The sequence below is a fragment of the Blautia sp. MSK18_10 genome (assembly GCF_020553185.1).
GTDB lineage: Bacteria > Bacillota > Clostridia > Lachnospirales > Lachnospiraceae > Blautia_A > Blautia_A wexlerae.
On sequence record NZ_JAJCGT010000007.1, the window covers coordinates 1 to 57,671 of the forward strand.

Here is a 57,671-nt window from a genome sequence, read left to right on the forward strand (position 1 = left end):
TTCTATGAGACTGGAATTTACTCTTGCCAACTGGAAGTTAAAAATACATTTAAGTCCATATAAATATCATACCATATGTATTGGTTTTATGTAAACATTTGTTCTGTTGTTTTGTAAAAAAATTTGCGCGTCTAACTCATCACTGGAAGTAACGAGAATGCGACGCGCAGTTATTCAAAAATTCCTCTCAAATCACTGTCAGCCTGTTCGGATACTTCTACTTCATATATCATAAGCCATAATCCTTGCGAATGTCAGCAAAGGCTTTCTTCGCATTTTTGGTCCGTCCAGCCTGCATATCCGCATATCCTTTCTCCAATTCTTCATTGAACTCTGCTTCTGATAATGTGCTGATGTCAACAGGTCTGGCAGATGGTATTTTTACTTCAAACGGAAGTCCTCTCTGTAAGATAATCTGTTTATAAAACATATTGATAGCACTGGAAGCAGGGATACCAAGTGTAGACAGGATACTTTCTGCTTTTTCTTTAACATCTGGTTCAATCCTTGCATATAAATTTGCTGATTTTGTAGCCATATAAAACATCTCCTTTCGTGAGTAGTATTTCCATCTATCTTTATTATATGCAAATGTCCGCACAATAGCAATACTAATTTTATGCTCCAATAATCTTATTGAATAACTGTAACAATACGTCTTTTACGCCGGACGCATTGAATACAAAACCAACAACTACTAAGGCAACTACCAAGAATCCGATACCTTTTCCAGCCACAATAAAATGCAGAGCAGCCAATATTATACCAATAACTATCAATGCAATTCCATATAATACTTTTTTCCACTGTATATTTAATTTCATCCGGGCACTCCTTTCCTATCTATCTCGCTGATAAATTTTTCTATAAGTCTGTTCACTTCATCCGGCTGGTCAGTATTGGAATTATGACCAGCATTCTTTATCCATTTAAGCGGTAAACCTTCCCTCTGATGCCATTTCTTATTATAGCTTTTTGCTGAGCCCGCTTTATCCTTTTCTCCACAGATAAGTAATGCCGGACAACTGATATGATATGGTAAATCTGCTTTGATTGCCTCGGCAAGCATTCTGTACCCAAAACCGGCTAGCCTTGCATATTCTTTATGATCTAAGTCATAGGCCATCATCATCTTTCGCATAAGATTCTGACCATAGTCCGTCTCAGAGCACCCTCTTGAACCAGCCCTAAGAAGAGCTTTCCATGGATATATTCTATATAATGGCTCTACTCTTTCAAGAAGCCATATCTCCACTGCAGTCATATAAGACTTTTGAAGCGGTGCAGAATCAATGGAGATAAACCCCGTTATCTTATCCGGATATAATTCCATATACATTTGGGCCAGATATCCACCCATAGACTGACCGATAATGATGGGATTATAAATTTCTTCTTTTACCAGAATTTTATAAAGCCATTCTGCCATGTCAGATAGTCTGTAGCTATTTGCAAATGGTCTGGATAATGCATGTGATGGTGCATCCCATACAAACACATTCTGTTTATTCTCAAAATATTCTATCTGCTTTTCAAAAAGTCTGTGATCTGCTGTAAGTCCCGGCAAGAACACTAACGTAATTCTCTGTTTATCCATTATATTTACAAAATAATGGATGCAGCCACAGGGTGTCTTGTAACTGTTTTCTGTCATTTTCCGTCCCCTTTCCATAAACCATTTCCCAATGATTTATCATTTCCATATATCATTAATATCTTATCGACCTGCCTTGGCTTATTTATACAGCAGAGGCTGTACATCCACCCTATCAAAAAGCTTAAAACTATGAAAGAAACGCTCTTTCACATACGTGATACGATTCGTATCATTCCCGCATATGCTTGTTTTTCAATGTATTCTTCTGATTATCTAGCCTTGCAGCTTCTATTGTTTCGGACACTCCGCCTGCGCTGTAAAGATATGTTCTTATTTTACCCCAACTCTTTCATTCTGCCTACTGCTATTTCATGTTCACATATAATAATGAGATCGCATTCCACGACCTCATCACCTTCCTATCAAGCGGATATTCGCAATCCGCTTCGCTACTTGCTCATAACCGAATAACATTCTTTCGTTTTACTGTTATTTTTCTTCAGAATTAAACAGTTCACTTAACGTTTCCGCATTTTCCTGCAGTACCTTCAACACATACTTGTCAAAATGTCTCGCATCCTGTGTCGAAGAACCAAATTCATAGGTTTCCTGCCCATAATCCATAACATCAAACCCCGGAGTTGCTTTGCTGGCTCCTTTTGTTCTGTAAGAAGCTGCATCTTTCAGAGTAAAATTCACCTCTCCATTCTCATAAGATACCCAACTGCTGATGTTTGTTCCTGTTGCTTCTGTGGCAGTTCCGTTTTCTGTCTGAGTCTGCGCCGCTGCTTTTGTTACTTCCACAGCTCCTTCCACATATTGTCCATACATTTCATCAACATAAAGTGCCAGTGATTCCCCCAAAATTTCAGACGGAACATGTCCACCATCCCACTGCCATTCCAGTTTGGCATCTGTTCCGCTGTTAAGCCATGCAATCTGCATGTTCATAGACGCAAATAGAGACATATCACCTTCGGATGCACCCATTACAATTCTGGTCCATGTCGGGCTTTCTGTATCTTCATCTCCAATATAGTTAATTGGATTATACAGGTCTACAATATTATTTCCGTATTTGTCACCATCCTCGATAGAGGCGATATCACTTTCATAAGATTCCAGCATTTCTTCATAACTGCTGTAGTTTGAAGAATCTGTTTTTGTACCTGCAGACTGTGTAGTTCCGGCATCCGGAGTTCCGACCTCATCTCCCATTCCACTTGTAACCAGGTCATCTTGAGCATTGCCGTCCGAAGTTTCTCCACCTGGCATGCTTCCGGCTGGTGCTCCATCCGGCTTTTCTCCATCTGAGTCATTTCTATCCGGTATTCCGTCCGGCTTTTCACCCGGCATTTCATTTCCATCCGGACCATTTCCATCTGGCATTCCGTCTCCTGGACCTGCATTTTGTCCGGATTCTCCTTTGGCATATCGTCCTTCCAGAAATGCCTGAGCTTTCTCTTCTGTTGTCATCTGTGACACACTCTCATCACTCAGTGCATTTCCATCACTGTCAAACCATGTCCAGTCATCTGCATAATCCAGATTTTCCAGATACCATTCCAGATTTTTTTCAAATTCTTTCAGATAAAGCGTAAGATAAGTTCCACCGTATCCGTTGGTATCTGCATATTTTTCCACATCATATTCTATCGTCAGATCCACTACATCGTCCTTATCCCCATCTCCATTGATATCAATATCCACTGCCGACTCGCTGACACTCAGATTCTGATCATTGATATACTCCATATATTCCTTAGACAGGCATTCTGCCAGCTTTTTCTGAAAATCCGTATTAAATTCATAATCCGTATCAAGATAATATTCAAATGCCATTGCCATATCTGCTTCCTGTAAAGAAGTGATTGCGCTGTATGCAACGCATCCCCATACTCCATCTGAAATTTCAGTGTTCTCTGATCCTATGGTCTCCGAATACGTCCCATCTTCATTCTGATAGATTCCAACTGCCCCTGCTTCTACTTCATACGGGAAATAATCCGAATTGTCAGAAGTTGCTGCTACCATTGCAGCATGTGCTCCACCGCCGGAACCTCCCGTAGACACGAAATATTCTGTATTTCCCGGAAGGTTTCCAAGAATGATATTATACTTTACAAAACGGATTGCATTTTTCTGATCTACCAGACAGAGCGGTGCATCACCAGTATAATATTCCTCCCCATTCTCATCCGTTGCCGTACTCTGTTTGCCACGGTTTCCACATGCCACATTGATATATCCATATGCCGCATTGCCGGAAGATGCCTTTTGATTTTCCTGTGCACTGTAACCTGCTGCTCCTGTATTTATAATAACCGGTGCTGTAGATGCAGTATAGGTCTGTCCGTTTGCATTCGTAATTTTGGCACTATCATCAATCACGAGCTGTCCATTTACTTCTTCCGAATAAGTTTTCCCTGTTACATCCTCCGTTCCGTCCCCATCTGTATCAATTCCTTTTACATATGCACCAGGAACATTTACAGAAACGCCCTGATAATCCGGCAGCTCCGGATTTGCAACTGCGCATGTTACAGACATTGTCCAGGAATCTGACTGACTGTCATAACTCCATGTAATTTCATCGTTGTTTGAAATATTTAAGATACTTTCAATTTCTGTCTGTTCTTTATTCTCCTGCTCTGCGCTTACGTTTCCTGCTCCACATGCTGTGATTCCCAGCACCATTGTCATTGTTGTTATCATTGCAGTTATCTGCTTTCTTTTCATTGACTGTGCCCCTTTCTTAATCAGAATTTTTTTACGGACACGATTATATGAGAAAAACCTTGAAAATTCCTTGAAAAAATAAATTTCCAAGCAAATTCACAAGGTTTTCACAAATCTTTTATTTTCTGTAAAAAAACGGAAAGTCTATTATAAAACAGTTCCATCCATTCTCGCTTATCACTGTTATCTCTGTATGATGCTTTGCAGCAATTGACTGTGCAATAGCCAGACCCAATCCATAATGCCCCTCTTCCGGGTTTGAATCATGATAGAATTTTTCAAAAAGTCTTCTTCGTTCTTCCTCTGGAATAGCCTCGCCCTGGTTTTCCATAGACAGCCGTACCTTTTTCTCGTCTTTCTTTAGGACAATCTTTACTTCTTTTCCGGCCTCTGTATGCCGGATTGCGTTTTCCAGAAGGGTTTCTGCCATTCTCTCCAGCATTTCTTTGTTGCCGTCAATAACCAGATTCTGTTGTATATCAGTTATCAGTATAACCGCTTTTTCAAAAGCCATTGCCTCAAACTCCAGAGAAATCCCCTCTATGCACTGGCTGAAATTTACGCTCTCCCGGAAACTTTTTTCTTCCTGATACTCCATTTTGGAATAGTCCAGAAGCTCTATTACCAGTTTGCGCATTTTTTCATTTTCTTCTGCCGCATAATCCAGATATTTGCTGTGAATTCCTTCTCTTTCAAGCATATCCAGACTTGCCTTCATAACTGTAACCGGTGTTTTCAGTTCATGTCCTGCAAACAGTACAAACTCTTTCTGCAAACGGTTTGCTTCCTCTAAGGGTGCAACTATTTTTCCTGTAATTTTCCATGCCGGATAAATCCATAATATTCCTAAAACGAAAGCTACCAGCAATGAGAAAATGAAATATTTCTGCTCTTCCATCTTTAGAGATGTGATATCCGCAAAGGCAATGAGCAATTCCCCTTTATGAACAGAAATTTCAAACTGATAATTTTCATAACTCCCAGATGTTTTTTTCGTTTCCAGAAATTTTTCTGCTGTTTCTATGATCTCCTCTTCTGAAAATCCAGTATCCGGCAGCATATTTTTAACATATAATGTCCCATCCTCTGCTTTGGCTACAAGATAACTCTTTTTGACATAGCTGTCTTCTTTTTGCTCCGTTACTGTTACTTTTTCACTTCTGGCACCACTAATTCTTTCCTGTTCCTTTGGAACTTCCTCTTGTTTATTTCCGTTCTGATCGGATACAATCTGAAATTTCATGTTCAAAATCCTGGAAATACTGTTCTTATTATTCTGCACATAAGAAAAATTCAAAAGTGCCAGAATGAATATTGCCGCAATCATATAAATCAACAGAAGAAGTCCCATGATTTTCTTCTTAAACTGTTTCATCGTTTTTCCCTCTGAGACGATACCCGACACCTCTGACTGTCTCAATCACTGTATCCGTTTCAATAAATTTCAGCTTCTTGCGCAGAAAAGAAATATATACCTCTTCATTATTGTATTCTACATCTGTGTCATATCCCCAGATTCGAACCGTAATCTGCTCTTTAGACAATATCTGATTATAATTTTCCACAAAATAAGACAACAGTGTATATTCTTTTCCTGATAATTTCACCTTTTTATTTCCAACCGAATTTTTCAATATACGGCTGTTTTTTTCCAGTACAAAATCTGGCCGCTCCCCGGTTTCTTCTTCCTCTTCCTTTCCCTTTTCATTTTTCCTTAGCAGGACTTTTACACGTGCATCCAGTTCTTCTATTTCAAAAGGTTTGGTAAGATAGTCTTCTGCACCTGCATCAAATCCCTGCAATTTATCCTGTAGTTCCACCCTGGCCGTAAGCATAATAACCGGTGTCCTAACTTTCATACTCCTCAAATTTTTTACTATGGAAAAGCCATCTATTCCTGGCAGCATTACGTCTGAAATAATTGCATCATAAGAATTTTTTAATGCGGTCTCATATCCGGATATTCCATCATGGCAGACAGTTACCTGAAAGTTCTTACTGTGAAACCAATCATATAAAACATCTGCCAGACGTATTTCATCTTCTATGATTAAAATTTTTGTCATAACCTGTATTATATCTCCATTTCATTTACCTTCATTTATTTACTATACCATATTCCAAGGCAAATCCATATAAATCCACAAAAAGTTTAAGATATTAAAAGTAATAGCGACTTATAAATTTGATAATATGTTTTATTTCAGAAGCTGATTTGTAAAAAAAACACCTTCAAGCTATTTTATTATAGTCTGAAGGTGTTTGTTTAATCCAAATCTCTGGTAATGTTTGTGAGCCATTTACCTCTGATATAGTGTATGAAGACCACGGGCATTTTTTCGAACTCATCCAGAGTCATTACAAAGTATACCCAGATAGGCGGCAATTTTAAGACATATGCAGCAAGGAAGGTGAGTGGAACTGCAACAAGCCACATAAATATGGAATCTATGATCATTCCAAATCTGGAATCACCACCACCTCTGAAGCAGCCGCATATAAGACAGGTATTGATGCCTTCTCCCACAAGGCGCCAGGTTGTCATAATTATAAAAATGCCAAGATAATAAATGGCCGTCTCTGTCAGTTTATCCCGATAGAAATCCAGTATCAGAGGACGAAGTGCCAGAATAATGACGCATCCGATCAGACTTACAACCATTGTTATTCTGAGCATACGCTTTCCATATTCTCTTGCTGCATCAATATTGTCTTTACCAAGTTCCTGACTGACAATGATAGTAGTCGCATTGGCAAAACCACGACAGGCGATCGCGCCAATATTTACCACCATAACAGCAACCGCATTTGCGGCAACCATATCATCTCCAATATGGCCGAGGATTGCTGCGAATGCTGAACTGGCAAAACTCCAGACAACATCATTTATTACAGCCGGGGTAGCAATTTTCATAAAGTCCTGGAACAGAATACCTGATTTCGCAAAGAAGTATTTTATACGGAATCTGACATCGGAACTTCTTAATGAGTAGACGAGGCAGATCAGTACTTCTGTGATTCTGGCAATGACAGTACCAAGAGCCACACCGGTAACGCCAAGCTTTGGAAGTCCAAACAGACCAAAGATAAAGGTGGCATTACAAATTACATTGACACAAAGCGAAACAATGTACGTGACAGAGGGCAGCATTATTTTTCCGATACTTCGAAGGGCACTCATAAAAACCTGAGAGAATCCCATAAACATAAATGAAAATGAAATCATTCTTAAGTATTCACTGCCGGCAGCAATCGTATCCGGACTGCTTGTAAAGATCTTCATGATCGTAGTTGGCATAGAAAAGGAAATCACAAAAAACACGAGGGAAACGATCAGTGAGATTCGTTCCGCCAGACCAAGAATTCTTTCTACTGTCTTTTTATCACCTTTTCCCCAGTACTGTGCACATAAAACGGAAGCACCCGTGGCCATACCATAATATAAACAGAAAAGAATAAAAGTATACTGGTTCGCAAGGGATGACGCCGACATGGCAGTCTGGCTTACATATCCAAGCATTACCGTATCGGCAATGTTTACCAGAGTTCCGATCAGATTTTGGATCATGATTGGAAAGGCTAGTTTTGAAGCATATTTTAAGAAATCGTTTTTATTTAGCATACACGGTTTTTCCTTAGTTCTTAGTACTCACAGCCAATTATATCATACTCTTGCATTATAAAGATATACTTTTTAGAATTATTTTTTATCTAAAACTCTTCACATTAATCCATTTTCCATCCGACCGGAAGGATCAGCGCCAACGATTTTCATAAAAATCTCTGGCATTTCACATATTTTCATTTACATAAGCTTCCACCATAGCAAAATTTCTTATCATTTTTGCCCACAAATTTACGACAGATCTGACACTACTTTACAATACCAGACAAAAATCGCCTTCCATTATCAAGATGTGAGTGCTAATTTTTGGTGTCAGCTAATTGCTACGCTTTCCAGCCTTGTGATTTCACTCTCAATTCTGGACATCTCACTTACATGGTTATATGCGTCCATTGTTACATCTATGTGGGCGTGTCCCATAATATATTGAAGAACTTTTACGTCTATTCTCTTTTCTGCCATTCTGGTACAAGCCGTATGTCGCATAATGTATGGGCATGTCCATTTATTCCGGTCATAAACTGGTTTCTCCAAAGAAGAAAAAAATCACTGAATCAAATAATAGTGAGAATAGTTAAATAAAAAATTGACCTTTATTCATCAAAGACAAAGTTGCTGGAGAATATTTTTTCTCTCCAGCAACTTTCTTTATCTTTAAGCCATTGAAACACAATACTGTCCAATCAGCTTCGTCCAACTATTATATTTATTCTTTTCACACACCTTTCGGCAAATTTCATTTTCCATCAATACACAGAACATCTTATCATAATCAAATGCCCAAACAGCACCATTCACATGATTCTCCACTGCTTTCTGATCTATGCTTTTCAAGCGTGTGACCATTTTTTCAATTTCTCCATTTCCCAAGTTACCGATACTTTTGCAGATAAACCGAAAGAAATTCAACGTCGCATATTCGTCGTGCCAATGGAACTCTTACACGATGAGCCAGATGGTGTTTATCTGATTTCTTTAAATCAAAAATATCGTCCTATCCAGGTTTTCGAATCTGACTCTTTTAAGATTTTTGGAAAAGTAATCGGAAAATGCAAAGGTGCAGAAATTCCGGGATTCCATTAAATTTCAACAGCAGGTTCATGATCCTGCTGATAACAATAAGCAAAGGAAGTGATTGAATGGCAATCAATAATACACTAAAAGATATTCGTGAAGAACGGAATCTCATTCAAGCAGATTTGACTGAAGCCATAGGTTCCTGCAGCCAGACTATAGGCCGCATCGAACGTGGAGAACGTAATCCCTCTCTTGAGATTGCAATCCGGCTGGCACATTACCTGAAAGTGCCTGTAGAAGATATTTTTCAAGTTGAAGACTGAAGCACAACAGCCAGAAAACCGAGGAGTAAAATCCCCGGTTTTCCTTTTGCTCAAAAAGCTTATGGCTCAATGGGGCTCTGAACAGTTACCACAAATTTATGAATTACTTTTATCAGTAATTCCTTCCTTTAATTCGTTTTCCTTTCCTAAAAATCAACTATTTATTCTAATATACCCCTTACAAGTTCGATTCAAAAACTCATAGTCATGTGTTACAACTATAATAATATATTTTTCTTCTGACAATTGTTTCATCAATTTTTCCACCTGACACATATGCTTAAAATCCAACCCGCTGGTAGGTTCATCGAAAATAAGCAGCTTTTTTCCACCCATAACTGCTTGGCAAATGGCAAGCCTCTGTCTTTGTCCACCCGATAATATCATCGGATGATATTCTGCATACTCTTCCAAGTCGAATTTTTCAAGTAATTCCCTGATTTTTTGTTCAGAGGCCTCTTCATTTGCAAGCAGACATTCATTTTTTACACTGTCTGAAAACAACTGATGGTTTACTTCCTGCATGACCATACCAAATAATTTTGTCCTCGCTTTTTCTGATAATCTTTTTCCTTTATACAAAATCTCACCATTCTTTGGTTTAAGCAAGCCACACAAACAATTACAAAACGTAGATTTTCCTGCACCATTTTCTCCTGTAATACCAATGATATCCCCTTCTCCGGCAGATAAACTGATATTTTCAAAAATCATCTGCTTCTTCCTCTTACCTGAAAGGTTGCAAACCTGAAGTACTGCGTCTTCTGAGTTTACTGTAATCTCCGGGATCTGTATCTGTTCAGGAATGATACTCCTGAGTCCCATTTGTTCTCGTCTCAGATCAGACAAAGCCTTAAACTCATCTGACGTAAATTCTTGTTCTATACGTCCTTCTTTTATATAAATAATTCTGTCTGCGAATTTCTGGATCCATGCCAGACGGTGTTCTGCCACAATTACAGTATGTCCCTTCTCCTTAATTACCTTCATTCTTTCACTCAGCTTTTCCATAGCTGCTATATCCAGATTCGCCGACGGCTCATCCAGCACATAAATCTGCGGATTCATGGCATATACTGATGCAAACGCAAGAAGCTGTTTCTCACCACCTGACATGGAAAATACATTTCGATCTTCCAGCTTCTCTATATCTAATTCATTTATTGTATTCTTAATTCTTTTTCGTATATATTCCGGTTCCACGCCTCTGTTTTCCAGACCAAATGCCATCTCAGCATTAGAATTCGTATAAAAAAACTGAGTTCTTGGATTCTGAAAAACAGACCCTACAAGTTCTGCAATTTCATACATAGGCATCTCTGCAACATTTTTCCCGCAAACCGTAATCGTTCCGTCTACGCTGACATCCCTCACAAAATGTGGAATCAATCCATTAATCAGTTTTGTCATTGTGGTTTTTCCACATCCACTTTCCCCACATATCAATACAAACTCTCCATCCTGTATCTCCAGATTCACGTCTGACAGAATTCTTTTCTCTTGTATTGTTACATTTACATTTTCAAACTTTATCATTTCCTTTATCCTGCGATCACCACTATAAGAATTCCAAATGTTACCAAAATCATTATCAACCAGTCTGAAATCCCCATGTGAAGTGTTATTTCACTTGTCTTTTTTCCTGGATTCTCGATTCCTCTTGCCACTGCCGCCGCTGCTATTTCATCCGATGTATTGACTGCAGACACGATCAATGGAACTACCGTACACTCCAAGCGGGATGCCCATGAGATATTCTGAAGTTTCATAGCAGCATTTATATGTACGAACTCCTCTTTCAAAGCTGGAAAATATCGAAGTGTCGTAGACATTGCTATGATAAACCCCTGTGGTAGATGCAGTGTATACATGGCAGCGATCATTTTCTGCATGGACGATGTTCGAAGCAGCAACAAACCTGCCAAAACACATGGCATCATACGCAATGAATAATTAATCAGAACTGGAAACACCATATTCATCCATGCGGGGCACTGCGGAAATACATACATTAGTAAAAGGTGGAAAGAAACAAGTAAAACGATACCTTTACCTGCCGCCTTATATAGTCCATGTACCAGCATAAGCAGGAGAAATATGCCTGAAAGCATACTCCCCTGCTCAGATTTTTTCTGACAGAACATACCAATATTTGCCATTAAAAGCAGCCACAGCCCAGCTCTTGGATCAAGATGATTGATGACTGTTCTCTTATTCATCAGACAATTCCTGCTTTCTTAAAATGTTTACGGAATAAACCTTTGGCAATCAACGCTCCAATCACGCCTCCTATGACTGGAGAAATGCAAAGTATAATCAGCATTGGCGTAGAAATCAATCCCGATAAAGATCGGACATATTCTTCAGACATTCCATTTTGCTGAATCTGCGCCAGAAAACTGTCTTTATACACCCATATTGCCAGTGGAGAGCCAAGCATTCCATAACAGAAAAACACAAACGATATCATCATATGTGTAAAACTGTTATCATACTTTGTCACAGCCCTGTACAGTTCTGACAATACACATGCAATAGCAAATGTAATCAGTAACAATACTGTAAACTGACCAGTCACGAAATAAAGCAATGCAGTAATTGTTCCCATAATAAGTACTGCCCCTGGTTTTCTCACTTTAGATGTCATAAGCAGGAATGGGATTCCGGTCACAATTCCTGTCACGCCCGGTAACAGCAGCCACAACACTGGCACAAATCCAGTAAACATAGCTGCCAGATTGAGCACAAAATAAATTGCAGAGAAAATTCCTATTGTAATAAGATCCCTTCCTGATAATTTTCTTGATTCTTCCATGTCTTTCGTTCCTCCCTAGCCGATTTTCCAGCCTTCCGACTGGCTTCTGATATCTACAAAATCCTTATATTTTCCAGGAACAGCTACAAGCTCTCTGTGGGTTCCTCTCTGAACAATCTGTCCATCATCCACCACCAGAATCTGGTCTGCCTGCTCAATCGTCGCCAGTCTGTGTGCAATTGTCACAATGGTTTTTCCCTTGGTAAGTTCCGATATGGCCGTCTGGATCAGATGTTCATTTTCCGGATCTACACTGGCTGTCGCTTCGTCAAGTATAATAATCGGTGCATCTTTTAGAATCGCTCTTGCGATGGAAATGCGCTGTTTTTCTCCACCGGACAGGCTCCCACCCCCTTCACCGATTACAGTATCGTAGCCTTCCGGTAATGCCATAATAAAATCATGGCAGCATGCTTTCTTTGCCGCTTCGACCATTTCTGCTTCTGTTGCATCTGGTTTTCCAAAGCAAATATTATTCCTCACTGTATCATGAAACAGATATACATTCTGAAATACCATGGAAATGTTGGATAACAGACTGTCACAGGTAAATTCTTTCACATCATGTCCTCCCACACGAACACTTCCACTGTCTGCATCATAAAACCGGGCAATCAGATTGCAGATCGTAGATTTTCCGCTTCCGGAAGGACCCACGATTGCTGTAACTGTATGTTCCGGAATTTTCAGATTCACATTATGGAGCACCTGTCTTCTTTCCTTCCCTTCCCCGTAAGAAAAATCTACATTTCGAAATTCGATATCATAGTGTGTAATCTCTATCTGCTGTCCATCTGCATCAATGAAGGACTCTTTTGTCAATTCATTCAAATGATCCAGGGCATCATCAATGACTGCCAGTACATGGGCGCAGTCTGCAATCGGCTCCAAAGAACCAAACACATGGAATGACAACAGAATGATAATCATCATATAAGTAAAATCCAGCTGTCCTGAAAATTCCAGATAAAATGCAGAAATCACGATACACACACTTGCTGTCTTTAACGCCAGCAGATGCAGTGCATTATAAGGAATATACCCCCATTCTATTTTCAGATTAATATCACGGCTGTCCCTGCATGCTTTTTTCATGGAATCCATGGAAGCTCCTGCTTTTCCAAAGGATTTCACTACAGAAAGCCCTCTGGCATATTCCAGGGTTGCTCCGGTCAGATCTCTGTTTGCTGCTGCAAGTACCGGTGCATTTCTTGTACTGTACTTTGAAATGATAAGCAGAAATATCAGAGAAACAGCAGCACCTGTCACTGCGATCAGCCCCACTCTCCAGTTCATACAGGTAAGCCACAAAAGGATGCAGATAAAATTCAGATAACCTCCTACAAAGTTATCAATCATACGGATTCCCATTCCTTCCAGCGTATGAAGGCCTGTTGTGATGGAATTGAGAATCGTGCCTGTATTCATGTTCTGGAAGTATCCTAAAGATACACGTTTCAGTGCATCTCCTACTGCAATTCTGTCTCTTGCAATCAATTCATAACTGATCGACTCCTGAAATCTTGCTCTCAGATAATCAAACAGAAAACGCAGAAAAATGAAGCACAGCAGAATCACGATACTTTTCCCAATCCAAACCGTTGAGACAGCTTTTCCCTGTCCTTCGCATTCTACAAGCTTCCCGATCATATATGCAGCCCATACGACCGGCATTGCCGCAAACCAGCCTGAAAAAAAGGAAAAAATAAAACCGATATACAGATTCTTTTTAAAGCTTCCACACCAGTCAATAATTCTTTTTACAGTACTAAACATGATTTTTCACCTTCTTTCTGGCTTCCAACTGCCCAGTGCCTTGCTCCCACATGGGCCTGCCACATTCGCTGATAAAGCGGACTGTTCTGAATCAACTCTTCCTGGTTTCCTGCCCCTTCTATACAGCCATTTTTCAAAACAACGATTTTGTCTGCATCTGTGATTGTGGAAAGTCTGTGTGCAATGACCAGCAATGTCTTGCCTTTTGTCAGTTCTTCAATACTCTTCTGGATCTTGTTCTCATTTTCCGGATCCGTAAATGCAGTAGCTTCGTCAAGAATGACGATCGGTGCATTTTTTAACATCATTCTGGCAATGGCAATTCTCTGCTTTTCTCCACCGGACAGCTGTTTTCCAGCTTCCCCTGCCGGAGTATCATAACCCTGTGGCAGTTTCTCTATAAATTCCTGGCAGCATGCCTTTCTTGCCGCTTCCTTCACCTCTTCATCCGATGCTGCCGGATTACCAAGACGTATATTTTCCATAATGGAACACCGGAACAGGAAATTATCCTGTGTTACAAAACTAACCATTTCAGAAAGCTGTGACAGCGGAATTTCCTTAATATTTACACCGCCTATGGTAATGCTGCCTGACGTCACATCCCAGAATCTTGAGATCAACCTTGCTACCGTGGATTTACCTCCGCCGCTCGGTCCGACCAATGCAGTAAAACTTCCTGCCGGAATCGTCAGGTCAATTCCATGCAACACCTCGTCCTTTTCCTCACCGGTATAAGAGAAATGCACATTTTCCAGTTTCACATCATAGCTGTTGATGTTTGCATATACAGAAGGCTCCGGCAATTCTTTCATCGTAAGAAAATCCTGTATGCTTTCGATGTTATATTGCATTTCACGAAGATTTTCAGAGAATACCTCTATTTTTGCAAAAGATGTCACCATGGACATGGACAGCATGACTGCCAGCACAAGCTGTGATATGGTCAACAGACCATGCATCGTCAGATACAGACCTACAGGCAAAGTTCCAAGCAAGGTAGAAGGAAACAGGGCGAATGTCATTTTCATGGTGATCCAGGTGGAAGACAGCCATTTCACAACGAATTTCTTATAATCCAGAATTGCTTTTGCATATTTCTCATAAGAGGTTCCTGCCCTGCCAAATGCCTTAATAACCTCGATGCCCTCTATGTATTCCACAATAGTACTGTTCATATGTGCATTGGATTCATCGTACTGAGTGAAACTTTTTCCGCTGATAATCATGGTAAGCGTCATAAATACCAAGGACAATGGAACGGTTACAAGAGAAGCCAGTGCAATTCTCCAGTCCAGCGTAAGCAAAGCGATAAAGCTGATTACCGGAAGCAGGATATGTCCGCTTCCTTCCGGAATCATATGAGCAATGGGTGGTTCCATATTTTCGATTTTTTCTACCATAATGCTCTTGATTTCACCAATACTGTGCCCTTCCACATCTCCTAATGGTGCTTTCAGAAACCGGTCTGTCAGGCGGAGCCTTAAACCCTCCAATATGTGATAGGCTGCTATATGTGATATCCATGTGGATGCGGAAAAGCTTACGATTTTTATAGTGTAAAAGAGTAAGGCATACAGACACCATCTTAAAATTTCCTGCATAGGAGCCTGATTCAGATTTCTTATATACAAATCGATTCCACGGTAAATGCAATAATATGGCATAAGTCCACTGATAATACTGATAACAGATAAAATAACAGATATTCCAAGCCTTTGCCCGCTTCCTTCGGTATAGCTCAGCAACACTTTCAGCCAGCTGTCCTTTTTTTCTGATACTTTTTTATTTTCCATCATATGTTTCCTTTCTGAATCTGTACTCTGCCGGAGACAGCCCCATCACACTTCGAAATGCAGATGAAAATTTTCCCGGATTTTCATATCCTAAACAAAAGGCGATCTCTTGTATTTCTTTCGCCTTATCCTGTAACAGCATATTTGCAGCCAGATTCATGCGATATCTCTTCTGATAAGAATAAATGGAATCTCCATAAACATCTTTAAAGCATTTTTTCATAGTTGTCAGTGGAATTTCATACATGGCTGATAATTCTTCCATAGTAAACCGTGTCTGAAGATTTCCTGTGATCTTTGCATGAATCCCTTTGATTTTTTCCATCTGAGTTTTGTAATAATATGGTCTGACTTCTTTCCTGTCTTCTATGGTTATCGTGTTTAAGTACAACAATAATTCCACTACCTTTAGCAGATAATATTCTTTTACTTTTGCAAGCTCCGGATGTGCCATGTTTTTCTGGTAAAATTCTGAAAGAATCGACTCAAGTTCCTTATCTCCCCGAATTACATAAGGTTTCTCTTCTGCACAATACTGGCTTCGCAGCTCCTCAATGAATACGGAAAATCCATGAAACATTTCATCAAGTGCTTTCTGAACTTCCGCAACTTCCATGAAAATACTGACTCCATGATAATGCTTCAGAGGATAATAAGTTGTCCCTTTATGATTTTCTCTGTTATCCAGACGGAGTTCATTTTCCTGCATAATACTGAATACACCAGGCTTTACCTCCATCTCAATTCTTCCCTCCCGGCAGTGGTCAATACAGAATACTTTTTTGTCATTCTTCAATTCAAATTCAGATACACACTGTTCCATATGCATGTCTGAAAAGCAAATCATCACACCAGGCATTACTCTGTAAATCGTCATTACTCCCTCACCTGTCGTATCATTCAACATAAGGACCGAGCAATTCTCATTCTGAATCATAGGCTTCACATTGCTTCCAAGATTTGCAATTTCATTCACATTCAAATTTCTTCTCATTCCCTTCATATAGCTGTATTTTCTTCGTTAGTCATTTCTAACTTTTTTTATATCTTACCATGAGAATTAAGCTTTATCCATACCCGAATGGACCTTGGTAATCCATTTAGACAAAAAATAAAGTTCCAGACTTATCATCTGAAACTTTATAATAAATCCATCATCATTGTATTACTTCACACAATGGAAATATACCATCGAGCCTTCAACATGGACATCGGTTTCTTTATATAGTTCTTGAAGGATATTTCTTAGCTCTTTCTCCGTCTGAAACGGTGGAGAAAACCAACCTTTCTTTGCAAGAATATTTTTTACCAGCCAGTCTGTCCGTTTCGATTTTCCCTTGATATAAAAGCAGGCAATGAAATTGCCGCCTGGTTTCAAAACACGCCATATTTCATGAAATGCTTTTTGCTTGTCAGGAAATGCATGAAAACCATTCATACTGACAACAGTATCAACAGATTCATTCTCCATTTGCAGATTTCCCACATCACCCTGAATACATTTGATATGTGCATGACTGCCAAGTCTTTTTCTGGCTTGGCCAAGCATATCTATGCTGTAATCAAGGCAAGTAATATGTGCATTTTTCAAGGAACTCCATTTGTTTTCCGTAAATACAGCAGTTCCAACCGGAACATCAAGAAGATTTCCTGAAAAGTCATCAGGAACATATGCTAAAACTTTTCGTGCTATGTCATTATCATCAGTGCCACTCCAAAATAACTTAATATACAGTTTACTGAAAATATTTCCTTGAGTAAGAACATCGTCATATATATTTTTTGATGTTTCATAAGCATTTTGTATTTTGTCTGCCATATAACCCTCCAAATTTAATTTTCATTCTAAAAGTTTAAAACTATCGTTCTCTGATCTTCCTGACATTATAATTCATGAGGTGTCTTCCAATATGTCTATAAGCAAATGCTTTAAAAGCTGAAATTTCTTGATGATGTTCCTTCAATAGTTCATCTGGACAATCATAAACACCAAAATCCTGATTGATTCCCTCGCTCTGAATATAAGTATTGTTCCTATCAAATTCAATAATGAGATTTCTGAAATCCTTGACTGCTACTCCATAACCGCAAAATGCACCTTTACATTCCGGATTTCGTTCCTGTAACTTCTTTATATAAGTTTTATCCAAAATGAAGGCTTCCAATTCATACCACTGATTTTCAAAATTAATTTCTATCCAGCTATGGAAAATATTTTTTGGAGCATTACGGTAAACAAACCCGGTCATAGCTCCTTTCTGCAGGCTTTTATCAATCGTAAAACCATGTACTCTGCATGGAATATTACAGGCACGTAAAAGTGCCATGAATAAAGTTCCTTTAGTATTACATTGTCCATAACCATCTGCAAGTACTTTTGAAGCTGAAATTCCGTCATCAATATTATATCCAAATAAAATATCATCTCTTACATAGTTGTAGATTGCCTTAATCCTTTCAAATTCACCCATTTCCTTCCATTTCATATTTTGAATAAGTTTTTGAATTGCCGGATTAGAAAAATCAACCATTCGTGTTTCCCTAAGATACTTATCTTTCATTTCCTATCGCCTTCCCCATAGGTTTTCTCACAACACAATGCATTCGCATACCTTTACGGATTTCAAATCTTTCTACTTTTAATCCTGCTTTTTTGCAACATTTTATGACCGCATCTCTTGTTGGCACCTGGACATCTCCATGTCCACATATATTTGCCAACGGCAATTCCAATGTATTCATTAGCCATACCAATACTTTATTGTCACTGGTCACATCTCTAAGAACCAACCTTCCATTTGGGCGAAGACATCTCTTCACACTGTCAAAAAATGCCTGTGGATTCGGATAATCTTTCTTGCACATTTCGTAAATACCAGCATGGCTACTTTCATATCTTCCTGTTGCTTTTGTAAATTCTTTAATTGACAATTTTTTATATTCTTCATTTTTCATGCTTTTTCTTTATATCATCTTATTACCATATTTTACCGAGTAATTCCACAATCCCTGCTACCACAAGTGCAACCACCAAATACAGTACAGTAGCCGCTCCTCGTTTTATCAACACGGTCTTCCAAGGCTTTACATAAGGAATACCTTCCATACCATTTATATGCCAGATTTTACTATGTCCCACCCATAATCTGTCAATCACAATACCATCAAACCAGTTCATAACCACAAGGAAAAGACAAGCCTGAAGATATGCCGTTTTAAAATCCGTAACCTGATTCCAAACAGAAATAATCAGAATCAGAACCACAAATATAATGATACAAAATGGTATCATAAACCACTTTGATCTTTTCATTACAGTTTCTTTATCAGCAATTCCACGTTTCTGTGCTTCTTCTATATATTCTTTTGGGTAAAAATATAAACAGTTACGCCCGTCATTCCTCACTGCACATTTTATCAGTAATGCATACAACAGACAATATAATACATTTTGCAACAACAATAACATTCTTTCTAATACCTTCTTTCAATATTCCAGTTTTCGACTCACTAAAAATCCATCTTCATCTTTTATAATTTCATATTCTTTTGCCATAGGATTCTCAGATCCAACCACGCAATAATCGCATTTGTCGGAATTTCCGCAAGTACCATGTCGAATCAAAGTTCCATGAATCTGGCTGATTCCCCAATAATCTGAATTACAGAAAAGTGGGAGTACATGCATCAGATTATGTTTTTTTGCAAATTCTGCATTTGGACATTGTGTAAAGTGGTATCTGGCTGCATGATTCTTTTTATCATATGGCTCTGATATATTACAGAAGCATGCTGGATATTGTGCATATAATTTTCGATCTTTTTCTCCAATTTTTTGAAAAACCTTGTTGATCAGCCACATATCAAAACTTCGATTCAGATTAAAAAACTTTCCCAATTTTACAAATCCTGACATAAATAGTTTTGTGACAAGTTCCTGTAATTCTTCTACTGGAGGATAATCTGGAAGATCTTCCAGATATTTGTCGTACTGTCTATTAATCAGCTCCCAGAGTTTGTTGCCTTCCTCTTCTCCATATCGTGCTTTCAACCATTTTTTTCTAAACAAAATTCTGGTATATCACTTAATTCTATATGTTCTACCATAAACTTTCTCCCATTATCCATACTGTTTTCTTAGTATCATCCACGTTTCTTCATAACTATTATTTTGTTTGAGATATTCCGAACAGCTGGAATTTTATCTATCACATGATAAATCGACATAAGTTCTTTCATCCCCTCAACCAGACTAACTTCCTGCTGAACAGAGAATTTCGACACAATTCTTTGCAGTTCCATTCCATTCTTAACTCCCCATGTGAATTTTGCATTGCTGCCCTCTATAGATTTTTCTTTCACATGTTTTACAACAAATGGGGACATGGTTTCGACCATTACGGTTACTTTCTGAAATGATTTTTCAATAATAGAAAATATCTTTCTGATATCCTTCTCACACAAATACATAGTAAGTCCTTCAATTATCACCAGAACATTTTCTCCATGATAATCGATATTATCCACGTAGGAATCATCCATTGCGGACTTTGCAATCTGATATATCGGGCCTGTTTCTGGAAGAAACTGACGCCTTATATTTATCGTCTCCGGCAAATCCACATTGTACCAGCGCAGATATTTTCCGTTCATCCGATAACATCTGGTATCCAGTCCGCACGCAAGATTTACAACAACTACATTTTCATGCTTCTTCAAATATTGCTCAACCATCCGGTCTAATACAATTGTTCTTGCAATCACGCCATAGTTCATGGTTTTATCTTTATCCGCTTTGGAAAAGTCATAATCAAGATTTTTCACAAGTTCTACTGCAATTTCGTCGTTTATTTTAGCATTTTTCTTTCTTGTTTCTTTTGCTCTTGCATACAGAGTCTGTACCATCGTTTCCGGCACACCTGTAACATTCACTTTTTCTTTCATTGTCTGTCGCCTTCCACTGAGTTTTTTACTTCTTCTACCCACTCTGCACTATGACAGCAAAACAGTTCTTCATGCTGCATGTTGTGCCTCCGAATATTCGGATTTTTGAAATAAGTCCAATATCTCTTTTCATATTTTTTACCCATCTTTGTAGCGTAAAACACGTGGATAGTTGTTCCCGGCACATCAATTCCATGCTGGACTTTCGTAACCAGATCCGAATAGAACTGATTATAAATACTCTGTTTTGTAATCCACGGACATCCTCCTTTACCGATTCCAAACATATTTAAAAATCCATTATATAATTCTTTTTTAACCTCATCTGTCTTGTTCAGTTTTTTCTGCATAAATTTCGGAAGAGCACCTGTATGTATCATTTTATACATGAAAGGCACTACCATGGATGACTTGATTTTTGCCACAAGACGACCTGCTTCGTCCATATCACTGCTTCCAATGATGCCATGATCTATATGAATTCTTTTTCGCTGGATCAAAAGGGATACAAAACTTCCGCCAAGGGAGCACCCATACGCTGCTTTAATTCTTCCACCATACTTTTTCTTGATTTCCTGCTCAATCTTTTCGCATTCATCTTCCATTGAATAAAATTCTGTTTTCTCATTTGGATCAAATCCATCATAAGAAACTGTTACCGTGTAAAAATAAGAATGTAATCCATCCAGTATATGATCAAAGCTACTATACAGGCAACAGGTACCAGGAAATAAAAATATCACTGGTTTACTACTGTCTCCACTTTCATAAAATTTCATATCTGGCCTCCTTTAGTCTTTTCATATAAGCATAAAATTGCTTATGCAGTTCCCGCATTTCATCTGGTGCTTTCCTGGCATGTTGATACATAAATTTATCTCCAAAGCTACTTTCGAATGTAACAGCAAGCATAATCGTCATAATTGGCAGTGGTAAAAAACGAAAAATATTCATTTTACAAGGTGACAGCCTGCCTGTTTTCGCAAAAAGCTAAAATTTCTTTTCAGTCTTTTTGCTGTTTTCTTCATAGTCTTCCAGTCTTTTCCCGCTCTTTCCGGGCAGTCTGCTTCGTAATATGCATCTGCAATCGGCACCACCATGGCAAGATGACATAACTGCCACATATGCATATTCACTACTTTCTGATATGGTATATGAGCATGCCTTAATATCTCTGAAAGCTGCTTTGTCCTTTCGGATTTATTTCCTGATATTTCTGCAAATGTTGTCGGCTGAATCATCATTGGGGTAAGTGCCGCATCAAGGATACCATCATTATTTATACTTCCGCCTGCTCCTGGAAAAGCCGGCAATATTCTCCCTTTTCCAACAATATCTTCCCATTTTTTATAACTGTCCAATGAATTTACCATTGTAACAATTGTGTTGCTTTTATTATTTTTTAATTCAGCAAGTGCTTCATATAGCTGATTTTCCCTGACAGTTAGCAAAATAAAATCGTAAGCATCATTATCTGACAATTCTCCAAGAATCGTGGCTTCTGCCCGCCTTATATTCTGGTTTTTCTTATAAAGCAGTCCATTTTTCTTTAAAAACTCAAGTCTTTTACCTCTGGCATAAATACTTGTATCATAACCCGCTTCTGCGAATAAGGTCGCATACAAGGATCCAATCACACCTGCACCATAAATCAATATTCTCATAGAAATCCGTCCTCTTTTTCATTTTCAAGAAAACTGCCAATCTCATGTTAGTAATATCTAACTTGCATTTTCGAAAAAACCGTGTGAAAACAAAACTGTAATTCCACACGGTTTCTTTTCTTATGCATTCAGTATATCACTTTTACCTGGTTAATCAACCAAATTTTGTCTTCATAATATTTAAAATTTGCTCATTCTGCCTACTGCTATTTTTCATACAATAATGCGGTCGCAATCCGCTTTTACTACTTGCTCATGAATGCGGTTACTTCGCTGCCTGCGTTCATTTTATTAGCACTCTCCATTTCTTATCATTTTTTGACCACAAATTTACGACATTTACGACAAGTCTGACACTGCTTTACAATACCAGACAAAATGACTGATGTCCCGGAAAGCCTGTAAAACAGCTACTTTCGGAATACACAAGACAGGACAAAAATCGACTTCCATTATCAAGAGGTGAGTGCTGATTATTTGTGATTATTTCTCAGCGCGCCAGTTTCCAGCTCACCGCCTGCTGCCTTGCATCCACAAATCTCTTATAAATACCTTCCTGCTTCATTAGCTGCTCATGTGTTCCCTGTTGCACAATTTTTCCTTTGTCAACAACCACAATCTGATCTGCATGTCTGACTGTTTTTAGTCTGTGGGCAATCATAATAATCGTTTTTTCCTTTGTAAGTGCATCTACTGCATCCATCAGCTCCTTTTCATTCTCCGGATCAACATTGGCCGTTGCTTCATCTAATATAACGATTGGTGCATTCTTCATAATTGCCCTGGCTATGGAAATACGCTGTTTCTCACCACCGGAAAGTGTAGCTCCTCCCTCTCCAATCACTGTATCATATCCATCAGGAAGTTTGCTGATGAAATCATGACAGCATGCTTTCTTCGCCGCTTCCACCACTTCCTCATGACTTGCATCCTGGCGTCCGAATTTAATATTATTCTCAATGGTGTCTGCAAACAAATACACCGACTGAAACACAAATGAGAAATTACTCATCAGACTGTTCATGCTGTAGTCTTTTACATTCACACCTCCAAGTGTCACTTCCCCGGAATCCACATCCCAGAACCTGGCAATCAGATTGCAAAGTGTTGATTTTCCTCCACCAGACGGTCCAACAATTGCTGTCGTCGTTTTCTGTGGGACAGAGAGCGATATATCGTCAATGATCTTCCGTTTGTCATAGGAAAATGAAACGTTAGAAAGTCTGATATCGTAATTTTCCGGATGGATCTCTTTGCCGTCGATATCCATGGTGTCCAGCTCCAGTATTGCATTTGCTTTATCTACACATACACTTACCACATGTAAGAGGGATGAATAATTTCCTGCGCATTCCAGACTGGAATAAAGCATAAATGCTGAGATTGTCATACCAATCGCATAGACCGCACTCATGGTTCCATTGATATAAAAATATGCGCTGCCTGCTACGATCACAGCACCTGTGATTTTTGTTATCACGCTTTGCAGAAAATGATAGGGAACAAACAACATCTCCATCTTTGTATTGACCTTTTCGCATGCTTCATTTGCATCGTTTAATCTTTTTGCCTGTTTTCCGAGCAGGTTGTATGATTTCACCTCTGATATTCCCTGCAGATACTCCATGATCTGGTTTACAAGCTCTGTATCGCATAACACTTTTTGCTCTGAATCTTTTTTCCCTGCATTCTGCATTACAGAATTGACCCCAAAGAAAATAAGTACTCCTGCTGCAGCTATCAGTCCGATTCTCCAGTCAAAAATAAACAGCATAAGAATGATCATTGATGTTTCCAGAATTCCCTGCATTGTCAGCATAACCACTCTCGCAGCCACATCGCCAAGTATTTCCATTGTATTGGTTGTAATGGAAGAAATTTCCCCGATACTATTGGAATTGAAATACCCCATCGGCAGATATCGCAGATGTTCTGCAATCTTGATTCTCATAAAAGCACTTGCATTATATCCTCCCTCTGTCTGAAGCACTGTAGAGTATCTCTTGCAGATTACGTCGACTACAATTGCAAGAACCATAATCGCAACGGAGCCTCCAATATATTTTCCTGTCGGTTTCCCACTCAGCAGACCAATCAGTATGTACATAATAGCCGGAATCTTCATTGCTGAGGCAAGAGCCTCTATGAGTCCGATCACTATCGACAGTTTAAATTTATTGCCATTTTCCCTGCCTGAAAAACGAAAGAATTTTGCCAGAATCCCAAACATATCATTCTCCCTCCTTCACTGTATCTTTTACAGAAATATGGGCATTCCACATTTCCTTATAAAGCGGGCATGACACCAGAAGTTCCTCATGTGTGCCATGTGCTGTTACATTTCCATCATTTACAACAAAGATCTGGTCACTGTCCTTAACAGTAGAAAGTCTGTGTGCTATTACGATCAGGGTCTTCCCTGCTACCAGTTTTGCGATAGAATTCTGCAGAATTGCCTCATTTTCCGGATCTGTGTAGGCAGTTGCCTCATCAAGAATCACGATCGGAGCATCCTTTAGCATTGCTCTTGCAATGGAGATACGCTGTCTCTCGCCTCCTGACAGATGTCCTCCTGCACCTCCTACAACCGTATCAAATCCATTCTCCAACTGCATGATAAATTCATAGCATCCGCTTTTCTTTGTCACCTCGATGACCTGTTCATCTGTAGCCTCTGGATTTCCCTGTCTGATATTTTCACGTACCGTTTCATTGAACAGATAATTATCCTGTGCAACATATGCAATTTTCCGATTAAAATCTGCAAGCGACATTTCTTTGACATCAACTCCACCGATTTTAATGCTTCCGGAATCCACATCCCACAAGGACGCAATCAGCTTTGCGATGGTCGACTTGCCGCTTCCGGAAGGTCCTACGATTGCATTTACCGTTCCTGCTTTCAGCTCCATAGTTACTCCATGCAGAATCTCTTTGTCGTGATAACCAAATCTGACATCTTCAAGAGTAACGGAGTTATCTTTTGGAACACTTTTACTTTTCTCTGGACGTTCAAGCTCCGGCTGTTCCAGAATTCCTGCCACTTCACCAACAATCACTCCGATCTTGCCAAGATCATCTGTATAGGAACCCACTGTGATCAACGGTCCAACGATTCCAAGTGATAAAATAATGCAGATGACAAAATCTGAAATCGCAAGTGTTCCATTGGCTACATAATGTGCCCCAAACGGCAATACCGTAAGAAGCGTATAAGGTGTGACCACCATCATCAGTCCATGAAAGATCGAGCACCGTTTCATCCAGGAAATAAAGGAATCTGCATAAGCCATAGCCGCCTTTGTAAATTTTGCATAAGAACTTTCTGTCTTTCCAAATGCCTTGATCACTTCGATTCCGTCAATATATTCCACTGCCGCATCATTCAGATCTTTTGTTGTCTGAACCGTTCTCTCGAAGCTTGGTTTATAATCCAGCATCATTCCAAAATAGGAAAGAAATCCCACTATAACCGGCACCAATGACCAGAGTGCCAGTCTCCAGTCTGTCAGGAAGAAATAAATCAAAATCACAATCGGTGCCAGCAGATTGGACGTGAATTCCGGGACAATATGCGCCAGTGTTGTCTCGATACTGTCGATTCTTTCCACCATAATATTTTTAAATGTACCGGAAGGTGTGTCTTTCACATAGCCAAGAGGTACCCGCGCCAGCTTGTCACAGCAGGATTTTCTTATATTTGCAAGTACTGCAAACGTTGCTTTATGTGACAATGCTGTCGAAAGTGAATGAAGCAGTTCTGCAATGATAAACGATAATGCAATCAGAACCGCTTTTGCAAGATATATTTCAAACTCCTTTTCACCATTTAAAAACAGCTTTACTACATCTGCAATAATAAAATACGGCAAAATCTTAAAAATCACATTTCCTATTGCAAGTAACACACTCCACACATAGGCAATTCTTTTTTGTCCGGCCCACGTCAGGATCCAGCTGACTGCCGACTTCTTTTTTTCTTTCACATCTGTTCACTCCTTACGTTCGTTTTATTGTTTCGTTTTATTGTTTTACCTTCTGTTAGTTCGTACTAACCAACATATAATAAAATAGGTGGTTTACTGGCATTAACCACCTGATATTATTATCCAGTCTGAACTTTATTCAGAAATCCAGAACCTGCAACACACATAACCTATTCAGAATTCCTGCATCAGTTATACTGGAAATTCAATATTCCACAATCGTTCCCAGCCACCTGTATTAAATTCTTTCAGTTGATGTACATTTTTCTTTGCAGTCTCCCTGTCTATATCATGCTCAATAATCTGAAATACTGATGAAAAAAATCCCGTATAGATCATATGCATAAGGCTTTCCTCTACAACCGGTATTTTTACACCGGCTTCCTTCATTTTTTCCATATATTTCAGGCTGGACTTCATTTCCCGCTCCACCATATTGTGTATGAATAATTCAAATTTTCCACTGTCTCCGCATTTCAACAATAATCTGAAATTATCATAATGATCATAGATATAATCAACCATCTGCTCCATCCCATCACTGGATGTATCCGACATATTCCTTGTCTGATCACTGGCAGAAAGCTTTTCAAACTCCTCAACGATCTGGTCATAAATCTGATAAATATGTTCCATATAAGGATCCGTCAGTGCATCAAAAAGTGCCTCTTTCGTCGGATAATATTTGTAAAATGCTCCAGTAGTAAGCCCTGCATCTTTTACAATATTTCTTAAAGATGCTCCTGTCAAACCATCTTCCAGAAAATGTTTTCTGGCTGTATCTAATATGTTTTTCTGTGTATCTTCTGCTTTCGTCGACATTCTTTTCGTATCCTCTAAACTTCTTTTCAAAAATATAACAGTGCTATATAGCACTGTTATATTTTAACTCATTACAGAAATTTGTCAAGTCTTGGTGTTTCAATTTTTTATTTTCCTCGTGTATTCAGTTTCCACTCCGCAGATGCTTTCTGCAGTTTTACAGGTCTGTTCTATTCAGACAGATTTTCTTTGCAGAAAAGTTCTATACAGTTCTCAACCATTGTCTAATCATAGTCTGTTGAAATACCTGAGCCAAGCCAGTATTTGCATGCTTCTTCAGATATTGTTCAACCATCCGGTCTAATACAATTGTTCTCGCAATCACACCATAAGTCATGGCGTTATCTTTATCTGCTTTGGAAAAGTCATAATCAAGCTTTTTCACAAGTTCTACTGCAATTTCGTCATTTATTTTAGCATTTTTCTTTCTTGTTTCTTTTGCTCTTGCATACAAGGTCTGTACCATCGTTTCCGGCACACCTGTCACATTCACTTTTTCTTTCATTGTCTGTCGCCTTCCACTGCTTTTTTTACTTCTTTCACCCATTCTGCACTATGGCAGCAAAACAGTTCTTCATGCTGCATGTTATGTCTTCGGATATCCGGATTTTTGAAATAAGTACAATATCTCTTTTCGTATTTTTCACCCATCTTTGTTGCATAAAACACGTGAATTGTTGTTCCCGGTACATCAATTCCATGCTGGACTTTCGTAACCAGATCAGAATAGAACTGATTATAAACACTCTGTTTCGTAATCCATGGACTTCCTCCCTTGTCAATACCAAACATATTTACAAATCCATCAATCAGTTTCTTTCTTGATTCATCTGCTTCATTTATTTTCTTTTGCATAAACTTAGGTAATTTACCCGTGTGTACCATTTTATACATAATTGGCACAATGATAGATGACTGGAGCTTTGCCATAAACGAACCTGCTTCGTCCATATCACTGCTCCCAATGATGCCATGATTTATATGGATTCTTTTCCGCTGAATCAGAAGGGATACAAAACTTCCTCCAAGGGAACATCCATACGCTGCTTTAATTCTCCCACCATACTTTGTTCTGATTTCCTGCTCAATTTTTTCACATTCATCTTCCATCGAATAAAATTCTGTTTTCTCGTTTGGATCAAATCCATCATAAGAAACTGCTACCGTATAAAAATAAGAATGTAACCCATCCAGTACATGATCAAAGCTACTATACAGGCAACAGGTACCGGGAAATAAAAATATCACAGGTTTACGATTGTCTCCACTTTCATAAAATTTCATAGCTAGTCTCCTTCAGGCTTTTCTGACAACACAATGCATCCTCATACCTTTGCGGATTTCAAATTTTTCTACTTTTAATCCTACTTTTCTGCAGCATTTCATGACCACATCTCTTGTTGGAACCCGAACATCTCCATGTCCGCATATATTTGCCAGAGGCATTTCCAATGTATTCATCAGCCATACCAATACTTTATTGTCACTGGTCACATCCCGCAGGATCAATCTTCCATTTGGGCGAAGACATCTTTTTACACTGTCAAAAAATGCCTGTGGATCCGGATAATGATGAAAACTCATAGAACAAATAATTGCATCAAATGAATCATTTTCAAAAGGAAAGTTCTCACAGTCTCCTACAACAAACGTTGCATTTGAAATGTTTTTCTTTTTTGCCTGTTCAATCATGGCCGGAGTCAAATCCAGACCTGTATAATGTCGGTCTGGATATTTTTCTGCTAATAAAGAAATCATCGGAGCCGGTCCACATCCAGCGTCCAATAAATCTCTAAATGGCTCTTTCTCTAATTCTTCCAAAATATCCGGATAGTCCTTCTTACACATTTCGTAAATACCCGCATGGTTACTTTCATATCTTCCTGCTGCTTTTGTAAATTCAGCAATTGACAGTTTTTTGTATTCTTCGTTTTTCATGTTGTTTTCCTCAAATCACACCTGCACCATAAACCAATATTTTCATAGAAATCCGTCCTCTTTACATTGTCCAGTAAATCGCTATCATATATGTTAGTTTTATCTAACCTTGATTTTCTAAAAAACCGTGTGAAAACAAAACTGTAATTCCACACGGTTTCTTTTCTTATGTATTCAGTATATCACTTTTATCTGGTTTATCAACCAGATTTTGTCTCAATTTGTTACGCATTGCGTAGCCATTTGGAAAGACCAGTACATCGTTTTCGAAATATACACCAGAGCACATTCTCTGCTCTAATCTCTTGGTGTTAATCCTACATACATATCTTTGTACTGTTTTGCACTCTTTTCCCAGGAAACATCTTTATTCATATCGCGGATCACCATATCATCCCAGGATTTTCTGTTCTCGAAATAGAGCGTCTTTGCTCTGTTGACCGCGTCGTAAAGCAGCCCGCTTTCATATCTGTCAAATGTAAAACCGTTTCCTGTATTCTCAAACATATTATAAGGCTGAACCGTATCTTTGAGTCCTCCGGTCTCTCTTACAATCGGAACTGCACCATATCTCATGGCTATAAGCTGTGTAAGTCCACATGGTTCAAATCTTGATGGAACCAGAAGTGCATCACATCCTGCATAAATATTGTGAGCCACATTTTCATTGTAAGCAATATATGCACAGAAATTGCCTTTATATTTGTTTTCATAATAGCGGAATGTATTTTCATACTGAGAATCACCAGTACCAAGAACAACCACCTGCGTATGTTCATCCATAATTCCCGGGATTACGTCATTTACAAGATCAAGACCTTTCTGGTTGGTGAGACGTGAAATAAGTCCGATTACCATCTTATGCTCATCTACATCCAGCCCCAGAGATTCCTGGAGAGCTTTTTTATTAATCTTTTTATTCTTTATCGCTGACTTCTCATCATAATCAGCAGCTAACAGCTTATCAGTTGCAGGATTCCAGATATCCGTATCAATACCATTCACAATTCCCAGAATCTTATTGTTGTGATATCTTAAATGCTCTGCAAGTCCCTCTCCATATTCCTCTGTCTGAATTTCCCATGCATAAGTATTACTTACAGTTGTAACTTTATTGCTGTAAGCGATGCCACCCTTTAACATATTGGCATCCAGCCAGTTCTGGATCATGCAGTCCTTATTAAATACATAGTCCGGAAGTCCTGACCAGTATTGAATCATTTTTCTGTCATAAATACCCTGGAACTTCAGATTATGTATTGTGAGTACTGAAATTGCACGTCCTACATCTGTATCCTGAAAACAGGTTCTCAGATAAAGTGGTACTAAAGCTGCCTGCCAGTCATGACAATGTACTACATCAGGAGTCCAGTTCAGATAATTAAGGGCAGCAAGGGCAGCTTTTGCAAAATAACAGAATTTCGGAATGTCATCTATGAGATTCGTATATGGATTTCCCCAGGAGAAGAACTCATCATTATCTATAAAATCATAGACAACCCCATCCTCCTGATATTCCATAATTCCCACATAATACTGCTTTCCATCAGAGCAGAGATTCATATCAAAGGAACCCCTGTATTCCATCTTTTCCTGAAATTTCTGAGGAATACATTTGTATCTTGGAATAATGACCTTAACATCAATGTTTAATTTTGCCAGACTCTTTGGCAGGGCAGACATTACATCTCCCAATCCGCCGGTCTTAACAAATGGATAACATTCTGATCCAATGAAGGCTACACTTCTTCGCGGTCCCAGATCAGGCTGTCTCGTTGGAATGTTCTGTTCATTCTGTTCAACAGATGGCTCCTGAATAATTACGGCTTGCTTAACAGAAACATTCTCTACTGTTGGAGCAACATTCTTAACAGCTTTTTGAGGACTGTTTTTTGCACTGCTTTTTACACTGCTTTTTACACTGCTTTTTACGCTGTTTCTTGCATTGCTCTTTGTATTACTCTTTGCATTGCCTTTGGTACTGCTTTTGGTACTGCTTGTTTGAACTGTTTTTTTTCTCATATCATTGATCTCCCTTTTGCATTTTACAAAGTCCGAAATCTATTACGTCTTAACTAAAATGTCCTCCGGTAAGTTCCTGATAAACATTCATTTTGCAGATATTTATCATTTCCTGTTAATCTCAATTATAACACAAAATGCGCAAAGTAACTATTATTATCTGAAATGCTTCCATCACTTAACTCTTACCTGAATGATACAAGCTGGTTTATTCCTTTTCATTATATCTGCCTCTTTTATTTTACAGATACACTACATAGAAAAAGGGATCTTCCACTCAGTCAATTTGAATAAAAAACATAATCTGTTTTTATTTCACGCATTCCATAATTATCATCTCACATCTGTCATATCCAAGCTGTGAGCTGTTCAGGCACAGTGTGTAATTGCTGGCTTTTCCCCAGTTCTGATCTGTGTAAAAGTTATAATTTGTTCTTCGCCTTTTATCTGTGTCTGCCATCATTTTCACAGCTTCCTTCTCTTTTACATTGTATAAACCAGTGATACGCTTTATTTTTTCCGGCATGTCCCCATGAATAAATACATTCAGCACATCATCCCGGTCTTTCAGTATATAGTCTGCATTTCTTCCAATGATCACACAAGGCTCCTTCTCAGCCAATCCTAAAATAATATTTCTCTGTGCCTCATACACCATGTCCTCCACAGATTTTCCTGTGATATCACGACCGGAAAATGCATATGCGAACAAACCTTTTTTCGGAGATAATTCCGCATTTTCCTGAATATATTCCGGTGATAAGCCGGACTTTTCTGCAATCTGACCAATGATATTTTTATCATAATAGGCAATTCCGAGTTTCTTTGCCACTTCTTCTCCGATAAAACGTCCACCGCTTCCAAATTCCCTGCTGATCGTAATAATTCTTTTTGCCATCTCTGATTCCTCCTAGTTTAAAACATCAACCCTATTTTTTCTGATTTTCTTTAAAAATACATATCCCACAAAACATGAAATTATTTCAGTAATTGGAAATGCCCACCAGATCAACGAAACTCCCATCTGACCATTTCTGACAAACAGAGAAAAGATTCCCGCCAATGGCAGGATAATAATCAGCTGTCTCAAAAGTGAAATCACCAGTGATTCCAGGCCACCATCCAATGCCTGGTAAATTCCCTGATAAGCAACATTAATTCCGGCAAACAAGAAACTCACTGAAATCACTCTCATCGCGGCAATAAAATATTCTCTTGACTGTCCTGCATTAAACAGCATTGCAAACGCTCCGGGGAAAATCTCCGTAATTGCAATTCCCAGAATCATTAATGCAATGGTATAAATAAGTCCATATTTGATACCATCCTGAATTCTCTTTTTACTTCTCATTCCATAAGCAAATGCAATGATCGGAGTGATCGCATCTCGCAGACCAAAAGCAAGGAAGAGAACAAACTGCTGGACTTTATAGAACAATCCATAGGCTGTCTGTGCTGATGGATTGAACTTCAGGATCAGATTCATCACATAAACCATAATAGACATCAGAGCCTGCGCAATAATTGCCGGAAGTCCGATTGCATAGATTTCTTTTATAACACCAGCATTCGGTTTCATGTATTTCGGTCCATGCCCGAATTCCCTGTTCAGTTTCATATGAAAAATAAGCAGTAATACAGCAGAAGCAACCTGACCAATTACAGTTGCGTAAGCTGCACCTTTCACTCCCATTTCAGGACAAGGTCCAATACCATAGATCATGATCGGATCGAGAATAATATTTACAACAGCACCAACCACCTGTCCGATTGTAGAATAAAGAGAACGACCTGTTGCCTGTAATAGCTTTTCAAATAAAGAAAAGAAAATAATACCAAAAGAAATCACACAGCATATCCGCAGATAGCTGACTCCCATTTCAAGTACTTCTGCATCAACTGTCTGTGATGAAATATATACTTTCACTCCAAAAATACCAAACAGTAAGCAGACCACATAAATGATCACACCCAGGAACAGACTGTTTCCTGCTACCTTTGCAGCCTTTTCCCTGTTTCCCTGTCCAAGTGTCCTTGCAAGAAGTGCATTGGTTCCTACACCTGTTCCGATTCCTGCCGCTACCATAAGCATCTGAACCGGAAATACCAGAGTGAGGGCATTTAATGCAGCTTCACTGCCCACTCTCATATTTCCTACAAACGCACTGTCTACAATGTTATAGACCGCCTGCAATGCCATGGATAAGATCATAGGGATTCCCATCTGGATCATCAGCTTATTCACCGGCATATCCTTCATTTTGTTGCTTTCTGCCATTTTACTTTAACTCCTCTCTTTTCTGCACAAAAAAAGTGCGCACCCTGTCACATAAGCTGGACTTACGCTGACAGGCTACACACTTTTTTCATAGCAAATATTCTATTTAACAAAAGAAAAACGAGTAGCATGAAACTGGATTTACGCTCATCTGCTACTCGTTCGTTATCATTATATTTCCTGTTTTCTAAAAAGTCAAACGAAATATTTTTACAATGCATATCAATCTATTTTATTTTGATCGATGTAATCAATAATCGTTTTACAGATTTCCTGTTTTGGCTTTTCAAGTGCAACTCCCAGTTCCATATATAACAGATTTTCTGCTATCTGGAAATACCTTGCATCTGTAGCAGTACATTTTTTCCCTTGTGCAAGTCTTTTCTGCTTCCGCTGATAAATCATTTTTATAATAGCAACTAATGCCTCAGGGTTATTTGCTCTTACTGCTTCTTTATAATTTTGTTCCCTCATTTTTTCATTGTTTGTCCATGCTGTCGGGATATCCGGAATTCGTTTAATCAGATTCCAGGCTTCTTCTTTTGTCAGACATAATCTCAGTCTTGAATCTGAGCTTGAAACAGGAACATATATTTTTTCCTTTTCATCTTCTACTGGTTTCATCAGATAATATAATTTATCGTTTTTTTCATCCTGCGGATTCAAATATAAAATATTTTCTATTTTACAGATACCTGTAACTGATTTGCTGACAAAGTCTCCAATTTCATATTTCACAAAATCCACTCCTTGCTGACTGGCATTCTTATTCCGTAAAAGTATAACGTACAAAAGAACCCTGATTGTCTCCTGTTACTATTACAACATCTCCACTCTCATTGCGTGTGGATTCCAGAATCGGAAATCTTCCATTTTCTTTTACATAGGCTTCCGGGCTAGATGCTTCTGCCTCGATCAAAGTTTTTTTACTGTATTGTTCTCCTCCACACGGATTTATATCCTCAATAAAAATTTCATACTCATGCATATGCATATGCAGTTCCTCCTGAAATTCATTTTATAAAAACAAGTAGCATAACTGTTGTTTTCCGACTCATTATGCTACTCGCCCTTATTTTTATTATAAAGCCATTTTACTTTGATTTCAAAAGCGTTTTTTACTAAAAATGTATCTTCTGTTTTTGGGCATTATTACTATGTATTTTCATATCCTGCGGCATCAGAGGATGGTTACGCAGGGCAAATATCGTATCTTCGTGGATTTCCTGATCATTTTAATACGAAATTTTTTAATTCATCTCTCTTTTTTACATGAAGCTTGTTAAAGATATCTGTAAGATAATGCTTCACGGTGTTTAGGGATACCCCCATGTGTTCTGCGATCTCCCGGTTGCTCCAGTCCCGGCAGGCCAGCATGGCAATGGAAAATTCCATGGTAGTCAGAGCGTCTGTCACCGGTCTGTCTGATGCAGGATTGTGAACCGCCATCCATCCACGGCTGAAGGTAATAACTGCATCCGATATTTTTCTGTACATCTCCGGATTTTCTTTGCGGATGCAGGACTCCAGAAGTCCCTGGAGAAGTCCGTGGAGTTCGATAAACGGCTCGATAAGCTCATCCTTCACTGCCAGTTTCCATGCAGTGAGTATGGCTTTTTCTGCTTCTGCCTGATGCTTCAGACTGATTTCACACATAGCAGTCACACAGTAAAGATATATCATCCCAACAGGATAAATTTCTTTACAGGAAAACAGTGCCGCATCACAGATTCCCAGCGCTCTGCTGTATTCACCTTTCAGATAAAGGTCATGGGAAATTACATTGGCAGCAAAAATTCTCAGTCCCTGAGGCAGACTGCTCATATATTTCTTCATATCCGGCAGTTCCTCTGTAGAGAGATGTAAAAGAACTGTTCCCATATATCCTGCAAATACACAGTATGCTGTATTTCTCTCAGAAGTGGGAGCTTCCATCTCTTTTCTCAGACATTCCCGGATAATCTCAAGGCCACGTTCAGATGCCTTCGCATTTCCCAGTGTAAGATTAGAGTACACATAGAGCATACATGCAGACAGCTTCAGTTCCAGCCGGGAACTCATAATATAAATCTCCACCAGATCACTGCATTTCTGCGCCTGCCCTGTGAAATAATAAAATTCTGCAATAGCGATCTCCCGGAAATCCCTGTCTGCAAAACTCTCTGCTGCTTTTCTTGCATTTCCTGGCTCAAATGCTGTATTTATCAGTGGTAATACTGTATTTTCCGTCATATATCCACTCTGCCATGTCCTTTCTCTCTGTATTTTTTTATATTACCACCTTTTTCCTGTTTTTTCTATAACACTTATAAATTCCCGGAACGAAAAAAATACCGGATCAGGCCTGTTTGGCTCAATCCGGTATTTTTTCATTTTACAGTTAAAACTCCATCAGGATTATTTTACAGTGATTTTCAGAGCTTTGTATACGCCATTCTGTGCATATACCCATATTGTGCAGGTTCCTTTGCCTGTTGCCCTGATAAGACCATCCGGGGTAACGGTGGCTACTTTTGTATTGCTGCTTTCATAACAGAGTTTTCTGTGGCGTGCAATCTTCTTATCTTTCTTTACTTCTTTTGCTTGTATCTGTGCAGTTTTTCCCATTTTCAGGGTGATCTTTGAAACATTCTTTTTGTTTCCAATCTGGGTTACGGAAACAGCTTTTGCATTTCCGTATTTACCGCCTCCGGTGACTGCATGTACAGATATGGATGTGTCTGTCACTACCTTTTTGCCATTTACCAGTCTGTAGGCTTTTACCACATATTTGTAGTAAGTACCTTTTTTCAGATCCTTCTGGGTCCATGTGCTGATATCTCCACCGGTGATAGTGGCAAGCTTCCTGTACTTGTAAGACTTTGTACCTGTATTACAGCGGTTGCCGTATATGAAATATCCATCTGCATCCTTAATGATGTTCCACTGCAATGTCACAGAAGTTTTTGTCTGTTTTACAGAACGGGCTCTTAACCTTCTGAAGCTTGTGGTCTTATTGATCGTGGGTTCATCCGGGACTTTCACTGTGATCATAATGGAAGCTGTAATTTTTCCATCCTCTGTTGTAACTGTGATCTCTGCAGTTCCATTTCCCACTGCTGTTACCTTGCCGTTTTCATCTGTAGTGGCAACTTTTTCGTTATCGGATTTCCAGATCAGTTTCTGTAAATCTGCATTTTCAGGCTCGATCTTTACTTTCAACTCTGTGGATTCACCAATCTTTGTCAGGGTTTCTTTCTCTGCTTCTATGGTGAGCTTCTGGATTTCCACAGGGATTTTCACTGTTACGGAAACTGTCGCTGTGTAACTGCCGCTTACAGATGTTGCGGTGATGGTGGCAGTTCCGTTTTCCACTGCTGTTACCTTGCCGTTTTCATCTACAGTTGCTACTTTCTCATCACTGGATTGCCAGATTACACGCTTATTGTCTGCATAGGACGGTGTCACTTCTGCGGTAAGCTGGGCAGTTTCACCTTTCTTTGTTAAGGTAAGAGTATCCGGAGATACCTTAATGCCTGTTACCGGGTAGCTTGGGGAATAGTAGGTGTCTTTGTAAGTCAGTACATAAATGGAGAATTTATCTGACTTAAAGGTAATCTCGTTAGTACTGCTGTTAAAGACAGGATCTAATATATCAACAGTTGCCTGATTCGTTGCACTGTCCTTATGCAGTCTGAAAATCTTGTACTCCCGGATGGTATAAGGCTGATTATTAATCATTTTATCCGGGATTTTAATCCTGATATTCATATTGATTATCTAAGTTGATCCTGTATATCACTCTTTGGCGTAAAAAAGCACGTACTTTTATACCAAAAAGGCGTGCAAGTCTCGCTCCTCACACGCCATAATAATATCTCTATTCTTCCTTTAATACCTTTTAACGATTATCCCCATTCCAGTTCATTCTGTCTGATATTCCATAGTCCTGCCGTGACAGATAAAGAGCACTTTTATCCGAATACTTTCTTTAACAATTCCATAATATCCTCATTTTTCAGTCCATATCTTTTCAATGAATTTTGATCAAATGGTTCCTGCTCCAGCAAGTCAATAAAACTATGTATATCATTACCTACTGCAATCGGCAATCCTTCTACTTTTTCAAGCATAAGTTCCGATGCAATACGCAAAATATCTTTTTTATGCTTCTTTATGTCACTGGAATCCACTTTTTCACCTAAATCTTTTCGACTTTTCAAATCAAGATACGCTTTTGCCTTGAAAAGTATTATATATTCTGGTCTTAGAACAGAAAGTCCATTTCTTATAACTTTTCCATTAAGAAGTGCCTTATAGTAATCATCATTCAAAAGAATTGCTGATAAACTGGATACTTCATCATCAATATGTATCGGTGTAATTCCTTCCGCGCTTTTAAGTTCAAAATCGCTTCTGCAAAACAATTCGATCATTTTCGGAAATTTATCTTCTTCTGGTTTATCAAACCTATAGAATTGAGGGTTACTACCATTTGTTGCTTTATTTCTATATTTCCCATCAACGATAAACTTCCAAAATTTCTCTCCAAACTCCGGAGTTAATGCTTCAACAATCAAAACCATATCCAGATCTCTTGTAGCCCTGAAATTCACTTCATTGCTCTCAAAAAGAATATCGCAGGCTGCGCCACCTATTAAAACATACTGTTCTTCATAATCTGCAAAGTACTTCCAAAATGTATCTAATCCTTTGACCATACATATTCCTCCAACATCTCATTAATAGAAATATCAACTCGTTCCTCTTCTTGTTCATCTCCTGTCAGTGACAGTACTACGCTTAAAGGATCTTGAAATCCTTTTCCCAGAAAATCAATAAAATATCCCAGTTCCAAGACAACACAGCCAATTTCTTCCAATTCACTCACTTGTTTTTCCGCTTTCACTCCACTATCTTTTAGTTCTTTCTTCGTCACGGCATAAGTAGGATAAACATTATCGGACAAAAGAGAATACTCACATAAAGCAGAAATACCTGCTTTCTTTTCAAATTTTATATCTTCTCTCAAAATAAATCTTCGAATTACTGGATTTCTTAATACCATCTTAATCTGCTGCCATAATTGTTCTCGTTCATCCGGAATATCGATGACTCTTGATTTACCTTTCATACCCAACACATCAATATTTAAATATTCCAGTTCATCAAAACACCGGCTTGCAGATTTTGTTGACACTTCCAATCGTTTCGCCGCATCAGATACTTTTACTTCATTCCATCGTTCATAAATGGCCATTAGAAGCATTTTTTGCGTCAAAAATGAAATCAAATGAACTGGTGCCAACTCTCTTTCATTTTCTTTACTCAGCAAATATCCAATAAACGGGAGAAATACCTGCTTCCTATCTATTACAAAAGGAATTCCTTCTTCTATCATCTTTTCTTTTATATAAAATGTTGTTCGATCAAGAAAAACTGCACAGTTTAATCCTGTTATTTTTTCCACGCCAGCTCTGTCTCTACGCAAAACAACAAGTCCGATATCATCTTTGGGATGAATAGCCATCCATAATACACCATTAGTCTCTACTGTAAAAATGTCATATCTTCCACGATATGCTAATGGAAGTTTTTTATATACCTCTTTATTCTCTGTCATTATTACATTTTGCCGTAATGTTTTTTCCAAAAATTCTCTCATACTAATCGCCTTTTTATAAATGTGACTTTTTTTACGTCGCATTTATAATTTATCATATGTTGTTTAATTTTTCAAGTAAAATGTAATTACATAATCATAGACTTTTGAAGGTTCCATACGAATTATCTGATAGAGAAGCGTTTCAGAAGGAACCTGGAACCAAAAAGTGTCCCCGTATAGCAAAAGCAGTGGCAGATATTGCCTGAAAAACCGCCTGGGAAAAAGTTTCATTTTGATACTTTGTATGTTAAAATGAAACATATCGTATCAAGTGAGAGGTTTTACAGATGTCTAAAAAGAAATATAATCTGAATACAATTTACATCTCTGAGCGTCTGCAGGAGAATCTGAAGCCGATTTCACAATCTGCATTCACTGCTGTGACCGCTCCCATGGGATATGGAAAAACAACTGCTATCAACTGGTATCTGGACAAACAGAGCAAAAACGGAAATTCCTGTGTGATCCGGATCAGTATTTATTCTGATAATCTGTCTGTTTTCTGGCAGAGCGTTCAGAAGGCATTTGCCTTTGCAGGGCTTGATTTTCTGGATAATTATGTTTGCCCCTCAGATGTTGCCAGTGCCGGGATGCTTGCTGATGAGCTTTGTTATGCCCTGAGCGGGCAGACCTCTTACTACATTTTTATTGATGATTTTCATCTGCTGGGTGAACCTCATGTTGCAGATTTTTTTTGTATGCTTGCCAACAGACTGCCTGAAAATATCCACCTGATCGTATCCGGCAGAAATGCTTTTCTGTCCGGAAAAGAAATTCTCCGTCTTGGCAAAAAGTTATATCAGATCCATACCAGGGATCTGTGTCTGAACCGGCGGGAGCTTTCTGTCTATACCCATCGCTGCGGTGCCAGCCTGAACGAAGATCAGCTGAATACGCTTCTCTATTCCAGTGAAGGATGGTTCTCTGCAGTCTATCTGAATCTCTGTACCTTTTTTGAGAGCGGACATTTTCCTGACCATACTTCTAATATCTATGATATGTTTTCCTCTGCCATGATCGCACCTCTTTCTGATGCGCAGCAGGAATTTCTCACTGTTATGGGACTTGCAGATGAATTTACCGTTGAGATGGCTCTTTTTATTACAGGGAATCAAGAAGCCGGACAGATTCTTTCCCTTATGACCAGACAGAATGCTTTTATCACTCCTTTGCCCGATGGAATCAGCTTCCGTTTTCACCATATGATGAAGGAATGTACACAACGCGCCTTTGCCATGCTTTCCCACGAAAAACAGGCAGATTTTCGGAATCGTTACGGACAATGGTATGAATCCCAGGGACAGTTTCTGCAGGCACTTTCTGCCTATAACAAGGCTCTTAACTATGATGCTGCACTTGCTGTTATCCAAAAGGATGCAGGAATCCTTCTGGCTTCTCTTTCGCCGGAAAAGGTTCTCGCATTTCTTGATGCCTGTCCAACAGAAATCCTGAAGAACAGGCCTCTGGCCCTTCTCGTATTAATGCGCCGTATGTTTACCTGGCATCAGATTCCCAAAATGCTGGAACTGAAGCAGCTTCTGACAGATACCATAGCTGAAGATAACACTTTGTCCGAAGATGAACGAAAGAATCTCTCCGGAGAATGTGATCTCATTATGAGTTTTCTGATGTATAACGATATCACCGGTATGAGCGTTCTGCACCGTCAGGCCAGTTCCAAAATGACCAGACCTGCCATCAGTATCCGCAATACAGGAAGCTGGACCTTCGGTTCTCCTTCTGTTCTGATGATGTTTCACCGCAGATCCGGAACTCTGGACGCAGAACTGGCAGCTATGAATGAGTGTATGCCCCATTATTACAGGATCACCCAGGGGCATGGACAGGGTGCGGAATTGCTTATGAATGCAGAGGCAGCATTTATGCAGGGAAATTTTTCAGATGCCCAGATCCTGCTAGAGCAGACTTATTCCACCATTGCATCAAACGGACAGCACAATATTTCGCTCTGCTGTGATTTCCTTGCTGCAAGGCTTTCCTTTTTTCAGGAGAGTGTCACCTTTGTGAAGAACCCTGAAGTAAAGCGTAAGGAGCTTCTGTCTCTCCACAATATGATGTGGATGAATATTTTTGACAGTACTTATGCTTACTACTATGCATTGATTAGAATGCCGGAAAAGATTCCTGCATTATTTAAAGACCATATGTTATCCACTGTCAGCTTTCTTTCTCCCTGCAGACCTATGATGGAAATGATCGAGAATCAGGTCTTTCTTTCACAGAAAATGTACGCAAAAGTTATAGGCAGAAGCGAAACGCTTCTGCCTGTCTGTGAGAAAATGCACTATGAACTTGTGTCTCTCCACGTTCAGATCCAGACCGCTGCTGCTTACGCAATGCTGGGCAAACATCATGATGCACGACAGCTTCTGCAGAAAGCCTTAGGACACGCCATGCCGGATGGCTTTCTGATTCCTTTTGTAGAAAATTATACCTATATCAAGGACGTGCTGAGCAGTATTAATTCCATAACACCAGAGCCTTTCACAGACCGGATCCTTTCCCTTGGTTCTGTTTATGAACAACACTGTCTCCGTCTGTCCAGCCGTAATTCCAGACCTGAGATCCTGAATGTGCTGAACAACAGAGAAGCAGAAATCGCAGCTTTGATCACTGACCGTCTGAGCAACCGAGAAATTGCCGAGAGGTTATTTCTCTCTGAAGGCACTGTGAAGCAATATATCAACCAGATTTATTCCAAGTTGATGCTCAACGGCGATACACGCACCAAAAGGAAACAACTGGCAGAGCTGATTTCTTCCATAAACAAGGGCCTTACCTGACACTTTGAGAAAAAAAAGCAAGGAAATTCACATGACCAAAGTCTTGCGATTTCCTTGCTATTTTGCAAGAATTACAAATTTAAAGTTTTTTACTTATTTGCATTTCTGTTTCCTTGAGAATATCCTCGGAAATCTCAGTTTTATTCAGCATCATGTCTGCTCCCGGATTACGATAGAAGGAAAAATCCCTATCTCCATCCGGATATGTATGTACCATAGCAAGCGTAGTATGAATTTTTTCATCTGTACATAATCCAATGTCATCAATTCCTGCTTCTTTTATGGCTGCTCTCAACTGATCTCCAAAAAAATCATTACCAACCTTACCAATAAATGCTGCATTATGTCCCAATTTATAACGCTTTATTATAATAAATCATATTTCACTATATCAAGCTTAGCTGCACCATCAGCAAAGAAAGAAATCCCCTTTGCTTCCTGCTTTGTAAGAATAACCGCAGACATAACCTGCTCGCCGTCATTAATAAATACTTCCACACTAAACTTATCCAAAATCACACGCAGTTTTAGTTCATTGCTGTCACCGTTTACCAGACAACTGCTCTGATGAACCAGCGCCCGTTCGCTTCCTGAGAATTTTCTATCGATTTTTAAAACAGATTCATCCGGACGGAAGCATAATGTAGAATGATATTTCTCATTCTCTGCAAAACAGAGTTCAAATTTTTTATAAAGATTGTCTTTATCTGCCGGTCGTATCACAAGTTCCAGATCTACCGTTCGTCCTTCAATCTGATCCAGTGTGAGCCTGGTATCTTTTATCACAACATTGTTATACTCGACTTTGTTTGCACGCATGGCATTAAGTTCTCTGATCGGAACCTGATACAATCTTCCGTTTTTAACAGACAGTTCTCTTGGAAGACTCATTTGTGCGAACCATCCAGAGTCATTGCATCGATATGCAAGCGTATCCCAGTTCTGCATCCAGGCGATCATAATTCTTCGTCCATCCGGTGCAAGCAGTGTCTGCATTGCGTAATAGTCAATTCCGTAATCAACACCTTGACAAAACTGTTCCTTTAAAGTATGTGTCTCAGGATCCAACTCCCCAATAATACATAACGTTCCATTTCCATTATGAAATTCTAATCCTTCCGGAAGCATATCCTGTGGACTTGTCAGAAGCACATATTTGCCGTCCAATTCAAAGAAATCCGGGCATTCCCACATTTTTCCATAACGATTTTGATTCTTTGCCAGAATGCTTACAAATTCCCATTCAAAGCCATTTTTACTTCTGTAAAGAAGGATCTGTCCGCTTCCATCAGCCGGACGACTTCCTATAACACAATAAAAGTTTCCATCGTTCCCTTTCCAGATTTTGGGATCACGAAAGTCTACTTTACTAGCCCCCTTTGGAAGATCTTTGGCTGTCAGAACCGGATTCTTATCATACTTTTCATAATCCTTACCATCTCCAACTGCCACTGCCTGTGTCTGAATATCCCTTACAGTTCCGTCTTCCAGTTTCTCCTGATTTACAGAAGTATACATAAGCAACTGTCTGCCATCCTCTAATTCTATGGCACTTCCTGAAAAACAGCCGAATTTATCATAATCTTCATCCGGTGCCAATGCAGTCGGAACATAGTTCCAATGCAATAAATCCTTACTCACTACATGTCCCCAGTGCATACTGTCCCAATGTGTGCTATACGGATTATACTGGTAGAACAAATGATACTCTCCTTTATAATAGGAAAATCCATTTGGATCATTCATCCAGCCAACATAAGGAGTTATATGAAAGGCTGGTCTTTCTTCCTCTTTGATCTGCTGTCCCTGTATAAATTCATATTTTCTTGCCTTTTCCAACATTTCGCTCATATAGTTCCTCCTGTCAAAATGATATCTTCTCTTATTTTTCACTGCTTAATGAATCCTGATACTGGTCAAAATATTTTTGCTTGATTGAAAGGTAATCGGAAAGCCCGTACTTCTCCATTTTTTTCAGATAAGAATCCCATTCTTCATCAATTCCTCCGTTCAGGATCCAATCTGCTTTCTTCTGTTCTGCATATTTCTTAATATCTGTATCATACTGTGACACTTTGTTTGTATCATCAATACTCATAAATACATTAGGATAAACATATTTGCTGTTCATATCCTGTAAATATGTCTCATGCATATTATCCAGACGCCATTTCGCATCTTCCGGCTGTGTTACATATACGTCATAATATTCATTTAATATAGCGAGAGGACCATTTACAGATTGCGCTTCACGTACTTCCACCGGTGACTGATCTCCTAAGTCCATATGCTTTAACATTTTTTCGCCATCTTTGTTTACAGACAGCTCAAAAATATTAAAGGAATCCTTCTCTCCATAGGTTCCCCAGTTATTTTGCGGAGACTGAAGGGGTGCATACATCTGATCGATCCATGCGGCAGCAAGTGCCGTGTTACGGCAGCTGGTAGTAAGCACACATCTTCCTCTGTCAAAACCGCTGGTCTCACTGTTGTTCTGTCTGGTGATATTTCTCATTCCATCCGGTCCGGTCAGTGCCGGAAGCATCACATAATCCGTATTGTTGTCTATATTAGCAATATCCCATGTGAAGCAAAGTCCATAACGGTGATTCTTTCCTTTTGCAACATAAGTAGACCATTCCTGTGTAAATGCTTCCGGATCGATCAGATTCTCTGTCACAAGTTTATGCAGCCATTTGATACCTTCTTTGTATCCTTCCTGAACCGTTGTATAAATCACCTTACCTTCATCTGTTACAGCAAAATGATCTCCTGTGTCCCCATAACCATCTCCGAATCCATTTATTAAGATTGAAGGATCCTGATCTCCGTTATTAATAATAAATGACATCGGTATTACATCACCTTCAATGGAAAACTCTTGTTTCAGATCATCTGCATGATCTCGAAATTGAATCAGTACCTGCTCCAGTTCATCTGTTGTGGTTGGAATCTCAAGACCAAGATAATCAAGCCATTTCTTATTAATATAAGGAATATCTCCAATGGCCTGAATTGCTTCTTTTCCGGAACCAAGCTGTTCAATCCACGGAAAAGAGTAAATATGTCCATCCGGTGCTGTACACATGGTTCTGTATTCCGGGTATTTTTCAAATACAGCCTGAAGGTTTGGCATATATTTGTCAATCAGATTTTCCAGCGGAATAATTATTCCCTGCTTTGCATAACGCAACAGATCATAATCACTCATGCCTGCATTAAACAGTCCATCCGGCAGATTTCCAAACTGAGCCAACGCCAGATTCTTTTTATCTGAAAACTGATCTGATACAAAGCAGGTCCAGTCAATATGAACATTTGTCTGTTCTTCCATTCTCTGGAAAATCACTCTTTTATTTGGATCCTGTGTTGAAGTGGCCGGTGCACTGGTAATAAAAGAAAGCTCCTCTGTTTCTTTCAATGGAAACTGTACATCCGATACCGGTGTATCCGGATTAATCTCAGCATCAAGCCTCTGCTGTTTTCCACACCCCATTATACTTACCATCATTGTTAAAGAAAGTCCAAGTGCAAGCAAACTTCTTACTCTGTTTTTCTTCATATCTGTATCATTCCTTTCTTTAGCCTTTTACCGATCCAACCATAATTCCTTTATCAAAATATTTCTGGAAGAATGGATACATCACTAAAAGTGGTAAACTTGATACTACAATTGTTGCATATTTCAACTGTTCTGCTACCTTTGCCATCTCTGCTGTGCTTTGGATATCTGCAATCATTCCCGGCTGTGGAGTATTCTGCACCAGGATTGAACGCAGTACCAGCTGCAGTGGCTGAAGATTTGCATCGTTCAAATAAATCATCGCATCAAAGTAGCTATTCCACATTCCGACAAATGACCACAGTGCCAGTACTGCAATGATCGGTTTACATACCGGCATCATAATTTTGAAAAAATGCTGAATTTCATTAGCACCGTCAATTGCAGATGCTTCTCTTAATTCTGCCGGAATTGACTGATAATAAGTTCTTGCAAGAATCATATTCCAAACGTTAAATGCTCCCGGAATCAAAACCGCCCATACTGTATTTACCATATGCAGCTGATTGATCAAAATAAATGTTGGAATCATTCCTCCCCCAAAAAACATTGTGATCAGAAAAATCAGATTAAAAAATTTTCTTCCCACAAATTCTTTTTTAGACAGAGGAAAGGCTGCCAGTAATGTTACAAAAACTGAGATCACTGTAAATACAAATGAATACAGAAAAGAATTCAAAAATCCGCGCCAGATCATCTCATTCTCCAGTACTCTTCTATAAGCATCCAAAGTCCAGTCCTTAATATCAGAGCTCAGTCCCTGATTATTCAAAACAGTAGGATCCATAAAAGATGCAAGCACTACATATATAATTGGAATCGCAATAGAAAGTACAAACAGTCCAAGAATCGTGAATCCAATTCCAAGGATCAGACGATCTGTCCTTGAATATTTTCTCTTCTTTTTCTCCATCTTCTCTTCCTCCTATAATCCCTCTCCATCATTCAGCTTCTTTACAACCCAGTTTACAAAAATCAACAGAATTACATTTACAACTGAATTAAACAGACCTACTGCCGTAGAATAACCATAATCACCGTTCAAAAGACCGATGCGATATACATATGTAGATAAAATTTCTGATGCCGGCAGGTTCATATCTGTCTGCAATGCATATGCCTTCTCAAATCCAATGCTCATAATATTTCCTGCCTGCAGGATAAACTGAATTACAATAATGTTCTTAATCGCCGGAAGCTCCACGTACCAGATCTGCTGCAAAAGGTTTGCACCATCCATAACTGCCGCTTCTTCCAACTCTTTGCTCGCATTAGATAATGCTGCAGTATACATAATAGATGCCCAGCCTGCAGTCTGCCAGATTCCACTTGCTATATAAATAGTACGGAAAGCAGATGGCATTGTCATCCAGTTTGTGCTAATCCCAAGCAGCCTGTTCAAAGGTCCTACCGGTGATAACAGCATACGAACCATACCACAAAGTACTATTACAGATATAAAATTCGGCATATAGATCAGAAGCTGTACTTTTTTCTTGATCCCTGTTTTTTGAATACGATTCATAAGTAATGCCAGAATAATCGGAACCGGAAATCCCCATAATAATCCATAGATACTCAGCTTTAATGTATTCATCAGATAGTTCATAAAATCCGGTGATGATAAAAAACGTCTGAAATATTCAAGTCCAACCCATGGACTTCCAAGTACTCCCTTGATTACATTATAATCTTCAAACGCAATCAAAAGCCCTCCCATCGGAAGATACTTAAAAATGATTGTCAGTAAAAGTCCCGGCATTAAGAAAAAAAGATATAACTGCCAGTTTTTCTTCACATACGTAACCTTATTTCTCCACGTCTGCTTGCTTACGGGCTTTGCTTGGTTCTGCACTGTTTTCATGCACTTTTTCCTCCATTCCTTTCATACATTGTTCATGGAACCGGTTAAGTAACCGGTTACTTTATAATCTGATGTTACTACATCACACACTCTCTGTCAACACTTTTCTTCATTAAAATAACCGGTTACGTAATCGGTTATTTTAATATTGCCTTTTTGTATAATAATTGCTATACTAAAAAAAATATTTGCATTTATTTATAAGGAGAATAAGTTTCATGTCAAAAAAACAGGTGACATTTGCAGATATTGCAGCATATACCCATTTTTCAAAAACTACAATATCAAGATATTTCAATCATCCTGATTCCCTTACACTTGAAAATCAGGAAAAAATTTCTCAGGCCCTTGATATCCTTGGCTATAAAAAAAATAAACTTGCAAAAGTTCTGGCGAATGGAAAAAGTGAATTTATCGGAATCATTATTCCGAATCTTTATCTGCATTATTATTCTGAAATGCTGACACAACTGCTGTCCAGCTACAGTGATTATCACTACAAATTTCTCGTCTTTAGCAGTGAACATGGGGCTGAAGAAGAACAGCAATATATTGAAGAGCTCCTATCCTATCAGATTGAAGGTCTCATTGTTTTAAGTCATACGCTGTCATCAAAACAATTATCCTCCTATCAGATTCCCATCGTTGCCATTGAACGTGAAGCGGAATATATCAGCAGTGTTACCACTGACAACTATATGGGTGCGCTTCAGGCTACCACTCTGCTGATCCGTGATAAATGTGATATACTGATCCACATCAATGTCAATGTTGAGAAAACAGTTCCTGCTTACGACCGTATTCGCGCATTTAAGGAAACCTGTGAAGAATATCAGGTTCCTTATGATATTGATCTAAGTGTAAGCGGTAATTCTTATCAGGAAATTTTAAATGAAATAAGACGCATTTTTACAAGAATAGAAGAGAAATATCCCAATCAAAAAAAAGGTATTTTCCTTTCCAACGATACTTATGCAAACATGTTTCTTAACCTGATTTTCCAGAAATACCGAGAATTACCCTCTTTCTATGAAATCATAGGATTTGATAATTCTCCCATTGCCAGTGAGGCAATTCTCCCAATCACAACCGTTGGTCAGCAGATTGATATTATTGCACAAACTGCCATGGAGCTTCTGGTTCAACAGATGGAAGAACAAAAAAAACGTTCCCCTAAACCACTGGAAAAGCCTGTCCATAAACAGATTGCTCCGGTATTGATTCGCCGTAATACAACCAGTTAAAACTAACTTATTTTGGCAAAAAGGCTATTGCACTAATTACTCAGTGCAATAGCCTTATATTAAATCTTATCATTCAAGCGGATATTCGTAATCCGCTTCGCTACTTGCTCATAACCGATTCCCTCACCTTTTCCACTGATAACGGTTGTTGTCATAATACACTAAATATTGATTGTAATTATCTTATTCCATATGATCTTTTTCAGTTATTTTGCGAATAACCCGGCATGGATTTCCAGCAGCCAGACTATATGGAGGAATATCCCTTGTCACAACACTTCCTGCTCCTATTACACATTCCTCTCCTATGGTAACACCACCACAAACAACCACATTGGATGCCAGCCAGCAATTATCTTTTATAGTAATTGGTTTCGCCTATTCAAGATTATAAAAGCTTCCATCTTCTCTTTTTCTGCTATTACGTTCTTCAGGTAAAAATGGGTGCATGGGAGTTGCCAATGTGACATTTGGACCAATCATCACATTATCTCCTATATGTACTTCACATACATCCAAGCAGGTGAAATTAAAAATTGTTCCAATTCTTTATCCGTTGGATCATATAACTCTCCACTTATCATTTTTTCTCTTTCTGTCATTTCTGATAACCTCCAGTAAAAATTTTATTACCAAGTTAGTTATTTCCGAGTACTTGATAAGTTGTTCCTACTGCAATAATATATAGATAAGGAGAATCACTGTCAATGCAATCGTAAAAATTTGCGATTGATTTTTTGATTAATTTTAACTGTGTTATGGTCAAAAATCGTTTCTAACTCATGGGATTGTAAAACAGATTTTTGTACCCATCTATCAGGGCAAAATAACTGATATCTTTTAATTTAGACGCAGTGAACTCACGGTCAACAATAATCATCCCTTTTCGCGCAATGAGATTTCTAATCTATTCTTCATAGTTCAAAAATGGTTTTATCGGTTTTAATGCTTTTTCTATCGCTATAAAAATCTGCGTATATAAAAAAATGGAGGACCCTTAGGTCCTCCGTCCGGTCGCAGGCATCGCAAGTTTCTGCAACCTGATCACTGACAAGCATTTTAATACGAGCCTTTCTAAAAGACAAGTGCTTTCTGCGAACATTGTCCATTTGCACCATGACTCCTGCATTAGTTCCAAGATTACTTATAAAAACAATCTACAGTTTGGAAAAATCTATTCCAAACCAATTGGCAATTTTGCTTTGAATGTTCTCTCTTTCAAGCAGGTTCAATGGTTTTCTAATAATATCTTCTTGTTTCTACCTTAAGATATTATGAGAAAGAATGCTTTCCCTATTAAAGACTTTCAGGATAAATTCCAACAAATGAGAGCAGCGGAAGTACACGGAAATCATGTAAAACAATTTTCACTTTCTGGGCTTTTTGCCCCTTAACAGAAATGATCTTCTTATAACCAATTACCGTTCCTGTGTAAATACTGTTCCATATTTCCCCCTCTTTAACAAATATCTCAAATTTTTCCACTCTCTGACTATAGCAGACAGCCTCTTTTAATACCAGATACCCTAAGTTGTATGAACCGTCCAGACAAATGGTTATTTCTACTGGCAGTTCGCTGCTTTCAGGCTGAAACCAGGTTTCTGAAGTATCATCTGTCAAATCAGAAACCGGATGCGTCGGATCTTCATTTTCTGAAAAAATATGTGCTGTACTCATTAAATTATGAGTAAAAGATTTCTTTTTCCAACTTCCAAATTCTTCCAGACGTTTAACATCATTTTCATGAAGAAGCCCGTTTGGCATAGGTGGAATATTTAACAAAAAGGTTGCATTTCCTCCAACAGCCCCAATATAGATATAGATCAGCTCCTCCAGACTTTTCACCTGATCATCTTCTTCTGGATGATAAAACCATCCAGGTCTTATAGAAGTATTTACTTCTGCCGGATACCAGATCAGATTCGTTTCACCTTCAAGCGCTCTTCTGCTTCCAAGATCTTCCATGTCGCTGGTGATCCGGCGCATTCTAAATTCCTTATCATCGGTCTGCTGGCTTCTTTCCTGTACACTCTCTGCAAGTGCTGTACGTGCAGGAACAACACTCCACTCAGATTTTCTTACATCGCCAGCTTCATTTCCGCACCACCTGATATCCGGCCCACACACACAGATACATGCGTCTGGCTGATATTTTCTGACACATTCATAATAGCGTTTCCAGTCATATATCTGTTTTTTTCCATTTGGTCCTTCTCCGCAGGCACCATCTAGCCAGACACTAAAAATATCTCCATAACCGGTGAGAAGCTCAGTCAGCTGTGCCAGATAGTAATCATCATATTCTTTTCCGCTTCCGTAACAAGGCTTGTTGCGATCCCATGGTGAAAGATAAATTCCAAATTTCATCCCATAACGACGGCATGCTTCAGACACTTCCCAGACCACATCTCCCCTTCCATTTTTCCATGGACTGGAGACAACGCTATGGCTGGTATATCTGGTCGGCCACAGGCAGAAACCATCATGGTGTTTACAGGTAAGGATTACCCCTTTCATACCTGCATTTTGTGCTGCTGACACCCACTGGTCTGCAACAAACTCTGTAGGATTAAAAATTTGTGGTGTTTCTGTTCCATCGCCCCACTCACGATTGGTATATGTATTCATTCCAAAATGAAAGAACGCATAAAACTCTGTTGCCTGATAGGCAAGCTGGCGGCTGGAGGGAACTATTTTTATTAATTCCTGATCAGTTGGCATTTTATTTCCCCTTTCATTTTACCCTTTTAACCCGCCTGCACCAATTCCCTGAAGCAGATATCTTTGTCCAATCAGATAAATAATGATTGTTGGAATCATAATAATTACAAGTCCTGCAAACAGTGCACCCCAGTCCGTGGCATATTTCTGCACTTCAAACAAGTTTGCCATTCCGATGGGAAGAGTTTTCTTTGCATCTTCCGTGAGAAGAACAAGTGCCAATGGATATTCATTCCAGAAGCCCATGGCACTTAACATCGTAATGGTCGCAATTCCGGGTTTTGCAAGAGGCACCATAACTCTTGATAGCAGTTGGATATTAGTAGCACCGTCAATTCTTGCAGATTCCTCGTAATCTCTGGGTACTGCAGACATAAAGCCCTGTAAAGTAAAGATACAAAAAGGAAACTGCATAACTGCATAAACAAGGCATAGTACCGGCAGGTTATTTAATCCATTCACAGCCTGTAATTCCAGAAACAAAGGAATCATAATGTAGGTAGCCTGCAGAAAAATACATGCCATATAAATGGCAGAGATCAGTTTGCTGCCCGCAAAACGGTATCTTGCCAGTACATAAGAAATGGGAATAACCAGAAGCAATAGCAATACAGTGGAAAACACAGTCACAAATATGGAATTTCCAAAATAAGCGGCGATATTTGCTTTCTGCCATGCTGCCACAAAATTATCCAAATTCAAAGCTGTGGGCAATGCATAGGGATCTGTCAAATATTCTGCATTTGTCTTAAACGCAGACATCAGGTTCCAGAAAAGCGGGTACAAAAAGATAACGGTAAACAGAATCATCAGGATTCTGATACACCAGGTTCTTACAGTTTTCATCAGTCTCCCTCCTATTCTTTTTCAGATGATACTTTTTTAGAAATCATTGCAAGCACAATTGCAAGAATCAGGGTAAACATGGCGATTGCCATGGCATATCCAAAATTAGCGTTTCGCATACCCTGCGTATACATATACTGTAAAAGCACACTGGAAGCACCGTTTGGTCCACCGCCTGTCATAACGTTGGACAGAGTAAAACTTAAATTGATAGTACCAGACAGGGAAAGTATATAGGTCGTTCCAATGGATCTGCGAAGCAGAGGAATGGTAATCCTAAAGAACTTCTGCACTCCTGTTGCACCGTCAATGGAAGCAGCTTCATAAACCTCCTGGGAAATCCCGTCAATGGAAGCCACATGCATAACCATATAATAACCAATAGCCTGCCACACCAGGGCTGCACCGATACACCAGAGAGCCGTTTTTCCCTCTCCAAGCCATGCGTGTTTCCAAGTGGAGAGATGGAACAGATCCAGCATATGATTCAGAATTCCTCTTGTGGGATTAAACACAAAAGACCACACAATACCAACTACAGTCATGGAAACAATACTTGGGAAAAAGAATATGGTCCGGTAAAATGACTTTTCCTTGAGCTGTCCCTGAGTAAGGATAAATGCAAATACAAGACTTAGAAATATGGTCACAGCCGGGATTACCAGCATCAGCTTAAGAGTATTAAACAGTGCCTGAAGAAAATCCTTATCCTGGAACATATACTTGTAATTATCCAAAAATACAAATTTGCTGTTAAAGCCTACGCTAAGTGCAGTGGAACTGGTAAAAGACAGATAAATGGCATTTACCATAGGCACAATCATAAAAACAATGGTTAAAATCAATGCAGGAAGCGTACACAGGGCTATAAATAATCTGGGCTTCTTTACCACGCTTGTTCACCTCTTTAAATTTAAAGTATTTAATAAATGTGGATGACATCACCGATTGGCGATATATCTGTTCAGGGTTACAAAAGGCTGCTGCATAGCATACACTGTGTAGCAGCCTTTCCATGCTTTACCGTTTTTATCCGGCTGGTATATGAAGTTTAGTTAGCAGCTTCCATATCAGCACGAACCTGTGCAAAAGCATCTTCCACATTCTGTGCCCACTCTTCCACTGTCATTTCATCATTCATAACAGATGTAATCGGATTAAATATCTCATCTTTCGGGTTAACCTTGCAGTCAGCCGGAACTGCTGCGAAGCTCATAATCAGGGAGGAGGCATTTGCCTCTTCGTAGATTCCGTACATGTTGTAGATTGCAGTAGACAGCTTATCTTTTGCTACTTCACGGGCACTCTTGGTAGCATAGAGGGCACCGGAAGCTTCTGCAAAAGCAGATACAGATTCATCACTATACAGGAAACGAAGAAATTCTTTTGCAAGTTCTGGATTCTTGGCAGCTGCCGGAATGGAAAACTGCTCGCAGCTGTCAAATACATAGTGCACATCGTCTGCGTTCTCGGTCGGGATCGGAGCCATTGCAAATTCAAATCCATCTTCTCTTGGCGCATCCTGCATCTCATTTTCCATCCAGGTTCCGTTTGTGATAAATGCAGCTTTTCCAAGCATCATCTCTGTCTGAGACTCTGTATGGTTCATACCAACAGTGCCCTCTAACAGATAGCCTTTATCTGCAATCTCTTTAATATGACTTAAAGCCTTTAACACACCCTCATTATTAAAGGAACCTTCTTCGTAATTGGCAATCTTAGTAAGTGCTTCTTCGCCGCACTCATTTGCAATTGCCGGCCAGAGCATTTCTTCCATGTATCCCGGATAAATTCCCTGATATGTGAAAAGTGCACGTCCGTCAATATCTTTTACCTTATCACCAAGTGCAAAGAACTCATCCCAGGTCTTCGGCACTTCCAGATTATTCTCATCAAAGAATGTTTTGTTGTAAATCAGACCCTGCGGACCACTGTTGAATGGTGCCAGATAGATCTCATCATCTCCGTATGGTGCACACTTTGTACTGGAAAGGATCCCATCTGTAATATCATCGCGAAGGGTACCGGTTCCAGCATAATTTTCTCCGTCAAAAACATCATCCAGGTTGAGAAGTGCATGATCTTTGATCAGGGAAAGGATTACACCATCCTCACCACCATCGTTAAGACAGATAAAATCAGGTGCATTTCCAGCTACAATCTGTGGACGGATGATATCTCCAATTGTAGGGCTGATAGTCATGTTTACTTTCACACCCTCATGGCTTTCTTCAAAAAGCTCCACCATGTGATTCCAGTAAGCATCCCCATATCCACCCTGGAAAATGGCAATGTTCAATTCCTGTTCTTCTGCCTCTGCAAATGCAGTAAGCGGGGAAAGTACTGTTGCTGCGCTCATAGCAAGGATCATAGCAGAAGCTGCAAATCTTTTCTTCATAGGTTGTTTCCTCCTTCTTGTTGGCTTTTATTATGTTTGCCTGATGATATTAGTATAATGAAAAATCTTCTTGTGGTAAATTCACAAAACAATTCTTTATATGGAACATTTTTCTGTTATTTTTATATAATATGGATTTTCTTGCGACATATATGTACAATCTTTTTCTATTTGTATTTTAAATGGATTATCTTGTTTTTTTCCTGTATAATAAATCTGTCACAATCCGATACAGTCATGAAAATCAGAACGATTTTTTCCATCTTTACCGGACCATGTACGAATTATTTTTTAGAAATGAGGGACAGCGGCATGGAAAAAAGACAACGATATCAGGGATTTCGAAAATTCAGTATTAGAACCAGGCTGATCATAGCGCTTTTCCTGATCTCTATTGTACCATTAACAGGAATCAGCTTCTATTCGTTTCATATTTTTTCAGAAGCGCTTCGGGAAAAACTTTCCACTTCCATCTCACAGACTTTATCCATGATCAATCTGAATATGGTAAGTGAGATTGAAAAGTATCAGTATCTCTGCGGCTCCATCTGCATCAGTCAGGAAATCAAGGACGGTCTTCTGAAAAAGGGTATGACAGATACGGAAAAGAATCAAGCCATCAATGAAATCCAACATATGATTCGAAGTAAAATCATCTATCCTGCACAGGCAAAAAACATTACAGTATATGATACAGATGGGAATATTTTTTATGATTTGGGATATGATGGGTTATATTCGGATGATGTAAGCAGGATCCTGAGTCGTCTTGAAGAAGAAAATCAGGATGTATGGGCATACGCACATACTTACCGTAACCGGGACATCCTGATTCTTGGAAGAAGAATTTATGAACAATACAGTCAGAGTCGTGTAATTGGTTATACCCTGATTTCCATTGATGAAAAAATTTTTTCCAAAACAGTACTGGAACCAGTAGGTCTGGCTGACTCTTCCAATATTATGTATCTGAATATGGATGGAACAATCCTTTCTTCCTGGGATCGTAGTATTCAACTGGGGCAAAAAACCGAAAAAAAGCTGCTGAAAAATATTCAAGCAAGACTTCCAAACAGAACAGATTTTTTCAGCATTTACAAAGATGGCGAAGAACAGCTGGTTACTTATATTTTCAATAAAAACCTGAACCAGCTGTTTGTATATACCATGCCATATCATTATATTAATTCTGAAGTTAACACTATGTTTTGGAAAATCCTGGCTGTGGCATTCTTCCTTGTTCTACTCTGCATTGGAATTGTAGCTATGGTGTATCCTGGAATTACCTCCCCCATCAGAAGCATGCTGGATTTTTGCAGGGAATTATCAAAGGGAAATCTTTCCGTACGGATCCAGGATGACCACAAAGACGAACTTTCCGATCTTTCCGGAAGCATGAATCATATGGCAGATACCATTGAGAGCCTGATGAAACAACAGAAAAGCCAGGAAAAGAAAAAAAGAGAATTGGAGCTACAGATGCTTCAATATCAGTTAAATCCTCATTTTCTTTTCAACACTTTAAACAGTCTGCGCTTTGTAGCCGCCATGCATAAAGACCAGATTGTAAGTGATGGAATCCAGGCTCTCAGCAGTCTTTTGCAAAATACACTGACTAATAAAAACGAGTATATAACCATTCAGGAAGAGCTTGAGAACCTGGAAAACTACTTCGCGATTTTAAGAATCCGGTATGCCGGAAGCTTTGAGTACTCTTTTGACGTAGAAGAGGAAGAACTGCTCTCCTGCCTTGTTCCTAAACTAATCCTGCAGCCCCTTGCAGAAAATTCTGTTATGCATGGTTCTTCTGATGACGGCTCCGTTATGGAAATTCTAATCACCTGTTGGGAAGAAAACAATCATCTTATCATAGAACTCTGTGACAATGGAAAAGGATTTGAAGTGACACCTGCAGCGCTGGAACCTCATACAAACCGGAAAAAGATTGGAATTACCAATGTAAATGACCGAATACAGCTGAATTTTGGAAAGGAATATGGACTTAAGGTCAATAGTCACCCTGGAGAAGGAACCACATGTACGCTGACTCTTCCCTTACTATATGTACAAGAACTGTCAAAAGATTATAACAACTAAAAATCACAACCACTTTTGCCCACAGAAAGGACTTTTATGTACAGTATATTAATTATTGACGATGAACCAATCGTAAAAATTGCGCTTCGCTCCATTCTTCCCTGGGAAGAGCATGGTTTTTTCATTTGTGGAACAGCATCAAATGGTCTTGAGGCTGTTCCACTGATTGAAAAACATCATCCGGATATCATTATCACTGACCTGAAAATGCCTGAAATGGACGGACTGGAACTAATTCGTTTTCTGAAGGAAAAAGAATATCCCGGAGAAATACTGGTACTAAGCAACTACGAAGACTTCGATTCAGTAAGAAGTGCATTGCTTTTAGGTGCTGCAGACTATCTGTTAAAAATCAAAATTCAACCAGATACACTCCTTGCCTGTCTGAACAAAACCACAAGAAAAATGCAAAATACAGCTGACCGAAAAGATTCCATTCTGAAAACAGACATCACTGAACCCATAACCGATCATCTTCTCTCCTTTTTTCAGGGAGAAGAGTCTCTCGATTCGTTCATTGAAAGATATGGAGCAGAAAAATTTGGATTTATGAAACATTCCTGTGCTGTATGCTATGTAACGTTTGAAAAATTTTTATCAAATGATGCATTTTCTATATCAGCTAATCTGCTGCGAGATATGATACTGGATGCTGTTCAGGGAGTGCTACAGCCATACATTCTTGTTCTTAGTGCCCATAATGCGCTCGTAGTATTTTCCCAAAAAGAATTAATGTGCAGTCAAGTAAAAGTGGAACAGCTGATAAAAAAGCTGTATAACCGTTTTACCATGTACCAATCCTTTGCACCAGATATGCCATATAAAGAAAATCTGAAAAATTATGAAGAAGCCAGGACCACATATCAGGACTTTCTTCATAGTGAGGGGCATTATAAAAATGATGTTGCCAAAACCCTTACATACATAGAAAATAATTACATGCACCGTCTCACATTATCCTCCATTTCGGCAAATGTCAATCTCAGCACTAGCTATTTATGCCGTGTTTTCAAGTCCGAAGTAGGAACAAGTATTACCAGCTACTTAAACAATCTGCGGATAAGAAAAGCTGCTACACTGATAAAGGAGAATACCTTTTCCCTGAAGGAGATCTCCGTTATGGTAGGAATTGACGATCAACTTTATTTT

The 57,671-nt window shown here is 39.0% G+C and carries 52 protein-coding genes and 4 pseudogenes (1 of these 56 running past the window's edge); 6 read left to right on the forward strand and 50 right to left on the reverse strand.

The features are described from left to right. Nucleotides 1–229: 229 nt before the first annotated feature. The 8 genes and pseudogenes from LI074_RS04895 to LI074_RS04930 all read right to left on the reverse strand — a co-directional run. Nucleotides 230–538, reverse strand: coding sequence for a type II toxin-antitoxin system RelB/DinJ family antitoxin (locus LI074_RS04895; RefSeq protein WP_028087852.1), 309 nt, complete (start codon nucleotides 536–538; stop codon nucleotides 230–232). Between the two features lie 79 nt (nucleotides 539–617). Then, on the reverse strand, nucleotides 618–824 hold the full coding sequence (locus LI074_RS04900; protein WP_173697810.1) for a hypothetical protein: 207 nt from the start codon (nucleotides 822–824) through the stop codon (nucleotides 618–620). Then, nucleotides 821–1,654 carry an alpha/beta fold hydrolase gene (locus LI074_RS04905; RefSeq protein WP_173681520.1) on the reverse strand — a complete coding sequence of 278 codons (834 nt, stop codon included), beginning with the start codon at nucleotides 1,652–1,654 and terminating at the stop codon, nucleotides 821–823. The genes LI074_RS04900 and LI074_RS04905 overlap by 4 nt, the downstream gene beginning before the upstream one ends. 432 nt (nucleotides 1,655–2,086) lie before the next feature. Beyond that, nucleotides 2,087–4,336: a hypothetical protein gene (locus tag LI074_RS04910; protein WP_243868770.1), complete on the reverse strand. Its 2,250-nt coding sequence runs from the start codon at nucleotides 4,334–4,336 to the stop codon at nucleotides 2,087–2,089. A gap of 118 nt (nucleotides 4,337–4,454) precedes the next feature. Then, nucleotides 4,455–5,711: a sensor histidine kinase gene (locus LI074_RS04915; protein WP_173681519.1), complete on the reverse strand. Its 1,257-nt coding sequence runs from the start codon at nucleotides 5,709–5,711 to the stop codon at nucleotides 4,455–4,457. Next, on the reverse strand, nucleotides 5,698–6,402 hold the full coding sequence (locus LI074_RS04920; RefSeq protein WP_173681518.1) for a response regulator transcription factor: 705 nt from the start codon (nucleotides 6,400–6,402) through the stop codon (nucleotides 5,698–5,700). The genes LI074_RS04915 and LI074_RS04920 overlap by 14 nt, the downstream gene beginning before the upstream one ends. Nucleotides 6,403–6,602: 200 nt before the next feature. Next, entirely contained in the window at nucleotides 6,603–7,958 is a 1,356-nt protein-coding gene (locus LI074_RS04925) for an MATE family efflux transporter (RefSeq protein WP_173681517.1), read from the reverse strand. 315 nt (nucleotides 7,959–8,273) lie between these two features. Continuing rightward, nucleotides 8,274–8,453 (reverse strand): annotated as a pseudogene (locus LI074_RS04930) (tyrosine-type recombinase/integrase); the annotation flags it as partial. A gap of 5 nt (nucleotides 8,454–8,458) precedes the next feature. On the opposite strand from LI074_RS04930, the gene LI074_RS17335 reads away from it, so the two are divergent. Then, nucleotides 8,459–8,539, forward strand: a complete 81-nt coding sequence (locus LI074_RS17335; protein WP_241355600.1) for a hypothetical protein — start codon at nucleotides 8,459–8,461, stop codon at nucleotides 8,537–8,539. Nucleotides 8,540–8,615: 76 nt separating this feature from the next. Here the strand turns inward: LI074_RS17335 and LI074_RS04935 are convergent, their stop codons facing one another. Continuing rightward, nucleotides 8,616–8,807: a hypothetical protein gene (locus LI074_RS04935; RefSeq protein ID WP_243868772.1), complete on the reverse strand. Its 192-nt coding sequence runs from the start codon at nucleotides 8,805–8,807 to the stop codon at nucleotides 8,616–8,618. A gap of 293 nt (nucleotides 8,808–9,100) precedes the next feature. Here LI074_RS04935 and LI074_RS04940 point away from each other — a divergent pair, with 293 nt between their 5' ends. Then, nucleotides 9,101–9,301 (forward strand): helix-turn-helix transcriptional regulator, encoded by a 201-nt coding sequence (locus LI074_RS04940; protein ID WP_173681516.1) that lies wholly within the window; start codon nucleotides 9,101–9,103, stop codon nucleotides 9,299–9,301. A gap of 153 nt (nucleotides 9,302–9,454) precedes the next feature. Here the strand turns inward: LI074_RS04940 and LI074_RS04945 are convergent, their stop codons facing one another. From LI074_RS04945 to LI074_RS05085, 29 genes and pseudogenes are all read right to left on the reverse strand, one after another. Continuing rightward, complete coding sequence (locus tag LI074_RS04945; RefSeq protein WP_173681515.1) at nucleotides 9,455–10,837, reverse strand: ABC transporter ATP-binding protein; 1,383 nt, start codon at nucleotides 10,835–10,837, stop codon at nucleotides 9,455–9,457. A 5-nt stretch (nucleotides 10,838–10,842) separates the two neighbouring features. Beyond that, a complete protein-coding gene (locus LI074_RS04950) occupies nucleotides 10,843–11,520 on the reverse strand; it encodes an energy-coupling factor transporter transmembrane component T (RefSeq protein ID WP_173681514.1) in 678 nt (225 codons plus the stop codon). Next, entirely contained in the window at nucleotides 11,520–12,116 is a 597-nt protein-coding gene (locus tag LI074_RS04955) for an MptD family putative ECF transporter S component (RefSeq protein WP_173681513.1), read from the reverse strand. Before LI074_RS04955 ends, LI074_RS04950 begins: the two co-directional genes overlap by 1 nt. 15 nt (nucleotides 12,117–12,131) lie before the next feature. Next, nucleotides 12,132–13,892 carry an ABC transporter ATP-binding protein gene (locus LI074_RS04960; RefSeq protein WP_173681512.1) on the reverse strand — a complete coding sequence of 587 codons (1,761 nt, stop codon included), beginning with the start codon at nucleotides 13,890–13,892 and terminating at the stop codon, nucleotides 12,132–12,134. After that, nucleotides 13,877–15,691 carry an ABC transporter ATP-binding protein gene (locus tag LI074_RS04965; RefSeq protein ID WP_330594069.1) on the reverse strand — a complete coding sequence of 605 codons (1,815 nt, stop codon included), beginning with the start codon at nucleotides 15,689–15,691 and terminating at the stop codon, nucleotides 13,877–13,879. Before LI074_RS04965 ends, LI074_RS04960 begins: the two co-directional genes overlap by 16 nt. After that, nucleotides 15,678–16,691, reverse strand: coding sequence for a helix-turn-helix domain-containing protein (locus tag LI074_RS04970; protein WP_173697811.1), 1,014 nt, complete (start codon nucleotides 16,689–16,691; stop codon nucleotides 15,678–15,680). The genes LI074_RS04965 and LI074_RS04970 overlap by 14 nt, the downstream gene beginning before the upstream one ends. A 162-nt stretch (nucleotides 16,692–16,853) precedes the next feature. Further along, a complete protein-coding gene (locus LI074_RS04975) occupies nucleotides 16,854–17,507 on the reverse strand; it encodes a class I SAM-dependent methyltransferase (RefSeq protein WP_173681510.1) in 654 nt (217 codons plus the stop codon). Nucleotides 17,508–17,547: 40 nt separating this feature from the next. After that, nucleotides 17,548–18,249: a transglutaminase-like domain-containing protein gene (locus LI074_RS04980; protein WP_173681509.1), complete on the reverse strand. Its 702-nt coding sequence runs from the start codon at nucleotides 18,247–18,249 to the stop codon at nucleotides 17,548–17,550. Continuing rightward, a complete protein-coding gene (locus tag LI074_RS04985) occupies nucleotides 18,239–18,643 on the reverse strand; it encodes a methyltransferase domain-containing protein (RefSeq protein ID WP_173681508.1) in 405 nt (134 codons plus the stop codon). Before LI074_RS04985 ends, LI074_RS04980 begins: the two co-directional genes overlap by 11 nt. A gap of 22 nt (nucleotides 18,644–18,665) precedes the next feature. After that, complete coding sequence (locus LI074_RS04990) at nucleotides 18,666–19,157, reverse strand: hypothetical protein (protein WP_173681507.1); 492 nt, start codon at nucleotides 19,155–19,157, stop codon at nucleotides 18,666–18,668. 18 nt (nucleotides 19,158–19,175) lie between these two features. Beyond that, complete coding sequence (locus tag LI074_RS04995) at nucleotides 19,176–19,757, reverse strand: L-2-amino-thiazoline-4-carboxylic acid hydrolase (protein ID WP_173681506.1); 582 nt, start codon at nucleotides 19,755–19,757, stop codon at nucleotides 19,176–19,178. Nucleotides 19,758–19,831: 74 nt separating this feature from the next. Beyond that, the gene (locus LI074_RS05000) at nucleotides 19,832–20,632 is read right to left on the reverse strand and encodes a class I SAM-dependent methyltransferase (protein ID WP_173681505.1); all 801 of its coding nucleotides are present in this window, start codon (nucleotides 20,630–20,632) and stop codon (nucleotides 19,832–19,834) included. Continuing rightward, nucleotides 20,629–21,411 (reverse strand): hypothetical protein, encoded by a 783-nt coding sequence (locus LI074_RS05005; protein ID WP_173681504.1) that lies wholly within the window; start codon nucleotides 21,409–21,411, stop codon nucleotides 20,629–20,631. Before LI074_RS05005 ends, LI074_RS05000 begins: the two co-directional genes overlap by 4 nt. Then, nucleotides 21,398–22,296 (reverse strand): annotated as a pseudogene (locus tag LI074_RS05010) (ketopantoate reductase family protein). Before LI074_RS05010 ends, LI074_RS05005 begins: the two are co-directional and overlap by 14 nt. 490 nt (nucleotides 22,297–22,786) lie before the next feature. Continuing rightward, complete coding sequence (locus LI074_RS05015) at nucleotides 22,787–24,526, reverse strand: ABC transporter ATP-binding protein (protein ID WP_173681503.1); 1,740 nt, start codon at nucleotides 24,524–24,526, stop codon at nucleotides 22,787–22,789. A 1-nt stretch (nucleotide 24,527) separates the two neighbouring features. Further along, complete coding sequence (locus tag LI074_RS05020; RefSeq protein WP_173697812.1) at nucleotides 24,528–26,282, reverse strand: ABC transporter ATP-binding protein; 1,755 nt, start codon at nucleotides 26,280–26,282, stop codon at nucleotides 24,528–24,530. 192 nt (nucleotides 26,283–26,474) lie between these two features. Further along, nucleotides 26,475–27,104: a TetR/AcrR family transcriptional regulator gene (locus tag LI074_RS05025; RefSeq protein WP_118616975.1), complete on the reverse strand. Its 630-nt coding sequence runs from the start codon at nucleotides 27,102–27,104 to the stop codon at nucleotides 26,475–26,477. A 202-nt stretch (nucleotides 27,105–27,306) separates the two neighbouring features. Continuing rightward, on the reverse strand, nucleotides 27,307–27,609 hold the full coding sequence (locus LI074_RS05030; protein WP_227292116.1) for a hypothetical protein: 303 nt from the start codon (nucleotides 27,607–27,609) through the stop codon (nucleotides 27,307–27,309). Further along, nucleotides 27,606–28,388: a hypothetical protein gene (locus LI074_RS05035; protein ID WP_008706681.1), complete on the reverse strand. Its 783-nt coding sequence runs from the start codon at nucleotides 28,386–28,388 to the stop codon at nucleotides 27,606–27,608. Before LI074_RS05035 ends, LI074_RS05030 begins: the two co-directional genes overlap by 4 nt. Nucleotides 28,389–28,400: 12 nt before the next feature. Continuing rightward, nucleotides 28,401–29,042: a class I SAM-dependent methyltransferase gene (locus tag LI074_RS05040; protein ID WP_055060378.1), complete on the reverse strand. Its 642-nt coding sequence runs from the start codon at nucleotides 29,040–29,042 to the stop codon at nucleotides 28,401–28,403. Nucleotides 29,043–29,339: 297 nt separating this feature from the next. Beyond that, entirely contained in the window at nucleotides 29,340–31,064 is a 1,725-nt protein-coding gene (locus tag LI074_RS05045) for a glycogen synthase (RefSeq protein ID WP_173697813.1), read from the reverse strand. 310 nt (nucleotides 31,065–31,374) lie between these two features. After that, nucleotides 31,375–31,962, reverse strand: coding sequence for a cytidylate kinase-like family protein (locus tag LI074_RS05050; RefSeq protein WP_022380959.1), 588 nt, complete (start codon nucleotides 31,960–31,962; stop codon nucleotides 31,375–31,377). A 12-nt stretch (nucleotides 31,963–31,974) separates the two neighbouring features. After that, complete coding sequence (locus LI074_RS05055) at nucleotides 31,975–33,342, reverse strand: MATE family efflux transporter (RefSeq protein WP_173697402.1); 1,368 nt, start codon at nucleotides 33,340–33,342, stop codon at nucleotides 31,975–31,977. 222 nt (nucleotides 33,343–33,564) lie between these two features. Then, nucleotides 33,565–34,080, reverse strand: a complete 516-nt coding sequence (locus LI074_RS05060) for a CarD family transcriptional regulator (protein WP_055054297.1) — start codon at nucleotides 34,078–34,080, stop codon at nucleotides 33,565–33,567. A 28-nt stretch (nucleotides 34,081–34,108) separates the two neighbouring features. Then, entirely contained in the window at nucleotides 34,109–34,336 is a 228-nt protein-coding gene (locus LI074_RS05065; protein WP_243240839.1) for a hypothetical protein, read from the reverse strand. Nucleotides 34,337–34,572: 236 nt separating this feature from the next. Continuing rightward, complete coding sequence (locus LI074_RS05070; RefSeq protein WP_118566025.1) at nucleotides 34,573–35,574, reverse strand: helix-turn-helix transcriptional regulator; 1,002 nt, start codon at nucleotides 35,572–35,574, stop codon at nucleotides 34,573–34,575. 165 nt (nucleotides 35,575–35,739) lie between these two features. Further along, nucleotides 35,740–37,092: an Ig-like domain-containing protein gene (locus tag LI074_RS05075; RefSeq protein WP_173697814.1), complete on the reverse strand. Its 1,353-nt coding sequence runs from the start codon at nucleotides 37,090–37,092 to the stop codon at nucleotides 35,740–35,742. A 203-nt stretch (nucleotides 37,093–37,295) separates the two neighbouring features. Then, nucleotides 37,296–38,042, reverse strand: a complete 747-nt coding sequence (locus LI074_RS05080; RefSeq protein ID WP_008706691.1) for a hypothetical protein — start codon at nucleotides 38,040–38,042, stop codon at nucleotides 37,296–37,298. Next, nucleotides 38,027–38,986, reverse strand: coding sequence for a hypothetical protein (locus LI074_RS05085; protein ID WP_173697815.1), 960 nt, complete (start codon nucleotides 38,984–38,986; stop codon nucleotides 38,027–38,029). The genes LI074_RS05080 and LI074_RS05085 overlap by 16 nt, the downstream gene beginning before the upstream one ends. A gap of 287 nt (nucleotides 38,987–39,273) precedes the next feature. Here LI074_RS05085 and LI074_RS05090 point away from each other — a divergent pair, with 287 nt between their 5' ends. After that, entirely contained in the window at nucleotides 39,274–41,790 is a 2,517-nt protein-coding gene (locus tag LI074_RS05090) for a LuxR C-terminal-related transcriptional regulator (protein ID WP_173697816.1), read from the forward strand. Nucleotides 41,791–41,890: 100 nt separating this feature from the next. Here the strand turns inward: LI074_RS05090 and LI074_RS05095 are convergent. The 5 genes and pseudogenes from LI074_RS05095 to LI074_RS05115 form a co-directional block, all read right to left on the reverse strand. Then, nucleotides 41,891–42,145: pseudogene (locus LI074_RS05095) on the reverse strand (PfkB family carbohydrate kinase); the annotation flags it as partial. 11 nt (nucleotides 42,146–42,156) lie between these two features. Next, the gene (locus LI074_RS05100; protein WP_008706700.1) at nucleotides 42,157–43,641 is read right to left on the reverse strand and encodes a glycoside hydrolase family 32 protein; all 1,485 of its coding nucleotides are present in this window, start codon (nucleotides 43,639–43,641) and stop codon (nucleotides 42,157–42,159) included. Nucleotides 43,642–43,672: 31 nt separating this feature from the next. After that, nucleotides 43,673–45,352, reverse strand: a complete 1,680-nt coding sequence (locus tag LI074_RS05105) for an ABC transporter substrate-binding protein (protein WP_022380669.1) — start codon at nucleotides 45,350–45,352, stop codon at nucleotides 43,673–43,675. A gap of 19 nt (nucleotides 45,353–45,371) precedes the next feature. Further along, nucleotides 45,372–46,265 (reverse strand): carbohydrate ABC transporter permease, encoded by an 894-nt coding sequence (locus tag LI074_RS05110; RefSeq protein WP_022380668.1) that lies wholly within the window; start codon nucleotides 46,263–46,265, stop codon nucleotides 45,372–45,374. A gap of 12 nt (nucleotides 46,266–46,277) precedes the next feature. After that, nucleotides 46,278–47,216, reverse strand: coding sequence for an ABC transporter permease (locus tag LI074_RS05115; RefSeq protein WP_008706704.1), 939 nt, complete (start codon nucleotides 47,214–47,216; stop codon nucleotides 46,278–46,280). A gap of 218 nt (nucleotides 47,217–47,434) precedes the next feature. On the opposite strand from LI074_RS05115, the gene LI074_RS05120 reads away from it, so the two are divergent. Next, complete coding sequence (locus LI074_RS05120) at nucleotides 47,435–48,460, forward strand: LacI family DNA-binding transcriptional regulator (RefSeq protein WP_173697817.1); 1,026 nt, start codon at nucleotides 47,435–47,437, stop codon at nucleotides 48,458–48,460. 183 nt (nucleotides 48,461–48,643) lie between these two features. On the opposite strand, the gene LI074_RS18105 is transcribed toward LI074_RS05120, so the two are convergent. The 7 genes and pseudogenes from LI074_RS18105 to LI074_RS05145 all read right to left on the reverse strand — a co-directional run bounded on the left by LI074_RS18105 (nucleotide 48,644) and on the right by LI074_RS05145 (nucleotide 54,425). Beyond that, on the reverse strand, nucleotides 48,644–48,793 hold the full coding sequence (locus LI074_RS18105) for a hypothetical protein (RefSeq protein WP_330597643.1): 150 nt from the start codon (nucleotides 48,791–48,793) through the stop codon (nucleotides 48,644–48,646). Nucleotides 48,794–48,954: 161 nt separating this feature from the next. Continuing rightward, nucleotides 48,955–49,062, reverse strand: coding sequence for a maltose acetyltransferase domain-containing protein (locus tag LI074_RS18110; protein ID WP_173698679.1), 108 nt, complete (start codon nucleotides 49,060–49,062; stop codon nucleotides 48,955–48,957). Between the two features lie 558 nt (nucleotides 49,063–49,620). Further along, a pseudogene (locus tag LI074_RS17765) lies at nucleotides 49,621–49,719 on the reverse strand (LysR family transcriptional regulator); the annotation flags it as partial. A 37-nt stretch (nucleotides 49,720–49,756) separates the two neighbouring features. Then, nucleotides 49,757–51,181 (reverse strand): alpha-L-fucosidase, encoded by a 1,425-nt coding sequence (locus LI074_RS05130; RefSeq protein ID WP_008706707.1) that lies wholly within the window; start codon nucleotides 51,179–51,181, stop codon nucleotides 49,757–49,759. Nucleotides 51,182–51,199: 18 nt separating this feature from the next. After that, nucleotides 51,200–52,027: a carbohydrate ABC transporter permease gene (locus LI074_RS05135; RefSeq protein ID WP_022380663.1), complete on the reverse strand. Its 828-nt coding sequence runs from the start codon at nucleotides 52,025–52,027 to the stop codon at nucleotides 51,200–51,202. An 11-nt stretch (nucleotides 52,028–52,038) separates the two neighbouring features. Next, on the reverse strand, nucleotides 52,039–52,920 hold the full coding sequence (locus LI074_RS05140; protein ID WP_055058441.1) for a carbohydrate ABC transporter permease: 882 nt from the start codon (nucleotides 52,918–52,920) through the stop codon (nucleotides 52,039–52,041). Nucleotides 52,921–53,078: 158 nt separating this feature from the next. After that, on the reverse strand, nucleotides 53,079–54,425 hold the full coding sequence (locus LI074_RS05145; RefSeq protein WP_173697818.1) for a carbohydrate ABC transporter substrate-binding protein: 1,347 nt from the start codon (nucleotides 54,423–54,425) through the stop codon (nucleotides 53,079–53,081). A gap of 312 nt (nucleotides 54,426–54,737) precedes the next feature. Here LI074_RS05145 and LI074_RS05150 point away from each other — a divergent pair, with 312 nt between their 5' ends. Together LI074_RS05150 and LI074_RS05155 are read left to right on the forward strand one after the other, a co-directional pair. Continuing rightward, complete coding sequence (locus tag LI074_RS05150; protein WP_008706711.1) at nucleotides 54,738–56,522, forward strand: cache domain-containing sensor histidine kinase; 1,785 nt, start codon at nucleotides 54,738–54,740, stop codon at nucleotides 56,520–56,522. 36 nt (nucleotides 56,523–56,558) lie between these two features. Beyond that, nucleotides 56,559–57,671, forward strand: the 5' portion of a protein-coding gene (locus tag LI074_RS05155) for a response regulator transcription factor (RefSeq protein WP_173697819.1). The gene runs 66 nt beyond the window's last position; 1,113 of the gene's 1,179 nt are visible here — the first part of the coding sequence; its start codon is at nucleotides 56,559–56,561; the stop codon falls past the right edge of the window.

Excerpts from the sequence above, each read along its gene's own strand:
- LI074_RS04985 (WP_173681508.1), bottom strand. The coding sequence starts at position 18,643 with ATGAAAAATGAAGAATATAAAAAATTGTCAATTAAAGAATTTACAAAA.
- LI074_RS17335 (WP_241355600.1), top strand. The coding sequence starts at position 8,459 with ATGTCCATTTATTCCGGTCATAAACTGGTTTCTCCAAAGAAGAAAAAA.
- LI074_RS04945 (WP_173681515.1), bottom strand. The coding sequence starts at position 10,837 with ATGATAAAGTTTGAAAATGTAAATGTAACAATACAAGAGAAAAGAATT.
- LI074_RS05075 (WP_173697814.1), bottom strand. The coding sequence starts at position 37,092 with ATGAATATCAGGATTAAAATCCCGGATAAAATGATTAATAATCAGCCT.
- LI074_RS04900 (WP_173697810.1), bottom strand. The coding sequence starts at position 824 with ATGAAATTAAATATACAGTGGAAAAAAGTATTATATGGAATTGCATTG.
- LI074_RS05100 (WP_008706700.1), bottom strand. The coding sequence starts at position 43,641 with ATGAGCGAAATGTTGGAAAAGGCAAGAAAATATGAATTTATACAGGGA.
- LI074_RS05115 (WP_008706704.1), bottom strand. The coding sequence starts at position 47,216 with ATGAAAACAGTGCAGAACCAAGCAAAGCCCGTAAGCAAGCAGACGTGG.
- LI074_RS05045 (WP_173697813.1), bottom strand. The coding sequence starts at position 31,064 with ATGAGAAAAAAAACAGTTCAAACAAGCAGTACCAAAAGCAGTACCAAA.
- LI074_RS04910 (WP_243868770.1), bottom strand. The coding sequence starts at position 4,336 with ATGAAAAGAAAGCAGATAACTGCAATGATAACAACAATGACAATGGTG.
- LI074_RS04950 (WP_173681514.1), bottom strand. The coding sequence starts at position 11,520 with ATGAATAAGAGAACAGTCATCAATCATCTTGATCCAAGAGCTGGGCTG.
- LI074_RS04970 (WP_173697811.1), bottom strand. The coding sequence starts at position 16,691 with ATGAAGGGAATGAGAAGAAATTTGAATGTGAATGAAATTGCAAATCTT.
- LI074_RS05135 (WP_022380663.1), bottom strand. The coding sequence starts at position 52,027 with ATGAAAACTGTAAGAACCTGGTGTATCAGAATCCTGATGATTCTGTTT.
- LI074_RS05130 (WP_008706707.1), bottom strand. The coding sequence starts at position 51,181 with ATGCCAACTGATCAGGAATTAATAAAAATAGTTCCCTCCAGCCGCCAG.
- LI074_RS05055 (WP_173697402.1), bottom strand. The coding sequence starts at position 33,342 with ATGGCAGAAAGCAACAAAATGAAGGATATGCCGGTGAATAAGCTGATG.
- LI074_RS05090 (WP_173697816.1), top strand. The coding sequence starts at position 39,274 with ATGTCTAAAAAGAAATATAATCTGAATACAATTTACATCTCTGAGCGT.
- LI074_RS04955 (WP_173681513.1), bottom strand. The coding sequence starts at position 12,116 with ATGGAAGAATCAAGAAAATTATCAGGAAGGGATCTTATTACAATAGGA.
- LI074_RS04965 (WP_330594069.1), bottom strand. The coding sequence starts at position 15,691 with ATGATGGAAAATAAAAAAGTATCAGAAAAAAAGGACAGCTGGCTGAAA.
- LI074_RS05040 (WP_055060378.1), bottom strand. The coding sequence starts at position 29,042 with ATGAAAAACGAAGAATACAAAAAACTGTCAATTGCTGAATTTACAAAA.
- LI074_RS04925 (WP_173681517.1), bottom strand. The coding sequence starts at position 7,958 with ATGCTAAATAAAAACGATTTCTTAAAATATGCTTCAAAACTAGCCTTT.
- LI074_RS04960 (WP_173681512.1), bottom strand. The coding sequence starts at position 13,892 with ATGTTTAGTACTGTAAAAAGAATTATTGACTGGTGTGGAAGCTTTAAA.
- LI074_RS05080 (WP_008706691.1), bottom strand. The coding sequence starts at position 38,042 with ATGGTCAAAGGATTAGATACATTTTGGAAGTACTTTGCAGATTATGAA.
- LI074_RS05000 (WP_173681505.1), bottom strand. The coding sequence starts at position 20,632 with ATGAAAGAAAAAGTGAATGTTACAGGTGTGCCGGAAACGATGGTACAG.
- LI074_RS05030 (WP_227292116.1), bottom strand. The coding sequence starts at position 27,609 with ATGAAAGAAAAAGTGAATGTGACAGGTGTGCCGGAAACGATGGTACAG.
- LI074_RS05025 (WP_118616975.1), bottom strand. The coding sequence starts at position 27,104 with ATGTCGACGAAAGCAGAAGATACACAGAAAAACATATTAGATACAGCC.
- LI074_RS04990 (WP_173681507.1), bottom strand. The coding sequence starts at position 19,157 with ATGTTATTGTTGTTGCAAAATGTATTATATTGTCTGTTGTATGCATTA.
- LI074_RS04975 (WP_173681510.1), bottom strand. The coding sequence starts at position 17,507 with ATGGCAGACAAAATACAAAATGCTTATGAAACATCAAAAAATATATAT.
- LI074_RS04940 (WP_173681516.1), top strand. The coding sequence starts at position 9,101 with ATGGCAATCAATAATACACTAAAAGATATTCGTGAAGAACGGAATCTC.
- LI074_RS05015 (WP_173681503.1), bottom strand. The coding sequence starts at position 24,526 with ATGTTTGGGATTCTGGCAAAATTCTTTCGTTTTTCAGGCAGGGAAAAT.
- LI074_RS05065 (WP_243240839.1), bottom strand. The coding sequence starts at position 34,336 with ATGCATATGCATGAGTATGAAATTTTTATTGAGGATATAAATCCGTGT.
- LI074_RS05070 (WP_118566025.1), bottom strand. The coding sequence starts at position 35,574 with ATGACGGAAAATACAGTATTACCACTGATAAATACAGCATTTGAGCCA.
- LI074_RS04895 (WP_028087852.1), bottom strand. The coding sequence starts at position 538 with ATGGCTACAAAATCAGCAAATTTATATGCAAGGATTGAACCAGATGTT.
- LI074_RS04920 (WP_173681518.1), bottom strand. The coding sequence starts at position 6,402 with ATGACAAAAATTTTAATCATAGAAGATGAAATACGTCTGGCAGATGTT.
- LI074_RS05110 (WP_022380668.1), bottom strand. The coding sequence starts at position 46,265 with ATGGAGAAAAAGAAGAGAAAATATTCAAGGACAGATCGTCTGATCCTT.
- LI074_RS04980 (WP_173681509.1), bottom strand. The coding sequence starts at position 18,249 with ATGAAAGATAAGTATCTTAGGGAAACACGAATGGTTGATTTTTCTAAT.
- LI074_RS05120 (WP_173697817.1), top strand. The coding sequence starts at position 47,435 with ATGTCAAAAAAACAGGTGACATTTGCAGATATTGCAGCATATACCCAT.
- LI074_RS05035 (WP_008706681.1), bottom strand. The coding sequence starts at position 28,388 with ATGAAATTTTATGAAAGTGGAGACAATCGTAAACCTGTGATATTTTTA.
- LI074_RS04935 (WP_243868772.1), bottom strand. The coding sequence starts at position 8,807 with ATGGTCACACGCTTGAAAAGCATAGATCAGAAAGCAGTGGAGAATCAT.
- LI074_RS05105 (WP_022380669.1), bottom strand. The coding sequence starts at position 45,352 with ATGAAGAAAAACAGAGTAAGAAGTTTGCTTGCACTTGGACTTTCTTTA.
- LI074_RS04915 (WP_173681519.1), bottom strand. The coding sequence starts at position 5,711 with ATGAAACAGTTTAAGAAGAAAATCATGGGACTTCTTCTGTTGATTTAT.
- LI074_RS05085 (WP_173697815.1), bottom strand. The coding sequence starts at position 38,986 with ATGAGAGAATTTTTGGAAAAAACATTACGGCAAAATGTAATAATGACA.
- LI074_RS04905 (WP_173681520.1), bottom strand. The coding sequence starts at position 1,654 with ATGACAGAAAACAGTTACAAGACACCCTGTGGCTGCATCCATTATTTT.
- LI074_RS18110 (WP_173698679.1), bottom strand. The coding sequence starts at position 49,062 with ATGACAGAAAGAGAAAAAATGATAAGTGGAGAGTTATATGATCCAACG.
- LI074_RS05050 (WP_022380959.1), bottom strand. The coding sequence starts at position 31,962 with ATGGCAAAAAGAATTATTACGATCAGCAGGGAATTTGGAAGCGGTGGA.
- LI074_RS05145 (WP_173697818.1), bottom strand. The coding sequence starts at position 54,425 with ATGAAGAAAAGATTTGCAGCTTCTGCTATGATCCTTGCTATGAGCGCA.
- LI074_RS05005 (WP_173681504.1), bottom strand. The coding sequence starts at position 21,411 with ATGAAATTTTATGAAAGTGGAGACAGTAGTAAACCAGTGATATTTTTA.
- LI074_RS05150 (WP_008706711.1), top strand. The coding sequence starts at position 54,738 with ATGGAAAAAAGACAACGATATCAGGGATTTCGAAAATTCAGTATTAGA.